This is a genomic window from Aquitalea sp. ASV11, assembly GCF_016429185.1.
GTDB classification, from domain to species: domain Bacteria; phylum Pseudomonadota; class Gammaproteobacteria; order Burkholderiales; family Chromobacteriaceae; genus Aquitalea; species Aquitalea pelogenes.
Genome location: NZ_JAELUD010000032.1, coordinates 1 through 44365, shown reverse-complemented (window position 1 = coordinate 44365; position 44365 = coordinate 1). Strand labels below are relative to the sequence as shown.

At 60.7% G+C, this 44365-nt stretch carries 41 protein-coding genes and 1 CRISPR repeat array; of the genes, 18 read left to right on the top strand and 23 right to left on the bottom strand.

Features of this window, described 5'->3' with window-relative positions; all coding sequences use genetic code 11:
- Positions 1-773 precede the first annotated feature (773 nt).
- From JHD62_RS11885 to JHD62_RS11840, 10 genes are all read left to right on the top strand, one after another.
- Positions 774-1349 carry a GNAT family N-acetyltransferase gene (locus tag JHD62_RS11885; protein WP_199103072.1) on the top strand — a complete coding sequence of 192 codons (576 nt, stop codon included), beginning with the start codon at positions 774-776 and terminating at the stop codon, positions 1347-1349.
- Between the two features lie 93 nt (positions 1350-1442).
- Entirely contained in the window at positions 1443-1697 is a 255-nt protein-coding gene (locus tag JHD62_RS11880) for a hypothetical protein (RefSeq protein WP_199103071.1), read from the top strand.
- A gap of 85 nt (positions 1698-1782) precedes the next feature.
- Positions 1783-2187: a hypothetical protein gene (locus JHD62_RS11875; protein ID WP_199103070.1), complete on the top strand. Its 405-nt coding sequence runs from the start codon at positions 1783-1785 to the stop codon at positions 2185-2187.
- Between the two features lie 8 nt (positions 2188-2195).
- Positions 2196-2702, top strand: coding sequence for a hypothetical protein (locus tag JHD62_RS11870; protein WP_199103069.1), 507 nt, complete (start codon positions 2196-2198; stop codon positions 2700-2702).
- Between the two features lie 118 nt (positions 2703-2820).
- Positions 2821-3159, top strand: a complete 339-nt coding sequence (locus JHD62_RS11865) for a hypothetical protein (RefSeq protein ID WP_199103068.1) — start codon at positions 2821-2823, stop codon at positions 3157-3159.
- A 70-nt stretch (positions 3160-3229) separates the two neighbouring features.
- Positions 3230-3631 carry a DUF411 domain-containing protein gene (locus JHD62_RS11860; protein ID WP_199103067.1) on the top strand — a complete coding sequence of 134 codons (402 nt, stop codon included), beginning with the start codon at positions 3230-3232 and terminating at the stop codon, positions 3629-3631.
- Positions 3632-3954: 323 nt separating this feature from the next.
- Complete coding sequence (locus JHD62_RS11855) at positions 3955-5613, top strand: NAD-dependent malic enzyme (protein ID WP_199103066.1); 1659 nt, start codon at positions 3955-3957, stop codon at positions 5611-5613.
- Positions 5614-5919: 306 nt separating this feature from the next.
- Positions 5920-7602: an aspartate-alanine antiporter gene (gene aspT / locus JHD62_RS11850; protein ID WP_199103065.1), complete on the top strand. Its 1683-nt coding sequence runs from the start codon at positions 5920-5922 to the stop codon at positions 7600-7602.
- Between the two features lie 207 nt (positions 7603-7809).
- On the top strand, positions 7810-9633 hold the full coding sequence (locus JHD62_RS11845; protein ID WP_199103064.1) for an ATP-binding protein: 1824 nt from the start codon (positions 7810-7812) through the stop codon (positions 9631-9633).
- Positions 9634-9636: 3 nt separating this feature from the next.
- Positions 9637-10956: a sigma-54 dependent transcriptional regulator gene (locus JHD62_RS11840; RefSeq protein ID WP_199103063.1), complete on the top strand. Its 1320-nt coding sequence runs from the start codon at positions 9637-9639 to the stop codon at positions 10954-10956.
- 71 nt (positions 10957-11027) lie between these two features.
- On the opposite strand, the gene JHD62_RS11835 is transcribed toward JHD62_RS11840, so the two are convergent.
- The 7 genes from JHD62_RS11835 to cas1f form a co-directional block, all read right to left on the bottom strand.
- Complete coding sequence (locus JHD62_RS11835; RefSeq protein WP_199103062.1) at positions 11028-11702, bottom strand: hypothetical protein; 675 nt, start codon at positions 11700-11702, stop codon at positions 11028-11030.
- A 158-nt stretch (positions 11703-11860) separates the two neighbouring features.
- A CRISPR array of direct repeats spans positions 11861-14651; the repeat unit is 28 nt; unit sequence TTTCTGAGCTGCCTATCCGGCAGTGAAC.
- A gap of 161 nt (positions 14652-14812) precedes the next feature.
- Positions 14813-15397, bottom strand: a complete 585-nt coding sequence (gene cas6f / locus JHD62_RS11830) for a type I-F CRISPR-associated endoribonuclease Cas6/Csy4 (protein WP_199103061.1) — start codon at positions 15395-15397, stop codon at positions 14813-14815.
- Positions 15397-16419 carry a type I-F CRISPR-associated protein Csy3 gene (gene csy3 / locus JHD62_RS11825; protein ID WP_199103060.1) on the bottom strand — a complete coding sequence of 341 codons (1023 nt, stop codon included), beginning with the start codon at positions 16417-16419 and terminating at the stop codon, positions 15397-15399. The genes cas6f and csy3 overlap by 1 nt, the downstream gene beginning before the upstream one ends.
- Complete coding sequence (gene csy2 / locus JHD62_RS11820; RefSeq protein WP_199103059.1) at positions 16416-17402, bottom strand: type I-F CRISPR-associated protein Csy2; 987 nt, start codon at positions 17400-17402, stop codon at positions 16416-16418. The genes csy3 and csy2 overlap by 4 nt, the downstream gene beginning before the upstream one ends.
- Positions 17399-18736, bottom strand: coding sequence for a type I-F CRISPR-associated protein Csy1 (csy1, locus tag JHD62_RS11815; RefSeq protein WP_199103058.1), 1338 nt, complete (start codon positions 18734-18736; stop codon positions 17399-17401). Before csy1 ends, csy2 begins: the two co-directional genes overlap by 4 nt.
- A 154-nt stretch (positions 18737-18890) precedes the next feature.
- Positions 18891-22253, bottom strand: coding sequence for a type I-F CRISPR-associated helicase Cas3f (gene cas3f, locus JHD62_RS11810; RefSeq protein WP_199103057.1), 3363 nt, complete (start codon positions 22251-22253; stop codon positions 18891-18893).
- Positions 22250-23227 carry a type I-F CRISPR-associated endonuclease Cas1f gene (gene cas1f / locus JHD62_RS11805; protein WP_199103056.1) on the bottom strand — a complete coding sequence of 326 codons (978 nt, stop codon included), beginning with the start codon at positions 23225-23227 and terminating at the stop codon, positions 22250-22252. Before cas1f ends, cas3f begins: the two co-directional genes overlap by 4 nt.
- 372 nt (positions 23228-23599) lie before the next feature.
- Between cas1f and JHD62_RS11800 the strand changes: the two genes are divergently transcribed.
- From JHD62_RS11800 to JHD62_RS11785, 4 genes are all read left to right on the top strand, one after another.
- Positions 23600-23884 carry a type II toxin-antitoxin system Phd/YefM family antitoxin gene (locus JHD62_RS11800; protein WP_199103055.1) on the top strand — a complete coding sequence of 95 codons (285 nt, stop codon included), beginning with the start codon at positions 23600-23602 and terminating at the stop codon, positions 23882-23884.
- Positions 23847-24143: a Txe/YoeB family addiction module toxin gene (locus JHD62_RS11795; RefSeq protein ID WP_233160887.1), complete on the top strand. Its 297-nt coding sequence runs from the start codon at positions 23847-23849 to the stop codon at positions 24141-24143. Before JHD62_RS11800 ends, JHD62_RS11795 begins: the two co-directional genes overlap by 38 nt.
- Before the next feature lie 264 nt (positions 24144-24407).
- Positions 24408-24770, top strand: a complete 363-nt coding sequence (locus JHD62_RS11790) for a GFA family protein (protein WP_370541056.1) — start codon at positions 24408-24410, stop codon at positions 24768-24770.
- 255 nt (positions 24771-25025) lie between these two features.
- Complete coding sequence (locus tag JHD62_RS11785; RefSeq protein WP_199103054.1) at positions 25026-26270, top strand: ammonium transporter; 1245 nt, start codon at positions 25026-25028, stop codon at positions 26268-26270.
- An 84-nt stretch (positions 26271-26354) separates the two neighbouring features.
- On the opposite strand, the gene JHD62_RS11780 is transcribed toward JHD62_RS11785, so the two are convergent.
- From JHD62_RS11780 to JHD62_RS11765, 4 genes are all read right to left on the bottom strand, one after another.
- Positions 26355-26846: an aminoacyl-tRNA deacylase gene (locus tag JHD62_RS11780; RefSeq protein WP_045844859.1), complete on the bottom strand. Its 492-nt coding sequence runs from the start codon at positions 26844-26846 to the stop codon at positions 26355-26357.
- Between the two features lie 76 nt (positions 26847-26922).
- The gene (locus tag JHD62_RS11775) at positions 26923-28173 is read right to left on the bottom strand and encodes an NADH-quinone oxidoreductase subunit F (protein ID WP_199103053.1); all 1251 of its coding nucleotides are present in this window, start codon (positions 28171-28173) and stop codon (positions 26923-26925) included.
- A gap of 2 nt (positions 28174-28175) precedes the next feature.
- On the bottom strand, positions 28176-29807 hold the full coding sequence (locus JHD62_RS11770) for an FAD-binding protein (protein WP_199103052.1): 1632 nt from the start codon (positions 29805-29807) through the stop codon (positions 28176-28178).
- Positions 29804-30451, bottom strand: a complete 648-nt coding sequence (locus JHD62_RS11765; RefSeq protein WP_199103051.1) for a 2Fe-2S iron-sulfur cluster-binding protein — start codon at positions 30449-30451, stop codon at positions 29804-29806. Before JHD62_RS11765 ends, JHD62_RS11770 begins: the two co-directional genes overlap by 4 nt.
- A gap of 427 nt (positions 30452-30878) precedes the next feature.
- Here JHD62_RS11765 and JHD62_RS11760 point away from each other — a divergent pair, with 427 nt between their 5' ends.
- Complete coding sequence (locus tag JHD62_RS11760; protein ID WP_199103050.1) at positions 30879-31820, top strand: AEC family transporter; 942 nt, start codon at positions 30879-30881, stop codon at positions 31818-31820.
- Between the two features lie 115 nt (positions 31821-31935).
- On the opposite strand, the gene JHD62_RS11755 is transcribed toward JHD62_RS11760, so the two are convergent.
- Positions 31936-32124: a hypothetical protein gene (locus JHD62_RS11755; protein WP_199103049.1), complete on the bottom strand. Its 189-nt coding sequence runs from the start codon at positions 32122-32124 to the stop codon at positions 31936-31938.
- A gap of 151 nt (positions 32125-32275) precedes the next feature.
- Positions 32276-32983: a GntR family transcriptional regulator gene (locus JHD62_RS11750; protein WP_233160884.1), complete on the bottom strand. Its 708-nt coding sequence runs from the start codon at positions 32981-32983 to the stop codon at positions 32276-32278.
- A gap of 156 nt (positions 32984-33139) precedes the next feature.
- Between JHD62_RS11750 and JHD62_RS11745 the strand changes: the two genes are divergently transcribed.
- The 3 genes from JHD62_RS11745 to JHD62_RS11735 are packed head-to-tail and all read left to right on the top strand — an operon-like array spanning position 33140 to position 36283.
- Positions 33140-33880, top strand: a complete 741-nt coding sequence (locus JHD62_RS11745; RefSeq protein WP_199103048.1) for an SDR family NAD(P)-dependent oxidoreductase — start codon at positions 33140-33142, stop codon at positions 33878-33880.
- The gene (locus JHD62_RS11740) at positions 33873-34955 is read left to right on the top strand and encodes a phosphotransferase (protein ID WP_199103047.1); all 1083 of its coding nucleotides are present in this window, start codon (positions 33873-33875) and stop codon (positions 34953-34955) included. Before JHD62_RS11745 ends, JHD62_RS11740 begins: the two co-directional genes overlap by 8 nt.
- A complete protein-coding gene (locus JHD62_RS11735; RefSeq protein ID WP_199103046.1) occupies positions 34952-36283 on the top strand; it encodes an aspartate aminotransferase family protein in 1332 nt (443 codons plus the stop codon). Before JHD62_RS11740 ends, JHD62_RS11735 begins: the two co-directional genes overlap by 4 nt.
- A gap of 9 nt (positions 36284-36292) precedes the next feature.
- Here the strand turns inward: JHD62_RS11735 and mdcH are convergent, their stop codons facing one another.
- From mdcH to JHD62_RS11685, 10 genes are all read right to left on the bottom strand, one after another.
- Positions 36293-37231: a malonate decarboxylase subunit epsilon gene (gene mdcH, locus JHD62_RS11730; RefSeq protein WP_199103045.1), complete on the bottom strand. Its 939-nt coding sequence runs from the start codon at positions 37229-37231 to the stop codon at positions 36293-36295.
- Positions 37228-37893, bottom strand: coding sequence for a malonate decarboxylase holo-ACP synthase (locus JHD62_RS11725; protein ID WP_199103044.1), 666 nt, complete (start codon positions 37891-37893; stop codon positions 37228-37230). Before JHD62_RS11725 ends, mdcH begins: the two co-directional genes overlap by 4 nt.
- A gap of 84 nt (positions 37894-37977) precedes the next feature.
- The gene (gene madM / locus JHD62_RS11720) at positions 37978-38739 is read right to left on the bottom strand and encodes a malonate transporter subunit MadM (protein ID WP_233160883.1); all 762 of its coding nucleotides are present in this window, start codon (positions 38737-38739) and stop codon (positions 37978-37980) included.
- A 15-nt stretch (positions 38740-38754) separates the two neighbouring features.
- A complete protein-coding gene (gene madL / locus JHD62_RS11715) occupies positions 38755-39156 on the bottom strand; it encodes a malonate transporter subunit MadL (protein ID WP_199103043.1) in 402 nt (133 codons plus the stop codon).
- A gap of 78 nt (positions 39157-39234) precedes the next feature.
- Complete coding sequence (mdcE, locus tag JHD62_RS11710; protein WP_199103042.1) at positions 39235-40062, bottom strand: biotin-independent malonate decarboxylase subunit gamma; 828 nt, start codon at positions 40060-40062, stop codon at positions 39235-39237.
- The gene (locus JHD62_RS11705) at positions 40059-40922 is read right to left on the bottom strand and encodes a biotin-independent malonate decarboxylase subunit beta (protein ID WP_199103041.1); all 864 of its coding nucleotides are present in this window, start codon (positions 40920-40922) and stop codon (positions 40059-40061) included. The genes mdcE and JHD62_RS11705 overlap by 4 nt, the downstream gene beginning before the upstream one ends.
- Positions 40919-41215 (bottom strand): malonate decarboxylase subunit delta, encoded by a 297-nt coding sequence (locus JHD62_RS11700; RefSeq protein ID WP_199103040.1) that lies wholly within the window; start codon positions 41213-41215, stop codon positions 40919-40921. The genes JHD62_RS11705 and JHD62_RS11700 overlap by 4 nt, the downstream gene beginning before the upstream one ends.
- A 25-nt stretch (positions 41216-41240) precedes the next feature.
- Complete coding sequence (locus JHD62_RS11695) at positions 41241-42098, bottom strand: triphosphoribosyl-dephospho-CoA synthase (RefSeq protein ID WP_199103039.1); 858 nt, start codon at positions 42096-42098, stop codon at positions 41241-41243.
- Positions 42098-43759: a malonate decarboxylase subunit alpha gene (mdcA, locus tag JHD62_RS11690; protein ID WP_199103038.1), complete on the bottom strand. Its 1662-nt coding sequence runs from the start codon at positions 43757-43759 to the stop codon at positions 42098-42100. The genes JHD62_RS11695 and mdcA overlap by 1 nt, the downstream gene beginning before the upstream one ends.
- An 81-nt stretch (positions 43760-43840) precedes the next feature.
- Positions 43841-44365: LysR substrate-binding domain-containing protein (locus JHD62_RS11685; protein ID WP_233160882.1), on the bottom strand; the 525-nt coding region annotated here is incomplete at its 5' end.

The window sequence follows — 44365 nt, the reverse complement described above, 5'->3', positions numbered from 1 at the left end:
AAACTCTTCTCTCAGATCCATGATGCTTTGGGCTTTCCAGGGCATGTTTATTCCGCGAGTGAAAGGTCTCGCGAAAGTGTCACCCATGTCCTCGCACACCTGTCAGCTATCTCTCCGGTCTATACAGCTTCGCCAAAAGAAAGTACCCAAAGAAAAGGCGACCCGCAGCGCGTCGAATTCCCGCCCCAGCCGCACCGCTCAGGGCGCGGCCGGAACTTGCGGCGCGCTAGCGTCGCGCCGCTGCGGACAGCCGACCGCTTAAGACCCTGAGCGGCACGTCTGCGTCGGCTCGCACTGACGGGACTGGGGCAGCTCCGACAGGCGTTCTTGATCAGCTAACCACCGCACCAATGCGCCCATGGCCCCGTCAAGCATGCCGACAGGTGGCCGGGGCGAGGTGTTAAGCGCCTGCTTTGTCTGAGCGATTTGACCTTAGCAAATCGCGAGTTCAGGCGCGCCTCGCCTCGGACGGGTCCTGTCGGGCAGCCGCAGGCCATGCTTGTGGGGTGGCCTTGGAGGTGAAGGAGGGCTTGGCCAGGCAAGCCCTCTTTTCCGTTCCCCCCGCGCACAAACGGCAGTCAAATGATCATCCGTGCGAGCGGATTTCTACTGCACTATTCGTGTGATTGCTACTTGAGTAGAGGGATTGCATCGGATAATCTCAATGTCATGAAAGCCTTGCTGACCTTCCAATGCAGCCCGTATCGTCAGCCATGCACTGAACATCTCTGCTCGCAAATAACGGTTAACCGGCTTAAGCCATGAAGGCGCGAATGTCATTTGAACTACGTATTGCCGGTGAGGCCGATGCCCAGGAAATTGCCACTCTGGTGAACCGAGCCTACCGTCCCTCTGCGCAAGAGGCGGGCTGGACTCACGAGTCAAACCTGATTGCTGGCGAAAGAACTAACGCTGAGCAAGTTCTTGCTCTGTTTCAAGACCAGTCTGCAATTCTGCTCTTGTGCCACGGGGCAGAAATTGTCGCTTGTGTACATGTGCAAGGAGGCCAGTCTGGCGCTTATATTGGCATGCTGGCGACCAATCCCGGCCTGCAGGCCCAAGGCCTTGGTAAGCAGATGTTGCTTCATGCCGAGGCATATGCCACAGAGCATTTAAAGGCATCGGTATTCAAAATGTCGGTTCTGTCTACGCGGCCAGAACTCCTGGCATTCTACCAGCGGCGCGGTTATGTACTTACAGGGGATGTTGAGGAATATCCCTTGTCGGCAGGTGTCGGCCAGCCCATTGTGGAAGGCATTCATCTTCTGTCGCTGGCTAAGACCGTGCCTGAGCAACAAATGACCGCAGCCCTGATTTCATCTTCGAGCACGGAATGTTCTTCAGGCTAATGTGCTGAAGTGGCTGTTATCGACCAAGCGCTTCGCTCGCGCCCGGCCAAGTGCAACTGTAATTACCCTTTTGATAATCCAGCGAGGGCAGCCATGCATCGTCAAAGCACAGTCTTGGCTTGGTGTATTTTGATTCTTGGTATGTTCGGCATTGCCGGTGGTAGTGATGTTTTGATACGTGGAGCAGTTCATGCAGAAGGAAGCAGTTGCAAGGCGATATGTGGTCTCTCACTTCTGCTTGCGCAACTTCTTGGCGCAGCAGCTGGGGCGATTGCGCTAGGTGTTATCTATGTGATGTTGGGTGTGTTTTTGCTTTGTATTGGCTATTTGATGCTGAAAGACAAGTAAAAGACACCGCTGTATATTGTTTTAATGTTGGTTTTGCAGGTAGCTGTTTCTTAAGATCGATGGTAGTTATTTTTGGTAATAAAAGATGATAAAAGAGATGTTTGTTATTTTGTCCTTGGTCTTTGGCTATGCTTTTCTTGTCAGGAAAAGCTTTGTGCTTGCGAAAGTTCACTTCGCAAATAAGCTCCTGCAATGTGTGGTGCTGATTATTTCACTGATTGCCACTGTTATGCTTGCCTATGCATTTTTCTGGGCAAAAACACCACCTGTCAGGCCCAAACCAGTTTTAATCGTCATTGCAGAATATTTGGTAATCCCTGTTTTTCTGTTTCTCCCGAGTTCGCTGGCATTTGTTTGCGCATTTCTGCTCAGAAAACAAGAAAGTCGCGTACGTGAAGATTGGGTGGCGGTTGTTGCTGTTTTGGCTGCCATTTTCTCGCCAATTTGCCTGGTTATTTCCGGCTGTGGTTTGGCTGGTGCTTGTTTCTGATAATGCGAATGCCACACTATCGAACGCGGCGTTGCCTGCTGTCCTGCCTGTTTCTTTGCCTGGCCCTGATCGCTGCCGTGTGGGTGTTTGCAGCACCAAACCATTTATCGCTGCTGCCGCCACAACTGGGGGTGCAGAAGGTTCTGTACGCGGAAACCGACTCCTGGGGTTTTGGCCCGGGAGGTAATGAGACGGGCGTCGTGTTGTATGCGCTTCCTCCGCATCTGTCCCACAAGAACCCGAATAGCCTGCTTCCGGAGCTGGAGTGGGAAGCTACCCCCTTGCACGGTCATCGTGAGTGGTTTGAGGGGGAGGGTGCTTCACAAACTGTAGCCGGGCCATTACTGGAGAATTATCTGAACCAGTATGGTTTCGGCATTCCAATCCAAGCCGAGCTTGCCAGGGAAATCAACCGTGCCGTCTCTGCACCGGGTAGCTGGTATGCATATACCCGGCATGGGGTGGTCGTGTTGATGCCCTTGATCAATCGGGTGGCCTTTGTTTATGCCGGTTGACCGTGCATTCGACTGATCCAGATCAACCATCCACAAGCAAAGCACCATCCTGCATTCACCTGTGCCACCTGGCAGTGCTATCTTGCCAGCCATGAAAGCCCTGTACCGTTTCCTGCTCATGCTTCTGCTCGCGCTTCCGGCACTCAATGTGCTGGCGGCAAGTGCCGACATGGCCATGGCCGGTGCGGCTATCACCTCCGCAGACTGCATGGCCCATGCCAGCTGCCACGACAAAACGGCAGGCAAGATGCCGGAACATGCCAGCCATGCAAAAGCGGCGCATGGCATGTTGTGTGGTGGCGCGGGCTGCGTGCAGCTGTGCGCACCTGCCTTGTCCCAGCTTGCCGACTGGTCTGCCGCCCCCTTAGCCCAGAGTAGTATTTTTGTTCCCACCCAGCCTGCGACGCTGGCTGGCATCACCCTTTCTCCGCCGCACCGCCCCCCGGTACTGGCCTGACAGCTTTTTTCAATTTACCGGCTTGTTGCCGCTTATCCGAATCATTGTCATTGCCAGAAGGAGGGCCACCATGGTCACTATCCGCACCCGCGTTCTTGCCGCTACGCCGGTCACGCTATACAAAAGCCCCAGTTGCAGCTGCTGCGAGGCCTATATCAGCTATCTCAAGCACAATGGCTTTGAGGTCACCGCCATCAATCGTGACGACATGCAGCCCATCAAGCAGCAAATGGGCGTCACGCCCGGCCTTGGCAGCTGCCACACCGCCCGGATTGGCCGCTACACCATTGAAGGCCATGTGCCGGTGGCTGCCATCAGGCAGCTGATGGCCAGCAAGGCCGACGTGGTGGGCCTGTCCGCCCCCGGCATGCCGCTCAACAGCCCCGGCATGGGTGAAGAAAAGCCGGGCACGCAGGCCATTTACACCATGACGAGGGACCAGCGCACCGGCGTGCTGTTTGGCCGCTTCTGAGCCATCTGCTGGCCGCAGTGGCATGAGCAGCCGCTCCATTCGTGCGCCTACTTCGCAGTAGCGCAAGCCCGGCAGCCCTGTAGTGGCTGGCCGGGTTTTTTCATGTCTGCATAAAGCCCACAAACAAAGTACGGACTTCCGCACCTGCCGTACGGGGCAAAGTACGGCCTGACGTCAGTAGGGTTTTTTGAGTAAATAAAAATACAATAAAATCAACGAATTAAAAATTTTTCAAGGGGCGGAAAGGCTGGCACGCCAGTTGCAATAAGAAGGGCAGCTGAGACGTTTTCATCTCACCCATTCGATACAAACTGGAGATTGCCATGACTGTAAAGAACACTTCCGTCAAGAATGACAAACTGAACGCCAAGGGCGTACAAGGCGGCATGCCGCTGCTGCATGAACCCAAGCTGAACAAGGGCACGGCCTACAGCGTGGAAGAGCGTCGCCAGATGGGGCTGGAAGGTTTGCTGCCGCATGCGGTGGAAAACCTGGACCGTCAGGTGGAGCGCGTCATGGCGCATCTGGATGAAAAGGCGGACGATCTGGAACGCTACACCTACCTGATCGGCCTGGAAGACCGTAACGAAACCGTGTTCTACAAGACGGTGATGTCCGACCCGAAACGCTTCATCCCGGTGCTGTACGACCCGACCGTGGCCGATGCCTGCGAAACCTTCGGCAACAACTACCGCCGTGCCCGTGGCATGTACATCACCCGTTACATGAAGGGCCGCATGGCTGAAGTACTGCGCAACTGGCCGGAAAAAGACGTGCGCTTCATCTGCGTATCCACCGGTGGCCGCATTCTGGGCCTGGGCGACATCGGCGCCAACGGCATGGGTATTCCGATTGGCAAGCTGCAACTGTACACCGCTTGCGCTGCCGTTCCGCCGGCCGGCCTGCTGCCGGTGCTGTTCGACATTGGCACCACCAATGAAACCCTGCGCGCCGACCCCTTCTACATGGGCACCCGCGAAGCACCGGTTTCCGAAGCCGAGCTGGACGAGCTGACCGAAGAATTCATCCAGGCCGTGCAGGAAGTGTTCCCCAACTGCTGCGTGCATTTTGAAGACTGGAAGGGCACCGACGCCATCCGCATGCTGGATCGCTATAAAGACAAGATCCTCTGCTACAACGATGACATTCAAGGCACCGCCAGCGTGGCACTGGCAGGTATTGCAGCCGGCATGAATATTACCGGCGGCAAGTTGACCGACCAGCGCGTGATGTTCCTGGGTGCCGGTTCCGCTGGCCTGGGCATTGCCAAGCTGTTCTGCGCCGAACTGCAAACACTGGGCCTGAGCGAAGCCGATGCCCGCAAACAGGTGGCCCTGTTCGACATCAACGGCCTGATCGAACATTCCCGTACCGACCTGTCCGAAACCCAGAAGCTGTACGCCCGTCCGGCCAAGCCGTGCAAGGACTTTGTGCAGGCCATCCGCGACTTCAAGCCGACCGTGCTGGTGGGCGTGAGCACCAAGGCCCGTGCCTTTACCCGCGAGGTGATCGAGCTGATGAGCGAGCTGAACGAACAGCCCATCATCTTTGCGCTGTCCAACCCCACCCACAAGGCCGAGTGTACCGCTGAGGAAGCCTACACCTGGTCCAAGGGCAAGGCGCTGTTTGCCGCTGGCGTGCAGTTCCCCGACTTTGACTACGAAGGCAAGACCTTCCGTCCGGGCCAGGCCAACAACTTCTACATTTACCCGGCCATCGGTCTGGCTACTTACTGCTGCCGCCCGACCCGCCTGAACGACGAATGCTTCATCGTGGCTGCCCATGCCACCGCCGATCAGGTCACGCTGACCCAGCGCGCCAAGAGCATGCTGTTCCCCAGCCAGGACCAGATTCTGGAAACCGAAGTGACCACGGCAGCGCGTATTGCCGAGTACATGTTCGATTCCGGCCTGGCCCAGGTGGAGCGTCCACGTGATATCCGGGCCTGGATCGAGAGCCAGCTTTACAAGCCGCAGTACTGAGAGCAGCTGACAAAAAACCTGCTGCTGCGTTGCGCCGCCTTGCCGTACCACTTGTACTGTCTGCGGCGGCGCGCCTTGCCCCAGGGACGCTACGCTATTTTGTTAGCCGCTCCACAACCCGATAACAGAAAACCCTGCTGCGTTGAGCCGGGGCCTCTACCAGGTTTTGTTAGCGGTTTGGGAGTGCAAGATTGCACCGCCCGGACGGGCGGTGCATGAACAACTGACAGGTGCCACAAGCGCCTGAGGACCACCGCCGGGTCGGCTAACCGGCTGGCGGTGGTCGACAATATTAAGGTGTCTATCATGGACTACATCATTCATACCCTGCAGAAGTATCCGGAGATAGCGATTTATCTGACCATCGCTGTCGGCTTCTGGGTGGGCAATCTCAGTCTGGGCAAATTCAATCTGGGGGTGGTGACTTCCACCTTGCTGGCCGGTTTGCTGATTGGCCAGGTGCATCTGGTGATTCCGCCGGTGCTGCAATCCACCTTCTTTGCCATGTTCCTGTTTGCTGTCGGCTATGCCGTGGGCCCGCAGTTCATCCGCGCACTGAAGAGTGACGGTATTTCGCAGGTGTTCTTCACCATTCTGGTGTGTGCCTCTGGTCTGGTTACAGCCATCCTGCTGGGCAAGATGCTGCATTACGACGCAGCGCTGACTGCCGGCCTGCTGTCCGGTGGCTATACCAACTCCACTGTGCTGGGCGTGGCAACCGACTTGCTCAATCAGGTCAACCAGATGCCTGGCGGCGTGAAAGTGGCGATGGCGCTGATGCCGGTGGCCTATGCCGTGACTTACCCGTTTGGTACTGCCGGTTCTGCCTGGTTCCTGGCGACGTTTGCCCCGAAAGTGCTGGGTTTCAATCTGGCCGAAGAGTGCAAGAGCTATGAAAAGGAAAACGGCAGTGGCCACACCGTGGGCAGCACTGCTTACCGCGAGTTTTCCGCCCGTGCCTTCCTGCTGAGCAATGTGGACCTATTCGACAAGACGGTTTCCGAAGTGGAAGCCATGTTCGACCACGAAATCTTTGTCCGCCGCGTGCGTCAGGCAGTGGGTGCCAAAATTGTCGATTGCGAAGGCAATACCCGTATCCAGCGTAATGATGTGGTGGCCATTTCCGGCACCCTGACTGCGCTGCTGAAATACCAGAACCATTTTGGCAAGGAAGTGAAGGACGTTCCGCTGCTGGACTTCTCCACCGAACTGCTCGACCTGGTGGTCACCAGCCGCAAATACGCTGGCAAAACCCTGGGCGAAATCACCAGTACGCTGTTTGGCAAGCCGGGCCGTGGCCTGTTCCTTACCCGCTTCAGCCGGGGCGAGCTGGACATGCCGATGGGGCATGATGTGGTGGTGCAGCGTGGCGACGTGCTGACCATTCTGGGTGCCAAGCAGGACGTAGTAGCCGTAGCCAAGGAGCTGGGCTATGCCGACCGCCCGCTGGAAAACTCCGACATGGCCTTCATGGGCTTCGGCATCGTGGTGGGCAGCATTCTGGGTGCCATCACCGTGCATGTGGCCGGTATTCCGCTCAGCTTCGGTACTTCGGTGGGCTCCATCGTGGCCGGTATCGTGTGTGGTTACCTGCGTGCCACCATGCGTACCTTCGGCAAGATTCCTGGCCCGGCGCTGTGGGTGTTCAATAATGTCGGCCTGAACGGCTTTATTGCGGTGATTGGCCTCAACGCCGCGCCTGGCTTCATTTCCGGCCTGCAGCAGTACGGTGTCACCCTGCTGTTTGCCGGTGCCGTGGTTACCCTGGTGCCGCTGATTGTCGGCCTGCTGCTGGGACGCTTCGTGTTCAAGTTCCACCCCGGCATCCTGCTTGGCGCTTGCGCCGGTGCCCGTTCCACCACGGCCGCGCTGGGTGCATTGCAAGACGCAGCGCAAAGCAAGGTACCTGCCGTGGGCTATACCGTAGGCTATGCGGTATCCCGGCTGGTGATGGCGGTGTTCACCATCGTGCTGGTCAACGTGTTCTAGCTGTCTTGTTCTTTATCCTTTCGGTCGTCGTGGCCCTGCCATGACCTTGCCACGCGGGTATGGCCCGCGTGGTTTTTTTGCTTTGCATGTTGCGGCGCAAAAAGTGACATCGTGCTGTGGGATAATGCCCGCATGCCAGCCACCACCAGCCAGCCGCCACCGGGCGACGACGTGAATCAAGCCAAACGGGCCAGGCCCGGAGTGCGTATGAAACGAAGCGGTTTTTATCTTTATTTGCTGATCTCCATGGCGCTGTCCTTGCTGTCCGCCTGGGTGGTGTACACCGTCAGCTGGCAGGAACAACTGCAACAGCGCCAGCAGGATTCGGTGCGCCGTGTGGCGCGCAATGCCGGTTTCCTGCAGCACGAGGTGGACAAGTTCGGCCTGCTGCCGCTGGCGGCATCCTATAACGATACCCTGCGCGAAGCGCTGGCCATGCCGGATGATGCCCGGCAACTGGCGCGTGCCAACCAGTACCTGGTGCGGCTGAATCAGGGCGCCGGCTCCTTGCAGGCTTATCTGGTGGACAAGACGGGCAAGGTGATTGCTTCCAGCAACTGGCAGCAAAAAGACAGTTTTGTCGGCCGCAATATCGCTTACCGGCCTTATTTTCAGCAGGCCGCGGCCAATCGCATCAGCACCTATTACGCCATTGGCACCACCGGCAATGCCACCGGTTTTTATCTGGCCACCGGCATTTACCAGGGGGCTGAGCGGGTGGGGGTGGTGGCCATCAAGATAGGGCTGGAACAGCTGGAACACATGTGGGGCAATATCGTGGAGCCGCTGCTGGTGTCCGACTCCAACGGCGTGGTGGTGCTGTCCTCCGTGCCGGAGTGGAAATACCATGCCACCACGCCACTCAGTTTTGATGCGCGGCTGGCGCTGGAAAAAGCCCAGCAATACAACAAGCAGGTGATCAAGCCGCCCATCTGGCTGCGCAAGAGCGTGCTCAACAGCCAGGCCATGCTGGTGCAGATGGGGCAGGGTCGCAGTCGGCACGAATACCTGGCCATCAGCCAGACCATCCCCGTCAGCGGCATGACGCTGACCATGCTCAACGACACCCACGAACTGCACAGCCTGGCCCTGACCCGCGCACTGGCGGTGGCGGTGGCGGTGGGCTTTGCCTGCCTGCTGCTGCATTCGGTGCGGCTGTGGCGCATGAACCTGAAAGCGCAGGCCGAAGCGCGGCGCAATCTGCAACTGGCACATGATCATCTGGAAGAGCAGGTCGAGCAGCGCAGCAGCGAGCTGCGCGAGGCCAATGCCAGCCTGAAAAAGGAAATCGAAGAACGCATCCAGGCGGCGCGGCAGGTGGAAAACTTCCAGAACGAGCTGATCCGTACCGAAAACCTGGCAGTCATCGGCCAACTGTCTACCGGCATCGCCCATGAAATCAACCAGCCGCTGGCGGCGCTGTCCGCCTTGTCGGCCAATACCGTGCGTTTTCTGGAAATCAACGATCTCACCACCGCGCGGGCCAATCTGGAGCGCATCACCGACATCGTGGTGCGGCTGGGTTCGCTCACCGAGCAGCTGAAATCCTTTGCCCGCCGCCCCAATGGCGAGCGCGAATCGGTAGCGGTGGCGCAGGCGGTGGAAAACGCCCTGTTCCTGCTGAACCACCGGCTGAAAAAGACGCATATCACATTGCAGTTGCCCGCCGAACCGGCGGATATTGTGGTGCTGTGTGAAGCCGTGCGGCTGGAACAGGTACTGGTGAATCTCGTCAGCAATGCCATTGATGTGCTGAACGGCGTGGACGACGCGCAGATCAGCATCGACTGGTCGCGCCAGGGCGACACCGTGCGCATCAGCGTGCGCGACAATGGCAGCGGCCTGTCCGACGAAGTGCGCGCCCACATCTTCGAACCCTTTTTCACTACCAAGAAAACCAGCGGGCTGGGCCTGGGGCTGGCCCTGTCATCTGACATCATCAAGTCCTATGGCGGCATGCTGACTGCCGACAATCACCCGGATGGCGGGGCGGTATTCACCATCACGCTCAGACAGAACAAGCAGGAGTAAGACATGAGCAATCTACAAGTACTGGTGATCGAGGACGATCAGGACGTGCAGCTGGGCTATGTCCAGGCGCTGGGGCTGGACGGCATCCAGGCGCAGGGCTTTGATTCTGTGGAAAAAGCCCGTCGCAGCATAGGCCGCGACTTTGCCGGCATCATCGTCAGCGACATCCGCCTGCCCGGCATGGACGGCCTGGCCTTCATGCAGGAGCTGCTGGCCGACGATCCCGACCTGCCGGTCATCCTGATTACCGGCCACGGCGACATTGCCATGGCGGTGCAGGCCATGCGCGACGGCGCTTACGACTTCATCCAGAAGCCCTTCCTGCCGCAAGTGCTGGTGTCGGTGGTGCAACGTGCGCTGGAAAAACGCCGCCTGGCACTGGAAGTGCGCCAGCTGCGCAAGCAACTGGCCGCCTATGGCGGGCTGGAAAGCCGCCTGATTGGCAACTCCAATGTGATGGCCGAACTGCGCCACCTGGTGCAGGGCGTGGCCGCTACGCCCACCGATGTGCTGATCAATGGCGAAACCGGTGCCGGCAAGGAGCTGCTGGCACGCTGCCTGCACGACCTGTCCGGCCGCACTGGCCCCTTTGTGGCGCTCAACTGCGGCGGCCTGCCGGAAACCCTGTTCGACAGCGAAATGTTCGGCCACGAAGCCGGGGCCTTCTCCGGTGCCAGCAAGCAGCGCATCGGCAAAATCGAATACGCCCAGCACGGCACGCTGTTTCTGGATGAAATCGAAAGCATGAGCATGCCGATGCAGATCAAGCTGCTGCGCGTGCTGCAAGAGCGGGTGATCGAGCGGCTGGGCTCCAACCGGCTGATTCCGGTGGATTTTCGTGTGATTGCTGCCACCAAGGCCGATTTGTCCAAGCTGGCCGAAGAAGACAAATTCCGCGCCGACCTGTACTTCCGCCTGAACGTGGTCACGCTGGACCTGCCGCCGCTACGCGCCCGGCGCGAAGACATTCCGCTGTTGTTCGATTACTTTGTCACCCAGTCCGCGCTGCGCATGAACCGCCCGGCACCGGCCATCACCCCGGAAGTCATCCGCGACCTGATGGCCTACCACTGGCCGGGCAATGTGCGCGAGCTGCGCAATCAGGCCGACCGCTTTGTGCTGGACCTGAAAATGGTGCCCGGCAACGCCATGGCCGACACCCACCCCACCTTGCATGCAGCAGTGGAGTCGTTTGAAAAGGGCATGATTGCCGAAGAACTGCGCAAGCAGGGTGGTAATGTGTCCAAAACCGCCGAAGTGCTGAAAATCGCCAAAACCACGCTGTTCGACAAGATCCGCAAATACGATCTGGAAGAAAAATAATCCGCGCAGCAAAACAAGACCGGCAGCCGGGTCAAACGCCCGCTGCCGGTTTTTTCATGCCTGCTGCATGCCTATCCCGCCTGCCGCAACCGCCGTGCCTGGCGTTGCAGACGGCCACGCAGTTGCTGATGACATGCCGTTGCCAGCCCTAATAACTCGCCATTATCTGCCGCAATACCTTGTTCGGTGGCTATCTGCTGCGCCAGCGCTTGCAAAGGCGTGGCCGAACTGTTCAGCCCCAGTAAACGGCCATGGGCATGGCGCAAGGGGCTGTCCGGCGTGTAATCCAGCGTCAGCAGCCAGTGCGAATGTTGCCAGCGTGCACCCTGCGTCAACACCGCCTGCAACACCGCATGACTCACCTGCACCCCGGCCTCCGCCGCCAGCGCCAGGGCCTGCTCCCAACGCGGGGCAGCGGGCGGCAACTGTTCCAGTGCCGGCAGCAGCTGCCTGTTCAACCAGTCACGCAACTGCCGCGCCAGCGGCTTGCCACTGCGACGCAAGGCGCGCAGCAAGGCAGTTACAGGCCAGTATTGCTTGATATCTTCAGTTTCTGCAGTGTTTTTGCGGCTTGGGTCTGCCGCCAGTAATTGCTGCATGCGGTTTCCCAGCCGACGGCCAATGAGGGCCAGTACATCGCTGCTGTGCAGCCACCATTCGCCGTGCTGGTATTGCACATGTAGTGGCTTGCCGTGGTAGAAAAAACAAAGGGGAGGTGGGTGTTGGGGGGTGTTTTGATCTGTCACGGTGCGGAGCTCCTGTTTGATTCGTTGAACGCCGCCTTTCAAGACTTTCGGATGCGATAGCCGCTGTTTGAAGTGTGTTGAGCACTAGCGGCGGATTTTAGGGACGGGCTTGCTAGGTGGAAACTGACCGAAGGGTCCGCAGAGTAGGCGCGTCAGCCTTTCGATGCTGCCTGTCCGGCAGTGAACAACACCCGCCCCGGCGGGGTTTTGTCATTACTTTTCTTAGCTGCCTGTCCGGCAGTGAACTGATAGAACCCGGTGTCGAGCCTGCGTTAACATTTCTGAGCTGCCTGCCCGGCAGTGAACCCAACCCCTCACTCCTTCCCTGCTGCGGCGAGTTTCTGAGCTGCCTATCAGGCAGTGAACAATGCGATATTCGCCATCATCCTCTCCGTAATTTTCTGAGCTGCCTATCCGGCAGTGAACTCCGGTAAAAGCTGGGAAGCGATTCACGAAATTTTCTGAGCTGCCTATCCGGCAGTAAACCCGGATACCGCCTAAAAACGTGTTCGGCATCTTTTCTGAGCTGCCTATCCGGCAGTGAACGCATCCACCAGCTGATTGACCGGCGCGGGGCGTTTCTGAGCTGCCTATCCGGCAGTGAACCCGTCTGGATTCGAAGTCGTTGTTTTTGTATCTTTCTGAGCTGCCTATCCGGCAGTGAACGAACAGCGCAGGCCAGGCACAGCACATCATCCTTTCTGAGCTGCCTATCCGGCAGTGAACGCGCGGATGCATCACGTCTGCCGGAGCTGCCTTTTCTGAGCTGCCTATCCGGTAGTGAACCAGTACGGCCGCACCTTGAGCATGTCCGGGTCTTTCTGAGCTGCCTATCCGGCAGTGAACATGCAACCCAACTTATCCCCCATCCCTGACCATTTCTGAGCTGCCTATCCGGCAGTGAACTTCAGCTAATCATGATTCTGTTTACACGCATTTTTCTGAGCTGCCTATCCGGCAGTGAACCCTTGACCGCATTGGACTGGCGCGGCGGTGCTTTTCTGAGCTGCCTATCCGGCAGTGAACAGCTCGGCGTCTGCAGCCAGCCTGCCGTCGAATTTCTGAGCTGCCTATCCGGCAGTGAACTACGTCAACGCCCAGCGAGTCCATGTCCTCAATTTCTGAGCTGCCTATCCGGCAGTGAACGATAGCTGGCGCAACGGCGACGCGGTGCTGTGTTTCTGAGCTGCCTATCCGGCAGTGAACTGGCCATTGATTATTTTGCGGTAGCCGTTAAATTTCTGAGCTGCCTATCCGGCAGTGAACTGGAATTGTGGGCGGACTTGATGTTGGTAGTTTTTCTGAGCTGCCTATCCGGCAGTGAACTGCACCGTGACATCGCCGGTAAACGTGCTGGTTTTCTGAGCTGCCTATCCGGCAGTGAACATCAATGGGAATCAGGCGCATGTTTTGCTGAACTTTCTGAGCTGCCTATCCGGCAGTGAACATGGCATGCGGCTGCTGGTGACCATTTGGCGTTTTCTGAGCTGCCTATCCGGCAGTGAACTAGCCCAGCCTGCAGGCCGACGGCCATGGCCCTTTCTGAGCTGCCTATCCGGCAGTGAACGCTGCGAATGCTGCTCTGACGCTGAATACTGCTTTCTGAGCTGCCTATCCGGCAGTGAACATCGTTTTGCTGCGCTGCTATGAGGTAGGGATTTTCTGAGCTGCCTATCCGGCAGTGAACTTCTCATGGATTTTGGCGCGCGCCTCCTCCTTTTTCTGAGCTGCCTATCCGGCAGTGAACCCCTGCTACGGCCACCGCGCTGATACCGGCAATTTCTGAGCTGCCTATCCGGCAGTGAACATTTAAAGATGCAGGGGATGGCTACTACGAAGTTTTCTGAGCTGCCTATCCGGCAGTGAACCTTATCTCCCCGGTCGTTCTGGACTCCGTGATTTTCTGAGCTGCCTATCCGGCAGTGAACGATGACGTGGCCCAGCAGATCGGACTTGTAGCTTTCTGAGCTGCCTATCCGGCAGTGAACTTCCAGGCGGTGAACAGGCCAGCCCCTGCTACTTTCTGAGCTGCCTATCCGGCAGTGAACAAAACTCTGGCACCGCTGCTGCGCTCGGTTTTTTTCTGAGCTGCCTATCCGGCAGTGAACTGAAGCTGTTCGCTACCACGCGAGCCCATACCTTTCTGAGCTGCCTATCCGGCAGTGAACGTACTGGGTATGGATGCTGGTCTGTCGACACTTTTCTGAGCTGCCTATCCGGCAGTGAACGACTGGTTTGTCGCTGACAAGTCGATGACCTGTTTCTGAGCTGCCTATCCGGCAGTGAACGGATCATGCGTGACCGTCGAGGTAATGCAGTATTTCTGAGCTGCCTATCCGGCAGTGAACTGCCGGGAGACGTTGAAGCTTCCGCCCACCAATTTCTGAGCTGCCTATCCGGCAGTGAACTGTCTGTGTCAGCAACTTTTTGAGCGCCACCCTTTCTGAGCTGCCTATCCGGCAGTGAACAGCAGCATGTGATTACCGAACAAGAGCACGCCGTTTCTGAGCTGCCTATCCGGCAGTGAACGATGTTGGCCGCCGGCACTGACTGTCATCAGCTTTCTGAGCTGCCTATCCGGCAGTGAACGCGAACGGCGGCCCGGCTGGCCCGACCAACAATTTCTGAGCTGCCTATCCGGCAGTGAACGGGAGCGCTTGTTCATGTGCGCCCGCCGTGACTTTCTGAGCTGCCTATCCGGCAGTGAACTTTTTGTCGGATGATGAAATTGGATGCCTGATTTTCTGAGCTGCCTATCCGGCAGTGAACACAGTCCGGGAGCTAGTCGATACTGCGCCAGTTTTCTGAGCTGCCTATCCGGCAGTGAACTTCACCGGCCTGCGCTTCCCAAAGTTCTTTGTTTTCTGAGCTGCCTATCCGGCAGTGAACAGAAGCACCCCAAGCTTGCATTCCAGGGTCAATTTCTGAGCTGCCTATCCGGCAGTGAACTAGACGCCATCTGGCGGGTTTGCTTGGCAGGTGAGGCCAGGGGCCATTTTAGCGGTGCAACCCCTTTTTTGTCGCCTGGTGCTAACTGATTGATTTTTAAGGATCGTGCTGATGGGCAAAAAAAAGGGTAGCAGCCTGCCTTTGGCCGCTACCCTTTGCCCTTACCAACTGGGCAGGGTGGCGCTGCTGCTTAGCCCGTAGCTGTTGAACTCGCCGCGGGCCGGCTGGCTTGCCGCATGCTGGTCGATAAACAGCAAGAAGCGTTGGCCGGTGCTGCTGCTGTCCAGCGTGATGAAAGGCAGCGGCAGGCGCTGGGCTTTGCTGTCCGGAAGGCGGCGCAGTGCTTCGGCTGCGCTTACGCCGCAGCGACGGATCAGCCTGGCGCGTTCGCGGGCGGGGTTGCTTTTGGCTTGCCGCCGTTGTACGCGAATGGCCTGGGTGGTGGCGGGTACGGGGCGGATGTTGCCGATGAGTGCGTAATCGGCAAAGCCGCTGGCCCAGTGGCTGGCCATCAGGCTGTCTAGTGCGGCGGCACTGCCGTGTAGCCGCAGGGTTTGCCCCAGGCCGGGGGGCGTGCGCTTGTTGTCTTGCTGGCTGCCGGTGGTGTAGCCGGGAAAGCTGACGCCGATGTCGCTGCGTTGCTGGGCGCTCAGTGCGCGGTGCAGCTTGGCGTACAGGGCATTGAGCAATACCGGGGCGGTAAAGTCGGCATCCGGCAGCAGGCGGATATCCAGGTAGTGGTCCATCAGCCGGCCTCGCCAAACACGCCGCCACGAATCAGGGTGGCGATGACAAAGTGCTGCTGCTCGGTGTCCGGTTTGCTGTCTTTCAGCACCCAGTTGTCCAGCAGGGTGTAGAAGTCCTGCTTTTGCTTGGGCTGGCGGTAGGCTTTGCCCTGGGTGGTGACGGAGCCGTAGGGTTCGATGGCGATGGGGCCGTTGTCGGCGGCTTCCGGATACCAGGTGTCGATGGTGCGCAGGGCGTTGCCGATTTTCTGCGAGTGGATAGCGGCGATGCGGGCTTCGTCTTGCTGCACCAGGTAGAGGGTTTTGCTTTTGTCGCCACGGCCACGGTCCAGAATCAGTTCCTGGCTGGGGAATACTTCCTGGCCGTTGCCGCTGCGCACATAGGCGTCGATGTGCAACAGCACATGCTGACTGCCGGCCAGTCCTTCGGCAATCAAGTCCCCCAGGCTGTCGACTTGTTCATTACGCTCCAGGCTGCGCAGGCTGAGGGCAAGGGCGTCAAATTGCCAATGGCGCACGGCCTTGCCGTCTTGCCATTGGGCAATGTGGATTTCCACTTGCTCGGCCCCTACACGGTTGCGCCACAGAAAGCGGCCATTGGCCAGGTTGGCGGCGTAACGGCGTGCCAGTTCGCCAAAGCCGTGTTCCTGGCGGTAGCCGTCTATGGTTTGCAGCAGCTTGCTGCGGTAGTCCGCCTTGTTGCAGGCCGAGGGTTCACCCACGCCAGCCAGTACGCGCAGGGTGAAGCTGACTTTCAGGGTGTCGGCATTGTGGGGCAGGGTGGCCACGTCAACGGTTTGCAGATTGGGGTTTTCGATCATGGCATCCAGCTTGAGCGGGTCCTGATCCTTGGTTTTCAGGCGGTTGGAGATGGTGCCGCGTACCGATTTTTCCCGTACTTCCACATGGGGCCAGCGCTGGCTTGCTGTGCGTTCTTCCCATTTGCCGGCATAAAACAGGGCATCGGACGGGTCCAGTTTGCGTTCGAAAGCGAGGACGGAGGCGTTTTCCAGTTTGCTCATGCGAGTTCTCCCAAAATGGCTGGTTCGGTGGCGCGGGTAAGGTGGTAGTCGTTGTGGCAGCGGTATACCCCACTGCTGGCGTCGTGGCTGGGGTACCACAGCAGTTGTCGGTAGTCGGTGAGGCGGTGCGGGCTGAGCCATTCGCCCAGCGAATACAGGCTTTCGACAAAACGCACCGGGGTGGTTTCGTCACGGCAATGGGCTACGCTGCCGGGCGGGTACAGCGGCGTAAGCGCGCCATAGCCCACTGGCAGCGGCACAATCCAGCCGTGGCCTTGTTGGCGTGAGTGTTGCCAGCTTATCTGGCCCTGTTCATCGGCTACCGGGTAGTGATTCAAGCGGCACTGGTCTAGCCAGGCGTCCAGTCGGCTGTTGTTGGTGGCCTCACCCGGTTGGGCTGGCGGTAGCAGGTCGTCGCGGGCTACCAGTGCATAGCCGGGCATCAGCCAGCGGCGCAGTTGGCGGAACTGGCGTTGTTGATCTTCAGTATTTTCTGGCAGGTGGGTAAGCCTGGGCTGCCAGCGGCCATGGCCGGGCAGGATGCTGCCCCCCGCCACACGCAAGCTGTGCAAGCACTGCTGGATGGTGTTGGCCAGTTGGTCCAGCGTGGGCTGGCTGGCGCTGGCAAGGGTGTCTCCGAGTGCCAAGCCAAATACCAGGGATAGCTCCAGGTGAATGTGGCCTTCTTCCACAATGGCAGCGGTGCTGCCGTCTTTGCTTAGCGGGTTGCGGCTGAGGTTGAAACGCTGGGTGTAATCGCCATTAGTTTGGGCCTGATAGTGGTGGTTGATGATGCCCACGCCAATCATGTCCAGGTCCAGTTCCGGCCCCAGTTTGCGCCGCAACGCGGTCATCAAACCGGTGAAGGCGGTGGGGCCGGGGTGGCCCCAGCTGTGCGGCCCGCTGATGGCGTTGGCGTTTTGCACGCGCAGGTGCGGAATGTGCAGCAGGGCGTTGATGCCGGGCAGGCGGGTTTGCGTCATGCCGGTGCTCCTTGTTGCAGATGGTCCAGCTGGCTTTGCCAGCCAGCGTCCTGGGCAAGTTGGCGGCGCCAGAAGTCGAATTCTGCCTCGGCCAGGTGCAGGCCTTTGCTTTCCAGCCGCTGGTTCAGCCAGTAGGCAAAGTCTGCGGCCAGTTGTTGTGGCCAGTCTTGCCACTGGAATTGCAGATTGAAGTCGGCATTCTGCCCGGCGCGGTAGGGGTCCAGCCAGCATTGCTGGGCCAGGGGCAGCTGGCAGTCGGGGTGGTCCGTCCAGCCGGGGGGCAGGGTGTTGCTGTAGGCAGCACCAAATTGCAATAGCTCGCCAAACAGCTCGGCCAGGTAGTTTTCCCGCCGCTGCCTGATGTGAATGGTGTTGTGTTCCGGCTTGAGCTTGCCCAGGAACTGGCCAAACTCGCGTAGCAGACTGCGCACGGCCTTGCGCTTGCCAAAGCGCCGGAAGGCGTTGTCCAGATGGTAAAGCGGCTGGGTTTCGCTGCTGTCCCATTGTGGTGGCAGGCTGGCCAGCAGGTAGTTGCTGCCCCGGCGTTCGCTATTGAGCTGCGAGATGTTTTGCGGCTTGGTGCCGCCTTTTTTCTCTTCGGCCAGTTGCGGGTAGTCGTGGTAGCCGTGCGGATGGTGGCTGCCGTCGCGCCGTGCCTGTCGTGCCGCCTTGGCCGCTTCGCCAAAGCGGTGTTCCTGAATGCGGCCATACAACCAATGGCTGAGCGCGCTGGAGTTGAGGATGGACAGCAGGTGGTAATGGCTGTCGTCAGTGGCGTCGGCAGGGTAGTTGTCCGGCGATACCGGCCAGTAGATTTGTTTGGCCAGCGTGTGGGAGGCCGGGCCGCCAGCTGCTTCGGTAATGCTGCAAAAAGCTGCACGCCACTGGCTGGCGACGGTGCTGTCGTGATGCAGGGCTTGCAACAGTTCGGCATCGTCTGCTTGCAGCATCTGCAACAGCGTTTGGCCCTGGTATTCCAGCTTGAGAAATTTATAGACATCCAGCGCGGCGGCATTGCCCACCACGTCACTGGCAAAGTCACTCAGGCAATGGGTGCCGATTTCCTGGCGTTGCGGCAGGCTGTCTGGCGGGGCAAACAGGCTGCTGCCACGCGCGTCCGGGTGGGTGGCTTTTTGCGGGTGCGTCACCAGTTGCAGCTGCGTCACGCGGCGGGCGGCATCGGCCAGCCAGCTGTGGGGCTGGTATTGTGCGGTGAGTTCGCTGCGTTTGGGGTCGTCGGGGGAGAGTTTGTCCAGCTTGTCGGTAAGTCGACTGCCGATAAATTCAGCAATCAATTGCTGTAAGGCTTGTCTGCGTGGGGTTGCTTGCTCCATATCCTCCACCTGTTGGTTATGACGGATAAGCTTGTGCTGCCGGTGATGTCTTTGGCATTGATGGGTGACGCTAACACTCGAATGGCATGTTCTCAAGCGGGATAGGTCTGTCTGAAGACAGGATTTGATGTGGATTAATGCCACAGCAGGCCTGCTAACTATCCGAATCTGCTGAGCGTAAACGGCCAAACCCCAGTGCCGGATGAAACAGCCACTGCTGATTGCCTGCTGTCTTCACGCGCAAACGCAGCCTGCCGTAGCGGCGTGCGCAGTCTTCCTGCGACATGTCCAGCGCGTTGGCCAGCTGTTCCAGCTCAGCCAGATAATTGCTGCTGCCCCAGGGGCGGATGCCGGTGCCGCCCAGCAGGGTGTTGTCGGCAAGGTGGTGTAGCAGGTGATCGCTTTTCAGCCAGTCGATCTGGCCGCGTTGCTGGCCTTGTTCCAGCCGCAACAGGCTTAGGCCGCTGGCGCTGTCTTCATCCGGCAGCAATGCCAGCTCCCATTCCTCGCCATGGCTCAGGCGGAAGGGCTGTGTGCGTTGCAGGGCGGCGTGCAGCATGGCGTGTGGCCATTGCCAGCAGGTGGCGGCGCAGAGCCTGGCTTCGCCAGTGCTGTTGCGGCGCAGCCTCGGCTGGTGGGTCTGGTTGAGGTCGACTTGCAGGCGGCGGTGTTCCAGGTCGATCAGGCTGCCGCGCGGGCACTGCTCTGCCTCCGGGCGGGCCAGCAGGCGTGGGCGGGAGTCCAGGTGCTGGTACTCGTCGGCGCGTAGCAAAATGCTTAGGTCGGTTTCATCCAGGGGGAAGTCCTGGTTTTCAAAGCCGGGGCGGCAATAGGCTGGTTTCTTGCCCTGCCAGGCGGCCAGGTTGTATTGCAATATCAACAGATTGCATACGCTCCACGGCTGTGGCCAATGGCGGCGCACCCGTCCCGCCAGCTGGATAAGCGAGCGCATGGAGGAGGGTTCGGCAATCGCCCAGTTGTAGCAGTGGTCGCGGCCTACTTCGCTGACCGGGGACGACAGCACGATGAATACGTGGTCGGCAGCCGGGTTGCCATCCAGTCGGCGGCGGATGTCCGGCAGGCTGAACAGTGCTTGCGGGTCGTGCCGGGTGAGGGCAGCGTCCAACTGGCGTTCAACGGCGGAGCGTAGCAGCAAGGGGTATTGCGCGTGGTACACGCACAGATGAATCTGCACGTCAGCCGGTGCGTCCTGCCGGTATAGGGCCTGCGCCAGCGGGATGATGTCGTCCAGGTGTGCCAGACGAATCAGCCCGATGCTGACCCGCTTGCCGCTGCTGGGGTCGATATCGTGGTTGTGGCGGTGTAATTGCAGCGCGTGTTGCCCGAGCAGCCTGGCCAGGGGCGCGGCCATATCACGGTGCTGACGCGGAATGCCGGTCAGCGGCAGAAGCGCTGCGCGGCGGCGTACAGCCTGGCCTTCCAGCCAACTGGCACGATTGGCGGCAAATTGCTGATGGCTGGCAGCAAAGCTGGCGCTATCCGGGCAGTCTGTGGCGTGGCTGCTTTGTTCATCCACCCACAGGCAGCAAATATTCAGTAGCTGGCCGGGCTGGCCTCGGTGTTGCTGATACTGCCGGCGTCCGGCCAGGTAGGCATCAAACAGGCACTGTACCAGGGCCGGGGGTAGGGTGGCGGAGGATAGCAGCACCCGGCTGCCCAGCAGGCCCGCCCAGTAAACCAGCCGGGTGAGGGCTGGCAGGTCTTCCACCGAAAAATCATCCGGTTCGTCCAGTACCAGGTCGGAACTCATCAGCCGCAGCATGGGGGCGATTTGTCGCCCACCACGGGTGGCTTCGGTGGCCGGAGTAAGGTGGTCGATGGTGCACACCAACACCGGAGCGGCCAGCAGGGCGTTGAATTGCGGGTCGTGGCTAAGCTGCTGTAATAGCGGGTGATCGGCCTGGCCATCAAACAGCACCGGGCTTTCTTCATCCAGCAGGGCTTGGGCCGAGGCCGAGCCACTGGCTTCGGCCTGCCGGGCTTGCTGTTCAAATAATTCACGGCTGGCGCTGCCGCCAACGCGGATGGCCAGTTGATCGGTACCCAGTTGCAGTCGTTCGCGGAAGGCCTGGCCGGTTTGCAAGGTGAGCGTGCGTAAACCCAGTGCAAAAGCACAGCGCATGCCGCGGCCAGGCGTGGCCAGCGCGTACATGATGCGGGCATTGCCCAGTGTTTTGCCGCAGCCGGTGGAGGCCAGGTTCACGATGAATGCGCCTTGGCTGGCCGCGCGCTCGCGCAGGCTGCTGGCCAGGTCATGGGCTTTGTTTTGCCAGGCAAAGCGTGCATCGGTGCTGCGCTTTTGCAAGGCCCGGCAGCGTCCCAGCGCGGGCAGGGCGCGTGCGAGGTCGGGTAAGGCCACGGCGGCGTGCAAGGCATGGCGGGCCACGCCGGTCAGGTGTTCCGGCAGGGTCTGGTTGAAGCGGCGGCTGGTTCCAGCGGGTAAGGACGGGTCGCGGCGCAAGGTGTTGGCAAAGGCAATCTTTTTTTCCTGCCCGCTCTGCCAGCTTTGTTTGACGGTTTGGCTGGAAAAATGGTGGTCGGCCAGCATCAGGGTGAGGCGTGCCAAATGCAGCGGGTACACCTGGTCTAGCCAGACGGTGCCGCTTGCTCTGGCAGCCAGCTGCCCGGCCAGTTTTGCCACTCGTGCACACCATGTGCTGTCGTCGCAAGGCAGGCCGTAGGGAAACTGCCAATATGGCGTGGCTTCGGTTTTGCTGACCGGGTCGCAAGGCTGATTCCAGTTGTGGTTGAGGTCTTGTAGACCGGTGCTCAGATGACTGCCCTTAATGGGCTCGGTATCAGTCAGTGGCAGGCGGTGGTGGCTGAGCACCAGCCAGGCGATGGCGGCTGCCAGCGGTGGCAATGCCCCCCGCTGAAACGGCTTTTTGTCTGCCGCGCCTGGGTCCATGCCATCGCGCAAACCGGCTTGTTGCAAGCAGCTTTCCCAGACGGAGGTGGTCATCTGGGCAGGGTCTTGCAGGCGTGCCAGCCAGCCTGCATCGTCGTCGCTGCCGACAAAGCCCTGCAGCAGGCGCAAGGACACCCATTCATGCCGATAGAGATTGGCGGGCTGAGGCTTGTCACTGCGCAGCCGCTGCTGAAAGGCCTGGCAGGCTTTGCCCAGGTCGTGAAACAAGGCCGCTAGCCCGGCCAGCAGCCGGATGTCTTCGCCACTGTGCCAATCGTTTTCGTCCTGGCTGCGTAGTACATCATGCACGGTGGTATTGGTAGGGGTATTGCCTTGGGCATTGAAACGGCGGGCATCGCCCACAATCCACAGCAATTCGGCGTGGTCACGGCCACGCAGCCAATGGCAGGCCACGGCGGTATTCTTGCGCGCCGTTTTGCGCAGCAAGCGGTGCAAGGTGTCCAGCCCGGCCTGGGTGATGGGGGTTTGCCAGCTGCGGTCGCCTTTGCGTTCGGCAAACTGGTCCAGAATGCGGCGTGTTTCAGTCAGCGCGCGTTTGTCGCACTGGGAAATTAGCAGGATATTCATGCCTTGGCACGGCCTTGTGTTTCGGCAATGCTTTTCAGTTGATCAATCATGAAATCCAGTGCCTCGCTGCGTAGTAGTTGTTCGATGCAGCACTGGCGGAATGTCTGTTCATCGTCACCGCGCATGGCACTGACAAAGGCCTGCGGCAGGACGATGGCGTCCTTGACCAGATCTGCCGCGTCAAACACCAGGCCGCCACGACGGGTTTTGCCATGCAGGATGGCCAGGCCATGCGGCAAGCCCAGCACCCAGGTGGCGGTGGCACCCAGGCCATAGGCCAGATAATTGCCATGGTCGAGAAAGCGGTTGGCCGGGTCGCTGCCGCTGCCGCGTTTGGCACGGGTGAAGTCGCCATAGCTGGCGGCTTGTGCGGCCAAGCGGAACAGCAGTTTGGACAGGCGGGCTTCTTCTGTCAGCAGCCCGGTGTGGTCCACCGCATGGTTGATGGCTTGTGCCGAGGCTTGCAGTGCCTCACTCAGGCGGCTTTCATCAATGACAAAACCGGCTTCGCGCAGCTGACGGTTGCCCGTCCATTGCCGTTGGATGCGCTCCAGCCTGGCCTGTTGCAGCTGTTTGGCGGCAGCCAGCCGTTTGGATTCGTCAAACCAGAAGCCCACCCAGTACTGCAAGTATTCGGTTGGCCGGTATTCGGATTGCGGCGATTGCCAGGCGATATCCAGTTCGCGCTCACCCGCAGTAAACAGCGGCGTGCCGCCACCGCCGCAGAAGCCCACCATCACGCCCGCCTTGGCCAGTTCGCGCATGGCAGCCTGGGTGATGGAGGTGCCGGTGCCCAGTAGCAAGGTGGTGGTGTTGGCAATGGGAATATTCCAGTACAGCGACTGTTTGCCCTGATCCGTTACATATTCAACCCGACCACCGTTGACCAGTACGCGGCAGTGTTCCAGGTAATAGAGATGTGCGCGCTTCGAGTGCAGGATGGTTTTGAGGTCGGACGGTGAAATGTCATCCATGACGATGCCTCGCTTCACAGAAAAGGACAATGTGCAGCAGATTATGCCATTTTACATGCAAAGGTCATGTTCTGAGTGTATGGCTACCGGGCTTGCCGCAAGACCTAAGAGGGATGAAAGGGATCTTTGGTCAAGCAAAGATTCCTATCCCGTAAGCCTGGCGGAAGCAGCACTCAATCCAGCATTCGCTACCCTGCGGGTTGCTTGAGGAGGTTTGAAACCACCGGCACTACACAAAAATGGTGCATCTCCAGCTGTGCCTTGCTATTGCGTACAGGATCTTGTACGCTTTTGATGTCTGTCCGCCAATGCAGACAACTAAAAGGAATTTCTAAGCATGTTAAGCAGCAATCAGAAGAAGGGAAGTGTGGCATGCGCGTTTTGACATTCTCTGAAGCTCGCGCCGGGTTTAAGAATGTTATGGATGATGTTTGCAACGATCATGAGCCTGTAGTTATCACGCGGGTAAATGGTCAGCACGTCGTGATGCTGTCCATGGAAGATTTCAACAGCATGGAAGAAACCATGTATTTGCTGGGGTCTGAAAAAAATGCTAATCGACTGCGTGCCTCCATAGCAAACCTGAAAGCCGGCAAGTTAATCAATAAGGAAATTGAACTTGTCAGCGAAGCAGAACAACAAACAGTCCGCCGTTAAATTTGCAGCGATTTCATTTACTCCGGAAGGCTGGGAAGATTATCTTTTCTGGCAAGAAAATGATGTGAAGATATTGGCTCGCATCAACGCGCTACTGGATGAGTGCTTGAAAACGCCGTTTACCGGTCTTGGTAAACCGGAACCATTGCGGGGCGACTTGACCGGATACTGGTCGCGGCGGATCAATAAAGAGCATCGCCTGGTTTACCTTCCACAAGCTGGCCAGCTGATTGTTTTGCAGTGCCGTTATCACTACTAACAATGCCCGGAATGCACCGGGCATTTTCTTTTGTGCGACCTGTTTTCTCCTGACTTTCCCGAAATATTCTCCGGCCGCGCACAGGTGCATGCTTGAAGCCTGACAGGCTGCGCGGTGTGATGATGAAAATGACATCGCGTTAGAATGTCAGCCCGCAGCCAAAAGCTGATGTCAGCATCCAGCTGGTGCCCCCCCATCTGCATGGAGTCGCATATGAGTTCCAAATACACAGGGTAGTGTTTGTGTGGCCAAATCCGCTACGCGGTGGATGTTGATCCGCTGTTTGCCGGTAATTGCCACTGCAAGGATTGCCAGCGCACATCTGGCAGTGCCTTTGTTCCGGCGATGATTTTCCCGGCAAGCAAAGTGGTGATTCACGGTGAGCCCCGTTATTTTGTTTCCACATCGGATATCGGAAATGCCCATAGCCGTGGCTTTTGTCCCAATTGTGGCTCCCAGCTGTTTGCCAGATTCAGCCATCTTCCCGATGTGCTGGGTATCAAGGCCGGGACCTTGAATGAAACATCCCGATACCGGCCAATGCTGGATTTCCATGTGGCAAGCGCCGCAGAGTGGGATTTCATGAACCCGGAACTGCTTAAAAAGCAAGGCGCTGCTCAAGCTTAAGCAGTCAACTTTGGCCGGAGGGTGGCCTGTGCCGCCATCCATCGGCTGCTTTGTTCACGACAGAGGGCAGGGCAAGCTCGCCGTACGGGCGCTGTAATGCCAAAGGCCACAGGCCGCGCAAATGATGGCCAGCGGTCTTCCTTCCTGCGTGTGCACATTCTTTTGATCTGGAGCAAACAGGGCTATCGCGCCTGAGCGCAGCATTCGATCCATAAAATATTAGCAATTAATTATTTATGGATAAAGATGTGAACGATGACTGCTCCAATCCCGCCTCTTAATGTGGGTAACACTGGCTTCATGCTGCTGTGTGCCAGCCTGGTCATGCTGATGACGCCTGGGCTGGCTTTCTTTTACGGTGGACTGGTGGGCCGCAAGAATGTGCTGACCATCATGGCACAGAGCTTCATGTCGCTGGGCTGGACCACGGTGCTGTGGTTTGCCTTCGGGTATTCCATGTGCTTTGGCCCAAGCTGGCATGGCATTGTCGGCGACCCTACTTATTATGCCTTCATGCATGGCGTTACCCTCAACACCATGTACACCGGCAATGACGCAGGTATTCCGCTGATTGTGCATGTGGCTTACCAGATGATGTTTGCCATCATCACCCCGGCGCTGATTACCGGTGCCTTTGCCAACCGGGTGACGGTGAAGGCGTATTTCCTGTTTCTTACCGGCTGGCTGGTGCTGGTTTACTTCCCCTTTGTCCACATGATCTGGAGTCCGGACGGCCTGCTGGCCAAGTGGGGCGTGCTGGATTTTGCCGGTGGCATCGTGGTGCACAACACTGCCGGTTTTGCCGCACTGGCTTCGGTACTGTATGTGGGCCGGCGCTCGGTGGTGGAGAACAAGCCGCATAATGTGCCCTTGATTGCCCTTGGCACCGGCTTGCTGTGGTTTGGCTGGTATGGCTTTAATGCCGGGTCCGAACTGCGGGTGGATTTCATCACCGCATCGGCCTTTCTCAATACCGACGTTGCCGCCTCGTTTGCCGGTACGGCCTGGTTTTTTCTTGAGTGGTCTCATGCCCGGCAGCCCAAGTTCATCGGTTTGCTGACGGGTGCGGTGGCGGGCCTTGCCACCATTACGCCAGCGGCGGGCTATGTATCGCTGGGTACGGCTGCGGTCATCGGCGTGATAGCCGCCGTGGTGTGTTACTACGCGGTGCAGCTGAAAAACCGCCTGGGCTGGGATGATGCGCTGGATGTATGGGGCGTGCACGGTGTAGGTGGCTTGCTGGGGACATTGCTGCTGGGGGTGTTCGCCAGCAAGGCCTGGAACCCGGCGGGCGTTGACGGCTTGCTGATGGGTAATCCGGATTTCCTGTGGAAGCAGGTGGTGGCTGCGGTGGTTTCCGGTTTGTGGGCCTTTGGCTTTACCTACGGCATGCTGTGGCTGATCAACAAGATGACGCCGGTGCTGATTGACGAGCATACGCAGGAAACCGGGCTGGATCAGACCTTGCATGGCGAAGAAGCCTACAGCGGGTCGCTGTGAAAACGGGGCCTTTGCCCAGCAAAGGCCCTGCTGTTTTTTTTGTCGGTGGCGGCAGTGTCATTATTTGCCGCCTCGCCTGTTTGCCTACTTCTCCAGCGCCACTTCCACGCAGCGCGCTTGCAGCAGGCGGCCGATGTCCAGCGGGGACATGGCCACTTGCAGGCCGCGGCGGCCGCCGTTGATGTATACCCTGGGTAAATTGAGAATGCTGGCTTCCATGTAAACTGGCATGGGCGTGCGGGTGGCGAAGGGGCTGGTGCCGCCCACCAGATAGCCGGAGTGGCGGTTGGCAATGTCCGGCTTGCAGGGCTGCACTTTCTTGCAGGGCAGCTGGCGGGCCAGTTCCTTGGCCGACACCTTGCGGTCGCCGTGCATCAGCACCACCAGTGGCAGGCCGTCCTGGTCTTCAAACAGCAAGGTCTTGATGACGGCGTGTTCGTCCACCTTCAGTTCGCGTGCCGGGGTGGCGGTGCCGCCGTGTTCTTCATAGCTGTAGGCATGGCAGCTGAAATCCACCTTGTTATCCAGCAGAAAACGTAGTGCCGGGGTGCTGCCGGCTATGCTTGCTTGGCGCATGGTCTTGTTCCATTACTGTTGTTGTTGGTCCGGCAGCGGCTGGCTGCCGGCGTATCTGGTTTCAGGCTGGGTCGGCTCAGGCCTCTGCCGGTGCAGTCAGGCCGTATTCTTGCGGAAAGGTGTGCATCGAGCTTTTCACCACGGTGACAGCACCGTCTATCAGCCCGCAGCGGCCGCTGCCGGGCAGGATCTGGCACAGGTGTTGCAGTGCATCCAGGTCGGCAGGGCTGTGGCGGCCGCCGTCCACCCGGTCCAGCAGGCGGGCCAGCTGGAAGGTACCGCATTTGCAGGACGGGCACTGGCCGCAGGAGCCCTTGGCAAAGAAGTCGATGTATTCCGCCACCTTACGGATGATGCTGCTGCCTTCCGAGATGACAATCATCGCACCGGTGCCCAGTCGGGAATGGCGCAGCCATACCGAGTCGAAATCCAGCGCCACGTCCAGATCACGCGCGGTAAGCAGCGTGTTGGACGGGCCGCCGGTAAACACTGCCTTGAAGGCCTTGCCCTGCAGCATGCCGCCGCCGTAGTGGAACACCAGCTCTTGCAGGCTGGTACCCATGGGCAGCTCGTACAGGCCTGGGCGCAGTACGTCGCCGGACAGCGAGTACAGCTTGGTGCCGCTGGCCTTGCCTACGCCCAGTGCGCGGTACCAGTCGGCACCATGACGCAGGATGTGGCTGACATTGGCCAGGGTTTCCACATTGTTGATCAGCGTGGGCTGGCCGTTGATGCCTTGTTCTGCCGGGAAGGGCGGCTTCTTGCGCGGGAAGGGGAAGCCGGCTTCCAGCGACGCCACCACGGCGGTTTCCTCGCCGCCGATATAGCGGCCGGAGCTGGCCACTACCTTGATTTCCAGCGGGTGGCCCAGGGCCTGCTCCAGCTGTTGCAACAGGGCGCTGTGTTGCCATTGGCTGACTGCCAGTTGCATGTGCTGCATGCTTTGGCCCTGGTGCGGGTTGATGTAGAAGATGACGCAGGCGGCGCGCACGGCCAGCGCGGCAATCAGCGCGCCTTCCACTACCTGATGGGGCGAGGCACTGAGCAAGGTGCGGTCCTTGAAGGTGCCCGGTTCGTCCTCGTTGCCATTGCACACCACGTATTTGTTGTCGCCCACGGCATTGGCGGTGGCTTCCCATTTGCGCCAGGCCGGGAAGCCGGCACCTCCCATGCCGCGCAGGTCGGCGTCGGCAATCTGGCGGATGATGGTGCTGCGGGCACTGAGTGCCGCTTGCAGGCCAAGGCCGCCACCTGTCTGCAGCCAGGCGTCAAGGTTTGGGCCTACCTGCACTGCCGGGTTGAGTAGTACCTGATTGAGTTTTTCCATGATCATTTCTCCTGGGCGCGCTGGCTGGTGGGGCGATGCAGGGCGAGGCGGGCCTGTCCCGGATAGAGCAAGGGGGCTTGAACGCTGGCGTCCAGCCCGGCCAGTGCCAGCTGGCGTTGCCAGCGGTAGACGTGTTCGATGCCGCCGCGCAGGGGCGGAAGCGATGACTTGTGGCGGGCAGCTTGCGCCAGTCGGGCTGCCTGACGTCCGGCGCGACGGCCAAAAGCCAGGATGTCCAGCAGCGCATTGCCCATCAGCCGGTTGCGGCCATGAATGCCACCGGTGATTTCACCGGCACACAGCAGGCCGGGGACTTCGGTCTGGCCGTTGCCGTCTATCACCACGCCGCCGTTCTGGTAGTGCAGGGTGGGGTAGATCAGCATGGGCTCGCGGGTGGGGTCTACGCCGCATTTGTCGGCCAGGTGCTGCAAGGCAGGCAGGCGTTGTGCCAGTTCCGGCCCCAGTGTGCGGGTGTCCAGAAACACGCCGATCTGGCCATTGCGTTCGATGCCGCGCCCGGCGGCGCATTCGCGCAGAATGGCGGCGCTTACCACGTCGCGCGGTGCCAGTTCTTCGATAAAACGCTCGCCCAGGCCGTTGACCAGCAAGGCACCGCCGGAGCGGGCAGCTTCGGATATCAGCCCGCCACGCAGTCGCGCCGGCCAGGCCACGCCGGTGGGGTGGTACTGGAAGGCGTCCATGTCACGCAAGCCGGCACCCAGCCGGTAGGCCAGCACCAGCCCGTCGGCGGTGGCGCCGTAGTGGTTGGAGGTGGGAAAGCCTTGCAGATGCAGCCGGCCGCAACCACCGGTGGCCAGAATGGTTTGCCGGGCGGAAACCACCATGAAGCGCTGGTATTCCAGGTCGTACAGCACGGCCCCGGCGCAGCTGCCGTCCTCGTGCGACAGCAGTTCCACCACCGGGCAGCGGTTGAGCAGGGTGATGGCCGGGTCCAGTTCCACGGTTTCGCGCAGCACGCGCATCATCTCCAGCCCGGTGTAGTCGCGGTAGCACAGGATGCGCGGCTGGCTGCAGCCACCGGCTTGCTTGTAACGCAGCTTGCCACCGTCGCTGAGCGGGTCTTCCAGATCAAAATGCATGCCCAGTTCAATCAGCCAGCGGATGACCCCGGGCACATCGCTGGCCATTTGTGCCAGCAGTTGCGGATTGGCACATTTGTGGCCGCCACGCATGGCGTCGTCGAAGTGTTGTTGCGGACTGTCGCTGGCGGCCAGTGCAGCCTGGATGCCGCCTTCGGCCATTACGGTATTGCTGTCGCCCAGTCGCAGCTTGCTGGCCAGCATCACTTGCGCGCCGCTGCGCGCGGCGGTCAGCGCGGCGGCCGCACCGGCACCGCCGCCGCCAATCACCAGTACATCGGTGCTGCGCTGTTCGGCACCGGCCAGGTCAAAGCCGTCGATCAGCGCATTGCTTTGCAGCAAGGCGGCCAGTTGCGGGTGGCAGGGTTGGCCGCGGCTGGGGCCGATTTGCAGCAAGGTGCTGGCATCCGCGTTGCTGTCCGGGTGGTATTGCGCCAGCAATGCGCTGCGCGACAGGTCGGCCGGGCGCAGCGGTGACTGGGCATGGGCGGTCAGATTGGCCAGGGCTTGTGCATAGGGAATCGCGTTGTTCATGCTTCGCTCCTGGGAGTATCGCTGCGGGTGTTGATGGCCAGCTCGCCACGGGCCTGTTGTTCCAGGCGGCGAAGCAGATCGCCGGGGCGCAGGTTCTGGATGGCCTGGGCGCGGCGCAGGTAAAGGCCGACATGATTGGGCCGTATGTTTTCCGGGCAGGCCAGGGTGCACAGATTGCACATGATGCAGGCGTCAAACAGCGCGGCGGCTGCTTGCAACTGGCCGCTGGCCGCCAGTGCCATGCCTTGCTGCACCGGTATGTGCCGTGGGCAGGCGCGGTCGCAGCCGCTGCAATGCCGGCAGTGACTCAACTCGGGAAAGGTTTGCTGTAGCTGGGGCAGGGCCTGCCAGCCATCACGCAAATCATGCGGGCGGTAGTGGTGGACGTGGTCGGGCAGGTAGTAATCGATAAAGCTGACCTGCATGCCGTCCTCTACCGTGGTTTCACAGGCCAGACGGGTTTGGGCGCTGCGCTCACCGGCCTTGCGGACCAGGCAGCGGCAGGAACCGCACACGCCCTGGCCCATGCAGCCGATATTGGCGGTGAGCGGCGTATCGCCTTCCAGGCGGGTGTGCAGGATGGAGTTGCCGGGTGTGGCATCCACCACCTTGCCATCAATGCTGATGCGGATGGTTTCACTCATGGGATTGTCCTCAAGCTTGGGTTGCGGCCTGCGGCGGCATGGTGTGCTGCCACTGGCCGGGCCGTTGCTTGCGCTACTGCAAGGAGCGTGCCACAGAGTGAAAATGCTTCAAGATGTTGAATAAAAAGAAAAAACCATGAATTGATTTTTGCCGTGTGGAGCAAGATCAACGGAAAACCGTGCTTCTGCCGGACTTCGGTTTACGGAAAACCTTACGCGGGGTAGTGATTTGCGGGATTCGGCTGGCGGACAGGCAAAGTGCGGATTTCCGTACTTTTTAAACAGTGGATTCGCGGCTGGCCGTACTTTCAGCGTTTTGCCAATGGTATTGTTCATTCAAATCAATGACATACAATGACCATTGCGTGGCACGGGGCTTGCTCTGAGGTGGGTGGGAGACACACTACAGAAATCAAGGAGCAAGACCATGTGGGGAACCATGAGTACAGCACTGCTACCGGTGGTGCTATTGATGCTGCTGGGCTGGTTTGGCGGCCAGCGCGGCTATTTCCGTCAGGCGGATGTGGGGGTGATGGCAACGCTGGTGATGCGTTATGCCTTGCCCTGTTCATTGTTTATCGGCGCGCTGAAAACGCCGCCGGAGCGTATCCAGAACCTGCCTTTCATTCTGTGCATGACCTTCGGCTTTGTCGGCACCTATGTGCTGGCCTTGCTGGCCGGGCGCTATTACTACCGGCAGGGGCTGAAAACCAGTGCCATCCAGGCGCTGGTGTGTACCTTTCCGGACATGGCCTATTTTGGCGCGCCCATCCTGCAGCAGGTCTGCGGGCCGCAGGGTTTCATTGCCGTGCTGATTGGCAACCTGATCACCAGCTTTGTCATCCTGCCGCTTACCATCGTGCTGTGCCGCTGCGGTGAAATGGCGGATGCGGGGGACGATGACGGCATGGTGGCCATGCTCAAGCAAAGCCTGGTCAAGACCTTGTCCAACCAGATTGTCTGGCTGCCTATCCTGGGGGTGGTGCTCAGCTTCAATCATCTGCATCTGCCCGCTGCGGTACAGGAAAGCGTGGACATGCTGGCCAAGGCGGCCGGTGGGGTGTCGCTGCTGGCGCTGGGCCTGATGTTCTGCGGCGAAAAGCCCAGCTTCAACGGCCATGTGGTAGGTAATGTGGCGATGAAGAACTTCCTGCAACCGGCCCTGATGCTGCTGGGCATCTTCCTGTTTGGCGTGGATGCCGAGTTTGCCAGGCAGGCGCTGATTGTCGGTGCGGTGCCCACTGCCATTGCGGCCTCGATGTTTGCCGTACGCAACCAGACCTATGCGCTGCATGCCTCGCATTCTGTACTGGTAGGCACGGTGATCGGGGTGTTTGGTGAAGCGGCGCTGATTTACTTCATGGTGTGATGACGGCACGCCCAGGCTGGCGCTGCTGGTCTGAGTAGCGGAAAACAACAAGGCCCGGCATTGCCGGGCCTTGTTGCGTTCAAGGGCCAGGGACTGTGAAGCGGGATGGCAAGACTCAGTGTTGCGAGGACAGCTTGATGAACAACAGCCGCACCAGCAGGTAGGCAAGGGCATTGCCCAGCGTCATCAGCAGCAGCACGCCGGGTAGGGGTAGTGCGTTGGTGAGGTCCGGCAACGGGGTGCTGCCCAGGTGACGGGCCAGCAGGGAAGAAAAGCTCAGGGTAAGCAAGAGTTTGATAGGCATGGCAGCAGCTTTCCGGCATTCAGATGGGGCTGCTTGTTGCAAAAGCCGTGCCTGCTGCTTGTTATTTCAAGATATTGATAGAAAAGGAAAATTTAATAGCCGTCGCTGGCTGTGGACGGCTTTCCGGTCTGCTGCGTTCGGAAAACCGCGCTTATTGCTGCGCGCGGGCCTGCAAATGCAGCAGGATGCTGTGCCCGCCATGCAGGATGTCATCACCAATCGCAGCGGCGGCGGCAGGCCCATCGCCAGTGCGGATGGCCGCCAGTACCGGGTAGTGGTAGTCAATCATGTCGCTGCCGCCTTGCTGGTACACGGAGGCAATCAGTGGCCCCATCTGCAACCAGATGCGGTACAGGATGCCTTGCAGGAAGGGCAACCCGGCGATATCCACCAGGGCAAAGTGAAACTGCTGGTTAAGCTCGCAGCCCAGCATCGTGTCCTGTGCCGTCATGGCCAGTGCGTTGCGGCTGACAATGTCTTCCAGCCGGGCAATGGCGCTGGGGTCTGCCTTCTGCGCAGCGGTTTCGGCGGCCAGCCCCTCCAGCCGGATACGGATGGCGCGGATTTCCAGATAGCGCTCCACCGTCATGTAGGGCACGCGGATGTCACGCGGGGACTGCATGGTGAGCGCCTGTTCCTGCACCAGACGCAGGATGGCATCGCGCACCGGGGTGACGCTGGTGCCCAGTTGCTCGGCCAGCTCACGTATTTTCAGTCGGGCACCGGGTTGCAGCCGGCCCTGGATCAGCGCCTTGCACAGCAGCTGGTAGACCGTGCTGCCCAGATTGTCGTGTTCCAGTGTGTCCAGTTGGTAGTCCATGCGTTGCGGGCCGGTGAGAGGTGGTGACGGGTGCATCATGTTACCACTGCTACTTGTCAGAATAAAATGCAGCAAATATGATGCATCATAATTTGTGAGCGTGATGTCGGGCTTGTCGCAGCTATCCGGTGCCGACACGCTGTCCCTTTCGTGCGCAGTCTGGCTGTGTATCAGCCCTTACCAGCAGGAGACTCCATGTCCGGATCCACCCGTTACATGCTGTTGACCGGTGCCAGTCGTGGCATTGGCCATGCCACGGTCAAGCTGTTCCAGGAGCATGGCTGGCAGATTTTTACCGTGTCGCGCCAGCCTTTTTCCGAAGCCTGCCTGTGGCCGTCCGCCCGGCAGAGCCATGTACAGGCCGATTTGTCCGACCTCTCTTGCCTGGATGACTTGATTGCCGAGGTGAAAAGCCGGTTGCCAAATGGCGAACTGCATGCACTGGTAAACAATGCCGGCATCTCACCCAAGGGCCCGCTAGGCGAGCGGCTGGGTATTCTGGCCAGCGATATCGACGTCTGGAGCCGGGTGCTGAATGTCAATCTGGTGTCCACTGCCTTGCTGGCACGCGGGCTGTTTGACGAACTGAAAAAGGGGCAGGGCTCCATCGTCAATGTCACTTCCATTGCCGGGTCGCGCGTACACCCGTTCGCCGGGGTGGCTTATGCCGCCTCCAAGGCCGGGCTGGCAGCGCTGACGCGCGAGCTGGCGCATGAGTTCGGTCCGCACGGCATCCGCGCCAATGCCATTGCGCCGGGTGAAATCGACACGGCCATCCTGTCGCCGGACACCGCCCGCATTGTGGAGCGCGATGTGCCGATGCACCGGCTGGGTACGCCGCACGAAGTGGCCGAGGCCATTTACTTCCTTTGCTCCGGCCATTCTTCTTATATCAATGGCTCGGAAATCCACATCAACGGGGGGCAGCATGTCTGAAGCCGTGTCCCCAGCCGTGTCCCAAGGCGTGATCGACCAGCTGTTTTCCACTGCCGCGGCCCCGGTTGACTGCAAGGAAGCTGTTGCACTGCTGTGGCAGCACTATGGCTTGCGCGGGGTTGCCAGCCCGCTCAATAGCGAGCGCGATGCCAATTTCCATATCCGGGCGGAGGATGGCCGCGAATTTGTCCTCAAGCTCACTCATCCGGCCGAGGACCGTGCGGTCACCGACTTTCAAAGCCGGGCGCTGCTGCATGCGCGGGCAGCGGACCCAGGCCTGCCCATTCCGCAGTTGATGCCCAGGCTGGATGGCCAGCCCTACGCGCCGGTGTACATGGCCGATGGCAGCCAGCGCGTGTTGCGCCTGCTGAGCTATCTGTCCGGCCAGCCGCTGCATCAGGTCAGCCGTTCGCCCGCCCAGCGCGCCCACCTGGGGCAAACGCTGGGGCGGCTGGACAATGCCTTGCGCGACTATGTGCATCCGGCAGCGCACCATCCGCTGCTGTGGGACATCCAGCATGCCGAGCGGCTGCAGCCGCTGCTGGCCGAAACCCCGGACAGCCCGCAAAAGGCAGTGCTGAGCGACTGGCTGGCCCACTTCATGCAGCAGGTGCAGCCACGGCTGGACGGCTTGCGCCATCAGGTGATTCATAACGACCTGAATCCCTACAATGTGCTGGTGGACCCGCAGGATCACATCACCACGGTCGGGCTGATCGATTTTGGCGACATGGTGCAAGCACCACTGATCAACGAACTGGCGGTGGCCTGTTCCTACCAGCTATCGGAGCATGACAACCCGCTGGATAGCGCGGGCGAGCTGGTGGCGGGCTACCATGCCGTCTGCCCCCTGCTGGATGCGGAAATCGACCTGCTGTACGAGCTCATCCTCACCCGCCTGTGCATGACCGTTACCATCACCGGCTGGCGTGCAGCCCGCTATCCGGAAAACCGCACTTACATCCTGCGCAACCACGCGCTCAGCTGGGACGGCATGCAAAGGCTGTGGCTGCTGGGACGCGACTTTGCCAGCGATTACCTGTACCGGCTGTGCCGCACGAAAGGACAAGCATGAACCCGCCCGATCAACGCATGGTAAACGCCTTCGACCCGGCCATGGCAGGCGGGCTGCCAGCGCGCGAGCAGGCGCTGATCCAGCGGCGCCAGCAGGCGCTGGGCCAGGCTTACCGCCTGTTCTACCAGCAGCCCTTGCATGTGGTGCGCGCCGAAGGCGTGTGGTTGTACGACCCGGACGGCCAGCCCTATCTGGACGTGTATAACAATGTGGCCTCGGTGGGCCATTGCCACCCGCATGTGGTGGACGCCATTGCCCGCCAGGCCGCCGTGCTCAACACCCATACCCGTTATCTGAGCGACGGCATTGTCGATTACGCCGAACGCCTGCTGTCCACACTGGCCATGCCCGGCTATCAGGCCATGTTTACCTGCACCGGCAGTGAAGCCAACGACCTGGCCCTGCGGCTGGCGGGCAGCTTCACCGGCGGGCAGGGGGTGATTGTCACCGCGCATGCCTACCATGGCGTTACCAGTGCCATTGCCGCCTGTTCGCCAGCCTTTGGCGATGGCGTGCCGCTGGGGCCTAAGGTACGTACCGTGCCGCCGCCGGATGCCTATCGCGGCAATACGCAGGACGTGGCACAACGGTTTACCCGTGATGTGCAGGCCGCCATTGCCGACCTGCAACGCCATGGCATCCGCCCGGCAGCCCTGCTGGTGGACACGCTGTTTACCAGTGATGGCGTGTTTGCCGACCCGGCCGGTTTTCTGCAAGGTGCGGTGGATGCCATCCATGCTGCTGGCGGCCTGTTCATCGCTGACGAGGTACAAGCCGGTTTTGCCCGTAGTGGTAGTCACTTCTGGGGCTTCCAGCGCCATGGCGTGGTGCCGGACATCATCACCATGGGCAAGCCGATGGGTAATGGCCATCCGCTGGCCGGTCTGATGGCGCGCGCCGACATCATCGACCACTTTGGCCGGCAGGTGCGTTACTTCAACACCTTTGGCGGTAATCCGGTATCGGTGGCCGCCGGCATGGCGGTGCTGGATGTGATTGAGCGCGAGGGCTTGCAACAGAATGCCCGCGACACCGGTGCCTACCTCAAGGCCGGTTTCGCGGCACTGGCAGGCAAGCATGCGCTGATTGGCGATGTGCGCGGCACCGGCTTCTTTATCGGCGTGGAAATGGTGAGCGACCGGAACAGCAAAACCCCGGCCACTCATCAGACCACGCGCATCGTCAATGCGCTGCGCGAGCGGCGCATCCTGATCAGCGCCACCGGCCCGGCAGGCAATATCCTGAAAGTGCGGCCGCAGCTGCCGTTTGGCCGCGAGCATGCCGACATGCTGCTGGGCGCGCTGGATGAGGTGCTGGCCGGGCTGTAACTACACAAATCAGTACTGATTGTCCTGCTCCATGCGCCGGGCGGTGTATTGCAGGCTGTCCAGCCTGTCCTGTGCCACGGTCATCACCACGCCCTGGGCAAATACCGGTTTCAACAGGCGGCTGAGTGTGGTGCCGGGCAGCATTTCCACCGCCAGCCGCGCACCGCGTTCCCAGGCCAGTCTGGCGCTTTCATGCCAATGCACCACACGGGCCATATTATTGGCCAGGTCGTCGCGGATTTGCTCCGGCTGGCGCAATACCCGCGCTGCATTGGCGCTCAGGTATTGGCAAGTCGGGGCGTGTAGTGGCGTGTCACGAATGGCCTCTACAAGTGTCTGCGCGGCTTGCTCCAGCAGGCAGCAGTGCGAGGGCACGCTGATGGCCAGCCGCCGACAGCGGGCGGCACCTGCCTGCATGGCAGCCTGACTGATGGCTTGCAGCGCGGCATCTGCGCCCGCCACCACCAGTTGCTGCTCGGCATTGATATTGGCCAGATACACCTGTTGTCCTTCGGCCTGCGCTTTGCTCAACAGGATTTGCAGCAGTGGCAATGCCAGCCCGGTAATCGCGCACATGCCATAGCCCTGCGGATAGGCCTGTTCCATCAGTTGCCCGCGCAGCTGAACCAGTTGCACCGCGTGGTGGAAATCCAGCACCCCGGCGATGACGGCGGCCGGGAAGGCTCCAATGGACAGCCCCGCCACCAGCTGCGGCTGGATGCCTTCCGCTTGCAGCAGGCGAGCGGACGCCACCCCGGCAATCAGCAGGCACAGCTGCACCGCCACCGTGGATTGCAGCGCTGTGGCGGAATCCAGCAGCAGAGGCGAGCGGCCCAGTACGGCTTCGGCCTCGGCCATTACCGCCTGGCAAGCGGCATGTGGCGGTAGCTGGTGCAGCATGCCGGGGCTTTGGCTGCCCTGGCCGGGAAACACGAATAACACGCTCATGTGTATTGCTCCACCTGACTTTGCCTGCTGGCAGTCCATGCTGATGGTGGCTGATCCAGCAGCAGTGGCCCGCTACCGGTTTTGAGCAATACCCGGCCACCACGCAGGTATTCGGCCAGCGCCATCCCTCCCGCTGGGGTTTGCAGCTGGATATCCACCCGGCAAGGCAAGTCCGCCAGCGCCGCAGCCAGCGTTTCTAATTGAGAAGGTGCTGGTGGCTGTGGACAGCGTAGGAGCAGGTCCAGATCGCTGCTGGCAGTAAGGGTGGCCTGGCCGGTAGCCAGTTCGAAACCGGCACTGCCGGTAATGCCCCAGACCAGACCGCTGGCCTGCAAGGTGGCTTCTGCCTGTTGCAAGGCCTGCAAGGTGGGCAGTGCAGCCAGGCGCGGATGTTGTCGCCAGCCTTGCTCTGCCGCCAGCTGCTCCGGGCTGAGTACACGGCAAACCTGCAGGCTGTCGGCCCACAGCGCACAGCGCTGGGCGCGCAGCGGGCCGCGTATTCCAATTGCAATCAGGCCGGGCCTGACACCGGCGCGGCGCACCACCACCGGCAGGCCGGGGTGCCAGTACCGTGGCAGCCAGTCCGGCAGCTCGCTCTCTGCCACCAGCGCCGCAGCACTGTCCAGCCACAGCAAATCGTGTGGCAAACAAGCACCTGTCATTGCTCACTCCTGAAAAAAAGACGGCAGCGACCAGCGCTGCCGCGACAAATCTTTACTTCGGCTGAAGTAAAGAGGAGGTTGCTGTCAGGCCATGATGGCCTTGGTGGCGAGAAAGAGTGCCGATGGCCCCAGCAGGCAGCCAAGGCCGGTATGGAAAGTAGCCACCAGCGCGCCATACGGCACCAGCCTGCGGTCGGTTGCTGCAAGGCCTGCCGAAACACCGCTGACAGTACCGGCCAGTCCGCCGAACACCATGGCCGAACGGGGATTGTTCAGGCCCAGAAAGCGGGCGGCAAACGGTGTGCCCACCATCACCATGATGGCCTTGAGCAGCCCGGTGGCAATGCTCAGTGCCATCACGTCCGAGCTGGCACCCAGTGCCGCCCCGGTAACTGGGCCGACAATATAGGTGATGGCACCGGCACCGATGGTGGTCATGCTGACCACGTCACGATAGCCAAAGGCATGGGCAATGCTGGCCCCGACGATAAAGGGCAGCACCGTCCCCAGCAGCAGCGAGCAGGCACCGATCAACCCCGCCTTGCGCGCTTCGGTCACCTGTACTTCAAAGGCGGTGGCCACGATGGCGAAGTCGCGCAGCATGGCGCCGCCCATCAGCCCGATGCCGGAAAACAGTGAAATGTCCGCCAGCCCGCTTTGCTTGCCGGTGAGTACGCCACCGTAATAGGCCAACCCCAGGCCGATCAGGATGGCAATGGCCGAGCCGTGCACCCGGCCCAGCGTCAAGCGGCGTGACAGCCGGGCGGACAGCCAGGTGATGATGCCCACCAGCAGGAAGGCCGTTACCAGCCCGTTGTGTGCCAATACTTTTTCCAGCATTTGCATGATGTTGCTCCTGTGTCAGGCCAGTGGGTCTTGCGGGGTTTCGGCTTCCGGTTGCCAGCTATGCTGGCTGCTGCCGCGATTGAGCAGGGCGATGACGCAGCCACATACCAGCACCGCACCCAGCGCACCCAGCACGGCAACCGGGCCGCCACGCAACGCTGCCACCACGTTCTGGGTGGCTGCCATCGCCACCACCACCGGAATGTACATGGCACCCCAGAAGGCGACGCCCTGTTCGGTTTCCGCTGGCAGCCAGCCGCGCTTGTGCAGGTATAGCCGGGCGAAAATCAGCAACAGCATGGCAATGCCCACGCCACCGACATTCGATTTGACGCCGATCAGGCTGCCCAGCAGGTCGCCCAGAAACAGGCCCAGCAAATGGCAGGCTGCCAGCAAGGCAGTTCCGTAGATGATCATGGTGTGTCTCTCCTTTGTATTGTCCTGTTGTGTTCACCTGTTGCTGCAGTAATGGCCATGCACTGAAATTGTTATTGTCTATCCTCCGTTCTGTGTCCATTGTTGTTGCATTAGCGCTCGCACCTGACGTGTGGCCTGGCGGTGTTCGCCGTGCAGGCGCTGGCGCAGGTCGCGTTGCGGGTCGGCCTGGATGTCCAGCAGTGCCGCTGAGAGGGCTGCCTGCACTTTTTGCACATCGCCTGGTGTGGGCTGGTCAGGCTGCTCGGTTTCCAGCAAGCGCCACAACAGGCCCAGGCTGGCGTAGCTGGCGATGTCATAGGCCATGGGGGCGATGCTGGCGGCCAGCTTTTCCAGTTCTTCCACCGTGCGCAGGGTGATACGGGCGGCAGCCTGCTTGCCCATGGCGTGGACCATCACCCCGGCATCGTTCAGCGCCAGTAGTCGGTTGGCCTGATAGCCATGGGCCAGAAAAGCGCCGGACATGGCCTTGCCGACAATAAGTCCGATCACCGGATGACCGGCCAGCCGGGCGCGGGCATAGGCAGCGGCGGCAGCGGCCAGTGCCTGGTGGATGCCGTAGGCTTCCTCGCGTCGGCCATAAGCCTGACTGGGGACATCGATAATGGCGACGATGGCGCGCTTGTGCGCTTGCTGCTGGTCGGCATCCACCACGGCGTCGATGGTGGCGGCCAGCGCCCAGCCTTCCAGCAGGCCTACCTCGCCGTGGCGGGCGCGCTCAAACGGGTTGTGCGGGTCTGCCACCACGGCCACATAGCGTGCGGGCTGCCCGGCAAGTTCGCCATCCGCCACCAGCAGGGATGGCGGCAAGCCCTGCTGCTGGGGAGTCTGCCCACACAGGGCATGGAACCAGTCGCGGCCGCGCTGGCTGATGGATGTCTGGCTCATGGTTTTGCTCCTGACTGGAAAAGTTGACGGGCCGAGGCGGCGTCGGCCTGGGTCGTGCTGTCCATGGTCTGTAGCCTTTGCAGCATGTGCTGGCTGCGCCGGTGGCGTGGCGTGGCGGGCAGGCCGTGGGCGATGAAGTCCAGCAGTTGCTGGCGGATAAGCGTGGTGTTGTCTTCCACCAAAGCATCGGCCAGTCCGCAGGCCTGGCGCTGTTCGCCGCCGGTGAGGCTCCAGATAAAGGGCCGGTTGCGCGAGTCGTATTCGGCCACACCGGCTTCCTGTTCGATCACCTGTGGGCCGTTCAGCCCCAGCCGGGCTTCGCGGGTGACTATCAGGTAACTGCACATGCCAGCGGCAATCGACATGCCACCAAAACAACCCACGGTACCGGCGATGATGCCGATGACTGGCTGATAGCGTGTCAGGTCGGCAATGGCGGCATGGATTTCGGCAATGGCGGCCAGGCCCAGGTTGGCCTCTTGCAGGCGCACACCGCCGGTTTCAAACAGGATGACCGCACGGGTGGGAATGCCCTGGCGGTTGTCTGCGGCCGCCAGCTCCAGCGCGCAGGCCAGCTTGGCCCCGCCCACTTCGCCCAGGCTGCCGCCCTGAAAACCGCCCTCGATGGCGGCAATTACCGCTGGCTGGCCATCCAGCAGGCCCTTGCAGATGACCACGCCGTCATCGGCCTGCGCCACGATGCCCTGCGCCCCAAGCCAGGGTGAGTACTGCCGGTCGAAGGGGCCGGCCAGTTCGCGGCTGCTGCCCGCGTCCAGCAGGCTGTGGGCGCGTTCGCGGGCGCTCAGCTCGATAAAGCTGTGGCCTTGCAGCAGACGGGCGATGTCTTGTTGATGGCTCATGCGGACAGTTCCTCCAGTGCCTGGGCCAGGCGCAGGCTGATCACGCCCGGCGTGGCAGCAAAATCATTGATTTCAATCTGCATGGCGGCCGCCTTGCCATCGGCAAACAGGCGGTCCAGCTGGGCGCGCCAGCGGGTGGCGCTGCCATCGGCAGAACTGTGTATCACGATGTGGCAGCGCCCTGCGGCAGCCGGCGTGATCAGCACTTCCAGATCGCCCGATGCCACCACGCCCACCAGCACGCGTTGTGTGGCCGGGGCCCCGGCCGGGTATTCCAGATGCAGTTTTTCCATGAATCCTCCTTGTCAGTTGACTGCGTCAGTCAGCTGCGATCTGTGGCAGCCGGTCCAGCAGCAGGGTGGCGGCCAGCAGGTCGGCGGCACCGCCCGGCGACAGGCGCTGCGCCAGCATGTCCTTTTCCAGTTGATTGAAATGGCGCCGGCCCGGCAGCGTGGCTACCCCGCCTGCATCCAGCACCGCTTGTGCGCCGCTTTGCACCAGGGTCAAGCCCGGCATGCCGCCGCGTGACAGCAGGCAGGTGTCGTCCAGCCGGCTCATGATGGCCAGCAAGGCATTGAGCCGGGCATGGTTCTCGCCATCACCGCGTGCACGGCTGGCGTGCAGGGTGGGCAGCGCCAGCCGGGTGATATGCGGAAAGCCCTGCTGTGCTTCACCGCGGGCACCACCCACGCCATAGCGGCGGCAGGCCAGTTCGCCTTTGCGTGGCTGTGCCGGTAACAGACGGTCGGGCAGCCTGGCCAGTGCGGCGGCGCGCTGGCAGACAGCAGCGGCTTGTGGCTGGCTGATGTCCATGGCGGCGGCGGCCACCAGCAGGCCGATGGCCCAGATGGCACCGCGATGGGTGTTGACGCCGCCACTGGCCTGCAGCATGGCGTGTTCTCCGCCCCGGCCCAGGCTGCCCAGCTGTTCGCGCAGGGTTGCCGATGGCTGCTGTTGCCAGGCGGTGCTGGCCATGGCAAAGAAGGCCGGTTGCAATGCGCGGGCCGAGCGGCACATCAGTTCCAGCGTCAGGTCCTGGTGCGCGCCGCTGCCACGGCTATCCACCAGTCCGGGTTTGGGGGCCAGATGTGCTTCGTCCAGCAGGCACTGGCAGGCGAGTAGCGCCAGCTGGCTGGCCAGTTGTCCGGCCTGATCGGGTGCGAGGGCAAGTTGCATTACCAGCTCCTGAAACGGGCTGGCGGCTGGTACAGCCCGTCCGACCAGCTCACCAGCTCGGCCATGCTCTTGGCAGCCAGCAGCGAGCGACTGGCATCGCTGCGACGGATGCCCAGGTCTTCCGGCAGGGCCACTAGTCCAGCCTGGCGCAGCCTGGTGGTGCTGGCCGGGTCGTGGCGCAGGCCGATGGGGGTGATGCCGGCCACGGCGGCAATCATCTGCCGGCGCTGTTCCAGTGACTCGGCCTTGTACAGGTAGGCAATGCCTTCTTCGGTCAGTACGTGGCTGACGTCGTCGCCGTAAATCATCACCGGAGCCAGCGGCATGCCGCTGCTGCGTGCTACTTCCACCGCGTCCAGGCTTTCCACGATGGTGGGCTGGCCATTGCCCTGGAAGGTTTCCACCATCTGCACCACCAGCTTGCGGCCGCGTGCCAGCAGGCTGTCGGTCTGTATCAGGTCCAGCCAGGCCGGGCTGGCATGCCGCCGGCCATGCGGGTCGTGCCCCATATTGGGGGCACCGCCAAAGCCGGACAGCCGGCCATGGGTAACGGTGGAAGAATGGCCGTCGCCATCCATTTGCAGCGTGGAGCCGATAAACATGTCCACCGCGTATTGCCCTGCCATCTGGCAGAAGGCGCGGTTGGAGCGCAGCGAACCGTCCCGCCCGGTGAAGAACACATCGGGACGGGCCGCCACATAGGCTTCCATGCCCAGTTCGCCGCCAAAGCAGTGCACGCTTTCCACCCAGCCGCTTTCAATGGCCGGAATCAGCGTCGGGTGCGGGTTCAGCGTCCAGTGGCGGCAGATTTTGCCTTTCAGCCCCAGTTGCTCGCCATAGGTAGGCAGCAGCAGTTCGATGGCGGCGGTATTGAAGCCCAGGCCGTGGTTGAGCGACTGCACCTGATGACGTTCGTAAATGCCGCGAATCGCCATCATGGCCATCAGCACATGCACCGGCTTGATCAGGCGCGGGTCGCGGGTGAACAGCGGTTCGATAAAGAAGGGGCGGTCGGCCAGTACCACGAAATCCACCCAGTCGGCCGGAATGTCCACGCGGGTGAGTCCGGATGGGTCGTCGACAATTTCATTTACCTGGGCGATGACAATACCGTCACGAAAAGCGGTAGCCTCCACCAGCGCCGGGGTGTCCTCGGTACTGGGGCCGGTGTACAGATTGCCGTGGCGGTCTGCCTGATAGGCGGCCACCAGCGCGACATTGGGAGTGAGGTCGACAAACAGCCGGGCATACAGCTCGACATAGGTGTGGATGGCGCCGATTTCCAGACAGCCATCCTGCAATAGCTGGCCGATACGCAGACTTTGCGGACCGGAGAAGGAGAAATCCAGTTTGCGGGCAATGCCGCTTTCGAAAATGTCCAGATGCTCGGGCCGGCCCACGCTGGGGATGATCATGTGCAGATCATGCAGGCGGGCCGGATTGGCCCGGGCCAGGCTGCGTGACAGGAAGTCGGCCTGTTTCTGGTTATTGCCCTCCAGTACCACGCGGTCGCCAGGGGCGATCAGGATTTCCAGCGCGGCAGTCAGCTGGCTGGTGGGCAGGATGCATCCATCAGCCAGATGGCCGGCCAGCTCGATACGACGGCGCTTTTCATCACGGCGGCGATGCCAGACCGGGGAGGGAGTTGAGTCTGCCAGCATGCTTGCTCCATATCGCAGATGAGAATGTCTGCAAGGTAGGCGCTGGCACGCTGGCCATCAATCAAGCTGACTGCGTGATTATTAGCCTGAAGCTAATGGTTGGCTGGCAAGAGCATGAGCAGACATCTGCTGTCCCAGCATGCGGGCTTCGGCCAGCAAGGCCAGCAGGTTCGGGTCGCGCTCGCGACATTCCTGCAGCAGCAGGCCGATACGCTGCGTGCTATGCCACTTATGGGCCAGCGGGGTGAAACGGATGCGTCCGGCAAACAGCGAGCTGACCCGGCCGGGCAACAGGCTGAGGCCCACCCCGGCCGCCACCAGGTTCATCAGCGAGAAAATGTCATCCACCCGCATCACCACATCCGGCTGATAGCCGGCACTGCTGAACAGGCGCTGGAAGTCGCGGCTGGTGGCAAAGCCGTCGCTGAGGGCGACGAATTTTTCATGACGGTAATCAGCCAGGTCGGCTGTGGGGCTGGCAGGCGCAGGGCTGGTCAGCGAGGAGGCCAGATACAGCTGGTCTTCAAACAACGGTACGGCCAGCAGGCCCGGCAGGCTGCCCTCGTCCGGCAGCGACATCAGCAAGGCGTCCACCGTCTGGCTGTG

Excerpts from the sequence above, each read along its gene's own strand:
- JHD62_RS11735 (WP_199103046.1), top strand. The coding sequence starts at position 34,952 with ATGAACCCGCCCGATCAACGCATGGTAAACGCCTTCGACCCGGCCATG.
- JHD62_RS11780 (WP_045844859.1), bottom strand. The coding sequence starts at position 26,846 with ATGCGCCAAGCAAGCATAGCCGGCAGCACCCCGGCACTACGTTTTCTG.
- csy3 (WP_199103060.1), bottom strand. The coding sequence starts at position 16,419 with ATGAGCAAACTGGAAAACGCCTCCGTCCTCGCTTTCGAACGCAAACTG.
- JHD62_RS11750 (WP_233160884.1), bottom strand. The coding sequence starts at position 32,983 with ATGATGCACCCGTCACCACCTCTCACCGGCCCGCAACGCATGGACTAC.
- mdcA (WP_199103038.1), bottom strand. The coding sequence starts at position 43,759 with ATGCTGGCAGACTCAACTCCCTCCCCGGTCTGGCATCGCCGCCGTGAT.
- madL (WP_199103043.1), bottom strand. The coding sequence starts at position 39,156 with ATGATCATCTACGGAACTGCCTTGCTGGCAGCCTGCCATTTGCTGGGC.
- JHD62_RS11770 (WP_199103052.1), bottom strand. The coding sequence starts at position 29,807 with ATGAACAACGCGATTCCCTATGCACAAGCCCTGGCCAATCTGACCGCC.
- JHD62_RS11745 (WP_199103048.1), top strand. The coding sequence starts at position 33,140 with ATGTCCGGATCCACCCGTTACATGCTGTTGACCGGTGCCAGTCGTGGC.
- JHD62_RS11725 (WP_199103044.1), bottom strand. The coding sequence starts at position 37,893 with ATGACAGGTGCTTGTTTGCCACACGATTTGCTGTGGCTGGACAGTGCT.
- cas3f (WP_199103057.1), bottom strand. The coding sequence starts at position 22,253 with ATGAATATCCTGCTAATTTCCCAGTGCGACAAACGCGCGCTGACTGAA.
- JHD62_RS11865 (WP_199103068.1), top strand. The coding sequence starts at position 2,821 with ATGCTTCTGCTCGCGCTTCCGGCACTCAATGTGCTGGCGGCAAGTGCC.
- JHD62_RS11840 (WP_199103063.1), top strand. The coding sequence starts at position 9,637 with ATGAGCAATCTACAAGTACTGGTGATCGAGGACGATCAGGACGTGCAG.
- JHD62_RS11800 (WP_199103055.1), top strand. The coding sequence starts at position 23,600 with ATGCGCGTTTTGACATTCTCTGAAGCTCGCGCCGGGTTTAAGAATGTT.
- JHD62_RS11775 (WP_199103053.1), bottom strand. The coding sequence starts at position 28,173 with ATGGAAAAACTCAATCAGGTACTACTCAACCCGGCAGTGCAGGTAGGC.
- cas6f (WP_199103061.1), bottom strand. The coding sequence starts at position 15,397 with ATGGACCACTACCTGGATATCCGCCTGCTGCCGGATGCCGACTTTACC.
- JHD62_RS11760 (WP_199103050.1), top strand. The coding sequence starts at position 30,879 with ATGTGGGGAACCATGAGTACAGCACTGCTACCGGTGGTGCTATTGATG.
- JHD62_RS11705 (WP_199103041.1), bottom strand. The coding sequence starts at position 40,922 with ATGAGCCATCAACAAGACATCGCCCGTCTGCTGCAAGGCCACAGCTTT.
- JHD62_RS11875 (WP_199103070.1), top strand. The coding sequence starts at position 1,783 with ATGATAAAAGAGATGTTTGTTATTTTGTCCTTGGTCTTTGGCTATGCT.
- csy1 (WP_199103058.1), bottom strand. The coding sequence starts at position 18,736 with ATGGAGCAAGCAACCCCACGCAGACAAGCCTTACAGCAATTGATTGCT.
- csy2 (WP_199103059.1), bottom strand. The coding sequence starts at position 17,402 with ATGACGCAAACCCGCCTGCCCGGCATCAACGCCCTGCTGCACATTCCG.
- JHD62_RS11765 (WP_199103051.1), bottom strand. The coding sequence starts at position 30,451 with ATGAGTGAAACCATCCGCATCAGCATTGATGGCAAGGTGGTGGATGCC.
- JHD62_RS11880 (WP_199103071.1), top strand. The coding sequence starts at position 1,443 with ATGCATCGTCAAAGCACAGTCTTGGCTTGGTGTATTTTGATTCTTGGT.
- JHD62_RS11845 (WP_199103064.1), top strand. The coding sequence starts at position 7,810 with ATGAAACGAAGCGGTTTTTATCTTTATTTGCTGATCTCCATGGCGCTG.
- mdcE (WP_199103042.1), bottom strand. The coding sequence starts at position 40,062 with ATGAGCCAGACATCCATCAGCCAGCGCGGCCGCGACTGGTTCCATGCC.
- JHD62_RS11870 (WP_199103069.1), top strand. The coding sequence starts at position 2,196 with ATGCCACACTATCGAACGCGGCGTTGCCTGCTGTCCTGCCTGTTTCTT.
- mdcH (WP_199103045.1), bottom strand. The coding sequence starts at position 37,231 with ATGAGCGTGTTATTCGTGTTTCCCGGCCAGGGCAGCCAAAGCCCCGGC.
- JHD62_RS11695 (WP_199103039.1), bottom strand. The coding sequence starts at position 42,098 with ATGCAACTTGCCCTCGCACCCGATCAGGCCGGACAACTGGCCAGCCAG.
- JHD62_RS11755 (WP_199103049.1), bottom strand. The coding sequence starts at position 32,124 with ATGCCTATCAAACTCTTGCTTACCCTGAGCTTTTCTTCCCTGCTGGCC.
- JHD62_RS11885 (WP_199103072.1), top strand. The coding sequence starts at position 774 with ATGTCATTTGAACTACGTATTGCCGGTGAGGCCGATGCCCAGGAAATT.
- JHD62_RS11740 (WP_199103047.1), top strand. The coding sequence starts at position 33,873 with ATGTCTGAAGCCGTGTCCCCAGCCGTGTCCCAAGGCGTGATCGACCAG.
- aspT (WP_199103065.1), top strand. The coding sequence starts at position 5,920 with ATGGACTACATCATTCATACCCTGCAGAAGTATCCGGAGATAGCGATT.
- JHD62_RS11700 (WP_199103040.1), bottom strand. The coding sequence starts at position 41,215 with ATGGAAAAACTGCATCTGGAATACCCGGCCGGGGCCCCGGCCACACAA.
- JHD62_RS11855 (WP_199103066.1), top strand. The coding sequence starts at position 3,955 with ATGACTGTAAAGAACACTTCCGTCAAGAATGACAAACTGAACGCCAAG.
- JHD62_RS11860 (WP_199103067.1), top strand. The coding sequence starts at position 3,230 with ATGGTCACTATCCGCACCCGCGTTCTTGCCGCTACGCCGGTCACGCTA.
- JHD62_RS11785 (WP_199103054.1), top strand. The coding sequence starts at position 25,026 with ATGACTGCTCCAATCCCGCCTCTTAATGTGGGTAACACTGGCTTCATG.
- madM (WP_233160883.1), bottom strand. The coding sequence starts at position 38,739 with ATGCAAATGCTGGAAAAAGTATTGGCACACAACGGGCTGGTAACGGCC.
- cas1f (WP_199103056.1), bottom strand. The coding sequence starts at position 23,227 with ATGGATGACATTTCACCGTCCGACCTCAAAACCATCCTGCACTCGAAG.